General features: G+C 42.3%; 56 protein-coding genes and 2 tRNA genes (2 of these 58 running past the window's edge). 48 read left to right on the plus strand and 10 right to left on the minus strand.

Annotation, left to right across the window (positions count from 1 at the left end; genetic code table 11):
• The 8 genes from recG to W03_RS03425 form a co-directional block, all read left to right on the plus strand.
• Window positions 1–1,170: the 3' portion of an ATP-dependent DNA helicase RecG gene (gene recG, locus W03_RS03390; RefSeq protein WP_244071404.1), read on the plus strand. It extends 873 nt beyond the left edge of the window; the window shows 1,170 of its 2,043 coding nt (coding positions 874–2,043); the start codon falls outside the window, past its left edge; it ends in the stop codon at window positions 1,168–1,170.
• A gap of 342 nt (window positions 1,171–1,512) precedes the next feature.
• Window positions 1,513–2,322 carry a methane monooxygenase/ammonia monooxygenase subunit C gene (locus tag W03_RS03395; RefSeq protein WP_244071008.1) on the plus strand — a complete coding sequence of 270 codons (810 nt, stop codon included), beginning with the start codon at window positions 1,513–1,515 and terminating at the stop codon, window positions 2,320–2,322.
• A gap of 174 nt (window positions 2,323–2,496) precedes the next feature.
• Window positions 2,497–3,321 carry a methane monooxygenase/ammonia monooxygenase subunit A gene (locus tag W03_RS03400; RefSeq protein ID WP_244071010.1) on the plus strand — a complete coding sequence of 275 codons (825 nt, stop codon included), beginning with the start codon at window positions 2,497–2,499 and terminating at the stop codon, window positions 3,319–3,321.
• Window positions 3,321–4,583 (plus strand): methane monooxygenase/ammonia monooxygenase subunit B, encoded by a 1,263-nt coding sequence (locus W03_RS03405; RefSeq protein WP_244071012.1) that lies wholly within the window; start codon window positions 3,321–3,323, stop codon window positions 4,581–4,583. Before W03_RS03400 ends, W03_RS03405 begins: the two co-directional genes overlap by 1 nt.
• A gap of 175 nt (window positions 4,584–4,758) precedes the next feature.
• Complete coding sequence (locus W03_RS03410; RefSeq protein ID WP_244071405.1) at window positions 4,759–5,343, plus strand: hypothetical protein; 585 nt, start codon at window positions 4,759–4,761, stop codon at window positions 5,341–5,343.
• 79 nt (window positions 5,344–5,422) lie between these two features.
• Complete coding sequence (locus tag W03_RS03415) at window positions 5,423–5,998, plus strand: hypothetical protein (RefSeq protein ID WP_244071406.1); 576 nt, start codon at window positions 5,423–5,425, stop codon at window positions 5,996–5,998.
• 198 nt (window positions 5,999–6,196) lie between these two features.
• Window positions 6,197–6,547, plus strand: coding sequence for a copper resistance CopC family protein (locus tag W03_RS03420; RefSeq protein ID WP_244071407.1), 351 nt, complete (start codon window positions 6,197–6,199; stop codon window positions 6,545–6,547).
• A 6-nt stretch (window positions 6,548–6,553) separates the two neighbouring features.
• Window positions 6,554–8,590: a CopD family protein gene (locus tag W03_RS03425; protein ID WP_244071408.1), complete on the plus strand. Its 2,037-nt coding sequence runs from the start codon at window positions 6,554–6,556 to the stop codon at window positions 8,588–8,590.
• A 69-nt stretch (window positions 8,591–8,659) separates the two neighbouring features.
• Here W03_RS03425 and W03_RS03430 read toward each other — a convergent pair whose 3' ends face one another.
• The gene (locus tag W03_RS03430; RefSeq protein ID WP_244071409.1) at window positions 8,660–10,372 is read right to left on the minus strand and encodes an alginate export family protein; all 1,713 of its coding nucleotides are present in this window, start codon (window positions 10,370–10,372) and stop codon (window positions 8,660–8,662) included.
• A 259-nt stretch (window positions 10,373–10,631) separates the two neighbouring features.
• Entirely contained in the window at window positions 10,632–11,492 is an 861-nt protein-coding gene (locus W03_RS03435; RefSeq protein ID WP_244073686.1) for a radical SAM protein, read from the minus strand.
• 43 nt (window positions 11,493–11,535) lie between these two features.
• On the opposite strand from W03_RS03435, the gene queD reads away from it, so the two are divergent.
• Both queD and W03_RS03445 read left to right on the plus strand, forming a co-directional pair.
• Window positions 11,536–11,991, plus strand: a complete 456-nt coding sequence (gene queD / locus W03_RS03440; protein ID WP_244071410.1) for a 6-carboxytetrahydropterin synthase QueD — start codon at window positions 11,536–11,538, stop codon at window positions 11,989–11,991.
• 120 nt (window positions 11,992–12,111) lie between these two features.
• Window positions 12,112–12,696 (plus strand): cytochrome P460 family protein, encoded by a 585-nt coding sequence (locus W03_RS03445; RefSeq protein WP_244071411.1) that lies wholly within the window; start codon window positions 12,112–12,114, stop codon window positions 12,694–12,696.
• Window positions 12,697–12,824: 128 nt separating this feature from the next.
• On the opposite strand, the gene gloB is transcribed toward W03_RS03445, so the two are convergent.
• Entirely contained in the window at window positions 12,825–13,601 is a 777-nt protein-coding gene (gene gloB / locus W03_RS03450) for a hydroxyacylglutathione hydrolase (protein WP_244071412.1), read from the minus strand.
• A gap of 115 nt (window positions 13,602–13,716) precedes the next feature.
• Here gloB and W03_RS03455 point away from each other — a divergent pair, with 115 nt between their 5' ends.
• From W03_RS03455 to W03_RS03565, 23 genes are all read left to right on the plus strand, one after another.
• Window positions 13,717–14,412, plus strand: coding sequence for a class I SAM-dependent methyltransferase (locus W03_RS03455; protein WP_244071414.1), 696 nt, complete (start codon window positions 13,717–13,719; stop codon window positions 14,410–14,412).
• Between the two features lie 43 nt (window positions 14,413–14,455).
• Window positions 14,456–14,929 carry a ribonuclease HI gene (gene rnhA / locus W03_RS03460; protein ID WP_244071416.1) on the plus strand — a complete coding sequence of 158 codons (474 nt, stop codon included), beginning with the start codon at window positions 14,456–14,458 and terminating at the stop codon, window positions 14,927–14,929.
• A 7-nt stretch (window positions 14,930–14,936) separates the two neighbouring features.
• A complete protein-coding gene (gene dnaQ / locus W03_RS03465; protein ID WP_244071417.1) occupies window positions 14,937–15,656 on the plus strand; it encodes a DNA polymerase III subunit epsilon in 720 nt (239 codons plus the stop codon).
• 236 nt (window positions 15,657–15,892) lie between these two features.
• Entirely contained in the window at window positions 15,893–19,264 is a 3,372-nt protein-coding gene (locus W03_RS03470) for a TonB-dependent receptor domain-containing protein (protein WP_244071419.1), read from the plus strand.
• A gap of 99 nt (window positions 19,265–19,363) precedes the next feature.
• Window positions 19,364–19,627: a hypothetical protein gene (locus W03_RS03475; protein ID WP_244071422.1), complete on the plus strand. Its 264-nt coding sequence runs from the start codon at window positions 19,364–19,366 to the stop codon at window positions 19,625–19,627.
• 134 nt (window positions 19,628–19,761) lie between these two features.
• The gene (locus tag W03_RS03480; protein ID WP_244071424.1) at window positions 19,762–21,264 is read left to right on the plus strand and encodes an ABC transporter permease; all 1,503 of its coding nucleotides are present in this window, start codon (window positions 19,762–19,764) and stop codon (window positions 21,262–21,264) included.
• Window positions 21,261–23,297 (plus strand): ABC transporter ATP-binding protein, encoded by a 2,037-nt coding sequence (locus W03_RS03485; protein ID WP_244071426.1) that lies wholly within the window; start codon window positions 21,261–21,263, stop codon window positions 23,295–23,297. Before W03_RS03480 ends, W03_RS03485 begins: the two co-directional genes overlap by 4 nt.
• A 9-nt stretch (window positions 23,298–23,306) precedes the next feature.
• The gene (locus W03_RS03490; RefSeq protein ID WP_244071429.1) at window positions 23,307–24,917 is read left to right on the plus strand and encodes a peptide chain release factor 3; all 1,611 of its coding nucleotides are present in this window, start codon (window positions 23,307–23,309) and stop codon (window positions 24,915–24,917) included.
• Window positions 24,918–24,926: 9 nt separating this feature from the next.
• Window positions 24,927–26,027: a hypothetical protein gene (locus tag W03_RS03495; protein ID WP_244071430.1), complete on the plus strand. Its 1,101-nt coding sequence runs from the start codon at window positions 24,927–24,929 to the stop codon at window positions 26,025–26,027.
• Window positions 26,024–26,896: a YicC/YloC family endoribonuclease gene (locus tag W03_RS03500; RefSeq protein ID WP_244071431.1), complete on the plus strand. Its 873-nt coding sequence runs from the start codon at window positions 26,024–26,026 to the stop codon at window positions 26,894–26,896. The genes W03_RS03495 and W03_RS03500 overlap by 4 nt, the downstream gene beginning before the upstream one ends.
• Window positions 26,897–27,478: 582 nt before the next feature.
• Window positions 27,479–28,210, plus strand: a complete 732-nt coding sequence (gene rpsB / locus W03_RS03505; RefSeq protein ID WP_244071433.1) for a 30S ribosomal protein S2 — start codon at window positions 27,479–27,481, stop codon at window positions 28,208–28,210.
• Between the two features lie 46 nt (window positions 28,211–28,256).
• The gene (tsf, locus tag W03_RS03510; RefSeq protein ID WP_244071435.1) at window positions 28,257–29,144 is read left to right on the plus strand and encodes a translation elongation factor Ts; all 888 of its coding nucleotides are present in this window, start codon (window positions 28,257–28,259) and stop codon (window positions 29,142–29,144) included.
• 29 nt (window positions 29,145–29,173) lie between these two features.
• The gene (gene pyrH, locus W03_RS03515; RefSeq protein WP_244071439.1) at window positions 29,174–29,890 is read left to right on the plus strand and encodes a UMP kinase; all 717 of its coding nucleotides are present in this window, start codon (window positions 29,174–29,176) and stop codon (window positions 29,888–29,890) included.
• Between the two features lie 60 nt (window positions 29,891–29,950).
• Window positions 29,951–30,508, plus strand: a complete 558-nt coding sequence (gene frr / locus W03_RS03520) for a ribosome recycling factor (RefSeq protein ID WP_244071444.1) — start codon at window positions 29,951–29,953, stop codon at window positions 30,506–30,508.
• 1 nt (window position 30,509) lies between these two features.
• Window positions 30,510–31,286, plus strand: coding sequence for an isoprenyl transferase (locus tag W03_RS03525; protein WP_244071446.1), 777 nt, complete (start codon window positions 30,510–30,512; stop codon window positions 31,284–31,286).
• Between the two features lie 13 nt (window positions 31,287–31,299).
• A complete protein-coding gene (locus tag W03_RS03530; RefSeq protein ID WP_244071448.1) occupies window positions 31,300–32,124 on the plus strand; it encodes a phosphatidate cytidylyltransferase in 825 nt (274 codons plus the stop codon).
• On the plus strand, window positions 32,121–33,347 hold the full coding sequence (ispC, locus tag W03_RS03535; RefSeq protein ID WP_244071450.1) for a 1-deoxy-D-xylulose-5-phosphate reductoisomerase: 1,227 nt from the start codon (window positions 32,121–32,123) through the stop codon (window positions 33,345–33,347). The genes W03_RS03530 and ispC overlap by 4 nt, the downstream gene beginning before the upstream one ends.
• Window positions 33,348–33,450: 103 nt before the next feature.
• Window positions 33,451–34,818, plus strand: a complete 1,368-nt coding sequence (rseP, locus tag W03_RS03540) for an RIP metalloprotease RseP (protein WP_244071452.1) — start codon at window positions 33,451–33,453, stop codon at window positions 34,816–34,818.
• Window positions 34,819–34,821: 3 nt separating this feature from the next.
• Entirely contained in the window at window positions 34,822–37,146 is a 2,325-nt protein-coding gene (bamA, locus tag W03_RS03545) for an outer membrane protein assembly factor BamA (protein WP_244071454.1), read from the plus strand.
• Window positions 37,147–37,182: 36 nt separating this feature from the next.
• Window positions 37,183–37,731 (plus strand): OmpH family outer membrane protein, encoded by a 549-nt coding sequence (locus W03_RS03550; protein WP_375792724.1) that lies wholly within the window; start codon window positions 37,183–37,185, stop codon window positions 37,729–37,731.
• A 58-nt stretch (window positions 37,732–37,789) separates the two neighbouring features.
• Entirely contained in the window at window positions 37,790–38,233 is a 444-nt protein-coding gene (gene fabZ / locus W03_RS03555) for a 3-hydroxyacyl-ACP dehydratase FabZ (protein WP_244071458.1), read from the plus strand.
• 72 nt (window positions 38,234–38,305) lie between these two features.
• A complete protein-coding gene (gene rnhB / locus W03_RS03560) occupies window positions 38,306–38,899 on the plus strand; it encodes a ribonuclease HII (protein ID WP_244071460.1) in 594 nt (197 codons plus the stop codon).
• Between the two features lie 15 nt (window positions 38,900–38,914).
• Window positions 38,915–39,409 (plus strand): peptidylprolyl isomerase, encoded by a 495-nt coding sequence (locus tag W03_RS03565; RefSeq protein ID WP_244071462.1) that lies wholly within the window; start codon window positions 38,915–38,917, stop codon window positions 39,407–39,409.
• Window positions 39,410–39,486: 77 nt separating this feature from the next.
• Here W03_RS03565 and folB read toward each other — a convergent pair whose 3' ends face one another.
• Complete coding sequence (gene folB / locus W03_RS03570) at window positions 39,487–39,843, minus strand: dihydroneopterin aldolase (RefSeq protein ID WP_244071465.1); 357 nt, start codon at window positions 39,841–39,843, stop codon at window positions 39,487–39,489.
• Window positions 39,844–39,907: 64 nt separating this feature from the next.
• Here folB and plsY point away from each other — a divergent pair, with 64 nt between their 5' ends.
• The 7 genes from plsY to W03_RS03605 all read left to right on the plus strand — a co-directional run bounded on the left by plsY (window position 39,908) and on the right by W03_RS03605 (window position 46,577).
• Window positions 39,908–40,516, plus strand: coding sequence for a glycerol-3-phosphate 1-O-acyltransferase PlsY (gene plsY / locus W03_RS03575; RefSeq protein ID WP_244071467.1), 609 nt, complete (start codon window positions 39,908–39,910; stop codon window positions 40,514–40,516).
• A gap of 528 nt (window positions 40,517–41,044) precedes the next feature.
• The gene (locus tag W03_RS03580; protein WP_309296080.1) at window positions 41,045–42,247 is read left to right on the plus strand and encodes a hypothetical protein; all 1,203 of its coding nucleotides are present in this window, start codon (window positions 41,045–41,047) and stop codon (window positions 42,245–42,247) included.
• Between the two features lies 1 nt (window position 42,248).
• A complete protein-coding gene (locus W03_RS03585; RefSeq protein ID WP_244071469.1) occupies window positions 42,249–43,223 on the plus strand; it encodes an NAD(P)-dependent oxidoreductase in 975 nt (324 codons plus the stop codon).
• Window positions 43,224–43,244: 21 nt separating this feature from the next.
• On the plus strand, window positions 43,245–43,577 hold the full coding sequence (locus W03_RS03590; protein ID WP_244071471.1) for an SMR family transporter: 333 nt from the start codon (window positions 43,245–43,247) through the stop codon (window positions 43,575–43,577).
• A 76-nt stretch (window positions 43,578–43,653) separates the two neighbouring features.
• A complete protein-coding gene (gene greB / locus W03_RS03595; protein WP_244071474.1) occupies window positions 43,654–44,202 on the plus strand; it encodes a transcription elongation factor GreB in 549 nt (182 codons plus the stop codon).
• 65 nt (window positions 44,203–44,267) lie between these two features.
• Window positions 44,268–44,939, plus strand: a complete 672-nt coding sequence (locus W03_RS03600; RefSeq protein ID WP_244071475.1) for a CAAX prenyl protease-related protein — start codon at window positions 44,268–44,270, stop codon at window positions 44,937–44,939.
• A 342-nt stretch (window positions 44,940–45,281) separates the two neighbouring features.
• Complete coding sequence (locus W03_RS03605) at window positions 45,282–46,577, plus strand: porin (RefSeq protein ID WP_375792725.1); 1,296 nt, start codon at window positions 45,282–45,284, stop codon at window positions 46,575–46,577.
• A gap of 65 nt (window positions 46,578–46,642) precedes the next feature.
• Here the strand turns inward: W03_RS03605 and rluD are convergent, their stop codons facing one another.
• The gene (gene rluD, locus W03_RS03610; RefSeq protein WP_244071479.1) at window positions 46,643–47,647 is read right to left on the minus strand and encodes a 23S rRNA pseudouridine(1911/1915/1917) synthase RluD; all 1,005 of its coding nucleotides are present in this window, start codon (window positions 47,645–47,647) and stop codon (window positions 46,643–46,645) included.
• Between rluD and W03_RS03615 the strand changes: the two genes are divergently transcribed.
• Window positions 47,646–48,458, plus strand: coding sequence for an outer membrane protein assembly factor BamD (locus W03_RS03615; RefSeq protein WP_244071482.1), 813 nt, complete (start codon window positions 47,646–47,648; stop codon window positions 48,456–48,458). The two genes, rluD and W03_RS03615, sit on opposite strands and share 2 nt — an antisense overlap.
• An 18-nt stretch (window positions 48,459–48,476) precedes the next feature.
• Here W03_RS03615 and W03_RS03620 read toward each other — a convergent pair whose 3' ends face one another.
• Together W03_RS03620 and W03_RS03625 are read right to left on the minus strand one after the other, a co-directional pair.
• Window positions 48,477–48,920, minus strand: a complete 444-nt coding sequence (locus W03_RS03620) for a universal stress protein (RefSeq protein WP_244071484.1) — start codon at window positions 48,918–48,920, stop codon at window positions 48,477–48,479.
• 118 nt (window positions 48,921–49,038) lie between these two features.
• On the minus strand, window positions 49,039–49,914 hold the full coding sequence (locus W03_RS03625; protein WP_244071485.1) for an alpha/beta hydrolase: 876 nt from the start codon (window positions 49,912–49,914) through the stop codon (window positions 49,039–49,041).
• A 346-nt stretch (window positions 49,915–50,260) separates the two neighbouring features.
• Between W03_RS03625 and W03_RS03630 the strand changes: the two genes are divergently transcribed.
• The 7 genes from W03_RS03630 to W03_RS03660 all read left to right on the plus strand — a co-directional run bounded on the left by W03_RS03630 (window position 50,261) and on the right by W03_RS03660 (window position 57,037).
• Window positions 50,261–51,913, plus strand: coding sequence for a response regulator (locus tag W03_RS03630; protein ID WP_244071487.1), 1,653 nt, complete (start codon window positions 50,261–50,263; stop codon window positions 51,911–51,913).
• Window positions 51,914–52,045: 132 nt separating this feature from the next.
• The gene (locus W03_RS03635) at window positions 52,046–53,191 is read left to right on the plus strand and encodes a right-handed parallel beta-helix repeat-containing protein (protein ID WP_244071489.1); all 1,146 of its coding nucleotides are present in this window, start codon (window positions 52,046–52,048) and stop codon (window positions 53,189–53,191) included.
• A gap of 505 nt (window positions 53,192–53,696) precedes the next feature.
• Complete coding sequence (locus W03_RS03640) at window positions 53,697–53,993, plus strand: hypothetical protein (RefSeq protein WP_244071491.1); 297 nt, start codon at window positions 53,697–53,699, stop codon at window positions 53,991–53,993.
• Window positions 53,990–55,507 carry a DUF262 domain-containing protein gene (locus tag W03_RS03645; RefSeq protein WP_244071493.1) on the plus strand — a complete coding sequence of 506 codons (1,518 nt, stop codon included), beginning with the start codon at window positions 53,990–53,992 and terminating at the stop codon, window positions 55,505–55,507. Before W03_RS03640 ends, W03_RS03645 begins: the two co-directional genes overlap by 4 nt.
• Window positions 55,508–55,548: 41 nt before the next feature.
• Complete coding sequence (locus W03_RS03650) at window positions 55,549–55,929, plus strand: hypothetical protein (protein WP_244071495.1); 381 nt, start codon at window positions 55,549–55,551, stop codon at window positions 55,927–55,929.
• Between the two features lie 2 nt (window positions 55,930–55,931).
• Window positions 55,932–56,210, plus strand: coding sequence for a hypothetical protein (locus W03_RS03655; protein ID WP_244071497.1), 279 nt, complete (start codon window positions 55,932–55,934; stop codon window positions 56,208–56,210).
• A gap of 101 nt (window positions 56,211–56,311) precedes the next feature.
• Window positions 56,312–57,037 (plus strand): M48 family metallopeptidase, encoded by a 726-nt coding sequence (locus tag W03_RS03660; RefSeq protein WP_244071499.1) that lies wholly within the window; start codon window positions 56,312–56,314, stop codon window positions 57,035–57,037.
• A gap of 19 nt (window positions 57,038–57,056) precedes the next feature.
• Here W03_RS03660 and W03_RS03665 read toward each other — a convergent pair.
• The 3 genes from W03_RS03665 to gltX form a co-directional block, all read right to left on the minus strand.
• Window positions 57,057–57,132, minus strand: a tRNA-Glu gene (locus W03_RS03665).
• A 35-nt stretch (window positions 57,133–57,167) separates the two neighbouring features.
• Window positions 57,168–57,243: transfer RNA gene (locus W03_RS03670), tRNA-Ala, on the minus strand.
• A gap of 53 nt (window positions 57,244–57,296) precedes the next feature.
• On the minus strand, window positions 57,297–57,671 hold the 3' end of the coding sequence (gene gltX, locus W03_RS03675) for a glutamate--tRNA ligase (protein ID WP_244071501.1). Its footprint extends 1,020 nt past the window's final position; 375 of the gene's 1,395 nt are visible here — the last part of the coding sequence; its start codon lies off the right edge, out of view; its stop codon occupies window positions 57,297–57,299.

The following is a 57,671-nucleotide window of genomic DNA, read 5'->3' on the forward strand; positions in this document are numbered from 1 at the left end:
ATTGTCGCAGCAGTAGCGGCATTGCAAGCCATTGAGAGTGATCATCAAGTGGCGATTATGGCGCCAACTGAGATTCTTGCTGAGCAGCATTTTGAAAAATTATCGGCTTGGCTGACTCCACTTGGAGTCGATGTGATTCGGTTATCAGGTAGTCAGAATAAAAAGCAAAAACAGAAAGCTCAAGATGAAATTGCACAAAAAACCGGGTTACTCGTGGTTGGCACGCATACATTATTTCAGGATCGCATAATGTTTTGTCAGCTTGGTTTGGTTATCATCGATGAGCAGCATCGTTTTGGTGTACAACAGCGCTTGGCGCTACAACTTAAAGGTACGCAATCTAATGTAGTGCCTCATCAATTAATGATGACGGCAACTCCCATTCCGCGCACACTTTCAATGAGCTATTATGCGGATCTCGATGTGTCAATCATTGATCAATTGCCACCCGGTCGAGCACCGTTAATTACTAAATTAATTGCAGACAATCGTCGTGACGAGATTATCGAACGGATACAATATGTTTGTCAGCAAGGTAAGCAAGCTTATTGGGTATGCCCTTTGATTGAAGAATCCGAGGCATTGCAACTGCAAACAGCGTTGGAAACATATAACAGCTTAAGTAAACTACTACCTAAGCTGGTAATAGGCTTGGTGCATGGGCGTTTATCATCCCAGGAAAAGAATGAGGTGGTGAATGCTTTTAAGCAAGGCTGCATTCAATTATTGATTGCAACCACAGTGATTGAGGTTGGTATAGATATTCCCAATGCTTCTTTGATGGTGATTGAAAATGCTGAACGTATGGGGTTATCGCAATTACATCAACTGCGCGGTAGAGTGGGGCGTGGATCGGAAACGAGTATTTGCATACTAATGTATCGTCAGCCGCTGTCGGAAATTGCTCGGCAGCGGCTTAAAATTATTTTTGAAACTACAGATGGTTTTGAAATTGCGCGACAAGACTTACATCTTAGAGGACCGGGAGAGTATCTTGGTGCACGCCAAAGCGGAGTGCCAATGTTACGATTTGCTGATCTAGAGCAGGATTACGATCTGTTGATAGCAGCGCAATCGGTGGTTGACGAACTACTAAATCACTACCCTGATCTTGCAGAAAAACATATTGATCGCTGGCTGGGGAATAGAGTGGCGTTTTTACGAGTATAAATGAAATATTTTACATTTAAATTTGAATAAATTTTATTAAAGAGATCAGTCGCTTTGACTTTCTTTTTATCAGTTGTAAATAAAGGGGAATTAGGGGGGGTGGTAATTAAGTTAAGTTTATAGGACATATTTTATGACAAATAGTTCTTGACGAGTTGGGGGTATGTCGACTAGCCTGGAGGGTGTAGCTGGGTTGGGGGGAAATATACTCTGATTTAGTTGCTAAAAATTTAAGTATAAGAGCAGTAGAAGATAGAATAATTCGTGAAGAATTAGGTAGTAAGTAATAAAAAAAGAGAGAGCAGTATATTTAATTAACGAAGAGCGGTAAGGAGGTAGGATATGGCAACGACGTATGGCACGAGTAGTGCGAGTAAGAGTGCTGATTATGACATGTCGCTGTGGTATGACTCAAAGTACTACAAATTAGGCATGCTGACGATGTTATTGGTAGCGATATTTTGGATATGGTATCAAAGGACATTTGCATATTCGCATGGAATGGATTCGATGGAACCTGAGTTTGACAAGGTATGGATGGGTCTGTGGCGAGTACACATGACACTGATGCCGCTGTTTGGGTTAGTGACATGGGGTTGGATTCTGAAGACTCGTGATACGAAAGAGCAATTAGACAATTTGGACACCAAGCTGGAGATCAAACGTTATTTTTACTGGATGATGTGGTTGGGTGTTTATTTGTTTGGTGTTTACTGGGGCGGAAGTTTCTTTACGGAACAAGACGCATCTTGGCACCAAGTGATTATTCGTGACACGAGCTTTACGCCAAGTCACGTAGTGGTATTTTACGGTTCGTTCCCGATGTACATTGTATGTGGTGTAGCGTCATACTTGTATGCGATGACCCGTCTGCCGCTGTATAGCCGTGGCACATCCTTCCCGTTGGTGATGGCAATTGCTGGTCCATTGATGATTCTGCCGAACGTAGGGTTGAACGAATGGGGACATGCATTCTGGTTCATGGAAGAATTGTTTAGCGCGCCATTACACTGGGGCTTTGTGATTCTGGGTTGGGCTGGTTTATTTTCGGGTGGAATTGCAGCACAAATCATTACCCGTTATTCAAACCTGACCGATGTAACCTGGAACAATGCTAGCAGAGAAATTCTGAATAACCGCATCGTTCCTTAAATAAGGAGCACATCGGAGTTTTTCGTTAGGCGACGAAGGGACTTTCGGTGAAGTGGGTACGTTAGTCTCGTAGGCTAGGGGAAATAATCTACGAGGCTAGCGTAAGAAAAGAATAAATAGGCGCGAGGAAATTGGGTCTATGAATTTAAATAAAATGAATATAGGGAGGGTCTAGTGAGTAGAACAGACGAAATTATAGCGGCGGCCAAGATGCCACCGGAAGCGGTAAGGATGTCGAGATACATTGATGCGGTGTATTTTCCGATTCTGTGTATTCTGTTGGTAGGAACATTCCACATGCACTTTATGCTGTTGGCAGGTGACTGGGATTTTTGGCTTGATTGGAAAGATCGTCAATGGTGGCCGGTAGTAACCCCGATTGTGGGCGTTATGTATTGTGCGGCATTGATGTACTATTTGTGGGTAAACTACCGTCTGCCTTTTGGCGCGACACTGTGTATCGTGTGCCTGTTGGTAGGTGAATGGTTAACCCGTTACTGGGGATTTTACTGGTGGTCACACTATCCACTCAACTTTGTACTGCCATCGACCATGATTCCTGGCGCATTGATGTTGGATACGATCATGTTGTTGACAGGTAACTGGTTGATAACCGCGTTATTAGGTGGTGGATTCTGGGGATTGTTTTTCTACCCAGGCAACTGGCCGATATTTGGCCCGACCCACTTACCAGTGGTAGTAGAAGGCGTACTGTTATCAGTTGCTGACTACACGGGTTTCTTGTATGTACGTACTGGTACACCGGAATATGTGCGTTTAATTGAGCAAGGTTCATTGCGTACGTTTGGTGGTCACACGACGGTTATTGCTGCGTTCTTCTCGGCATTCGTATCGATGTTGATGTTCTGCGTATGGTGGTATTTTGGTAAAGTTTACTGCACCGCTTTCTACTATGTTAAAGGTGAAAGAGGACGTATTTCTATGAAGAATGACGTAACTGCTTTTGGTGAAAAAGGCTTTGCACAGGGGATCAAATAATGAATATGAAAAGCATTTTTAAACTAGGCGTGTTAGGTCTTTACGGAGCTGCGATAGGTGCGGCATCATTAGCGCTGACGTTGGGCGCTGATGTAAAAACGGCATCGGCACATGGTGAACGTTCGCAAGAGCCGTTTCTTCGGATGCGTAGTATTCAGTGGTATGACATGAAATGGCAACCGAAAGTCACGAAAGTGAACGACATTGCTACGATGACTGGTAAATTTCACTTGGCAGAAGATTGGCCACGTGCGGTAGGTAAGCCTGGACGTGCGTTTTTTAACGTGGGCAGTCCGAGTCCGGTGTTTGTACGCTTGAGCACCAAGTTAAATGGTCACCCGACCTTCATATCAGGTCCGTTAGAAATTGGACGCGACTATGAATTTGAAGTGAAACTGAAAGCACGGATACCTGGACGCCATCATATGCATGCGATGGTAAACGTGAAAGACGCGGGTCCGATTGCAGGTCCTGCATCTTGGATGAACATTTCAGGTAGCTGGGATGACTTTACCAATCCGATTACCACATTAACGGGTAAAAACATTGATCTGGAAACTTTCAATTTCAGCAATGGTGTATTCTGGCACTTGGTATGGTTGGGTCTTGGCTGCTTCTGGATTGGCTACTTTGTAGCGAAACCGATGTTCTTGCCACGTAGTCGGGTATTGTTGGCGTATGGAGACGAATTGCTGACATCACCGACGGACAGGAAATTTGGTCTTGCGATGGCGATTCTGACCTGTGCGATTGTATGGGGTGGATATCGTTATACAGAAACGGTTCATCCGTACACGGTACCGATTCAAGCGGGTGAATCTAAAGTAGAGCCATTACCGATTGCACCGAATCCGGTAGCGATTAAAGTTACGCATGCGAACTATGACGTACCTGGACGTGCGTTGCGCGTTACGATGGAAATTACCAACAATGGTGACTCACCGGTTAGTATTGGGGAGTTCACTACAGCGGGTGTTCGTTTTGTTAACAAACTGGGTCAAACACATTTAGATCCGGACTATCCGAGAGAATTGGTTGCGACTGGTTTATCGATGGATGATGACAGAGCGATTCAACCTGGTGAAACACGTGAAGTTAAGATGGAAGCCAAAGATGCGTTATGGGAAGTACAACGTTTGATGGCGTTATTGGGTGATCCTGAAAGCCGTTTTGGTGGATTGCTGATGACTTGGGATGACAGTGGTACACGTTATATTAACAGTATTGCGGGAGCCGTTATTCCAGTGTTTACCAAACTATAATCGAAGATAGATTGGTTTAGGTTTAAACACAAAGCGCCGGTACACCGCTGTCGAAAGACAGATAGGGTACCGGCGTTTTTATCGATGTAAGAGAAAAATAGAAGAAAGAAAATATAAACGAAAGTACTAGATGCAAATAAGAAAAATAAAGTACTTAAGCACAGGAGGATCTGTTGTGACTAGGCAGAAAATATGGACAGGGATTTCTGTATTTATTTTTGCCATGGTATTTTATACAAGTACAGTACAAGCACATGGTAAAGTAGCGATAGAAGAAGACAGTTGTATGCGTCGAATTGGCGAGAATATGATTCACTTAAGCACCTATCAACCGCAGATTGATGAAGAAGGACACTACTGCACCGACATACCAAAGATAGGCAACAGCATATTGGTAATAGATTTGGTTGATCCATCGCTACGGGATATGCCGATAGGGATCAAAATAGTCAAAGGCAGCAGCGTTAATGAAGGTGAAACGGTAAAGCATATTCAACCTGCATTATACGAAGATGGCGTCATTAGTACACAAAGCAGTTTCGATCAAGGGAAATATCTGGTGCTAATCACAGCCGAAGGGGTTCCGCCGCTCAATTATGAATACCACTTACGGGTAGAAATGGTCAATTATGCCAATGTATTTAGGGCATCGATTGGACCGATTGTGGCGTTATTGCTTACGACGCTGCTAGGGTATAAACTTTTCAAATCGAAACGGTTTAGAAGCTGGTTGGCCAACCGGGGATCAAAAAAAAATTAGAGAATCATCAGCATTAGGTAAGAGTAAGAGAACTGAGATTAACAAAGCAACTAATACATTAACAACAGGAAGATTAATAATGTCAGGAAGAATCGCAACAATAAAGCAAGCATTATTAGCAGTATTACTTACAGCGGGAATAGCAATGACAGGGCAAGTACAAGCGCATGGTGGCTTGGCACTTGCGGAGGACATGTGTGTTTTGACGGTAGGGCCATACCGGATGCATTTTACTGGATACCAACCACTGTCGCAGGAAGAAGAATTCTGTGAAGACATACCGGAAGTAGGCAAGACCGTAATTGCATTGGATTATATACAAGAAGAATTACGGCCGCTCACTACTGAGGTTCGCATCATACGAGATACTGGATCGGAAGAAAACTTGGATGAGATCACGGTGTTTCATTTGCCACCGAAAGTCTATCCATCTGCATCGATTTCAGTGGATCACACCTTTCCAGAGAAGGGTAAGTTTGTGGGGTTGGTCACTGTAACGGGTGGGGCACAAGACTATATATCACGTTTTCCGTTTTCTGTCGGAGAAGGGCGTCCTACACCGAAGTCAGCCATTATTGCTCCTATTGTGCTAGTTATTGCCGTGGTAGCGTTCTTCTTGATGCGTAAAAAGAAGAATAATTCCGCAGCAGCTTAAAGAGAAATAGCTTCAGTAATAAGTCAGTAAATATCTATTAAAGACAAGCTCAATCTAATATTGAACTTGTCTTTAAATACTTCATCGTATTTTAGAAGTATTCTAGATAATCATTAAACAAAATAAATAGAGGTTATTGTGAAGAATAATAATATTCAATCGAAATCATTTACTATTAGTCAAACAGTCTTTTTATTAATGGCTATATTATTGCTATTGTGGCACTCGAATCCGGTAATGGCGCATGCGGCATTAGTAAAATCTGATCCGCCTCGCCGAGCTACACTTTCAGCTTCACCTAAGCAAATACAATTATGGTTCAATGAAAAAATTGAAGGGGCTTATGCATCAGTTGTGTTACTGGATTCCAACAAAAAAGCTTTGACGGAAAATAATCCCGAGGTTGTCGCTGATGATCCAAAATCACTAGTACTTAGTATTCCGGAAATTGGTACCGGAAAATATACAATACAATATCGTGTGATGTCTGTTGACGGTCATGTGATTGAATCCAGTTTTGATTTTAATGTCAAAAATAAAACTCCGTAAGTAAGTATGGTAGAGATTGTTGCTGCATTTGCGCGTTGGTTACAAATTGCTGCAAATTTCGTACTTCTTGGAAGCTATGTTTTTCTGATTATTGCTGACAGTAGCATAGGAAGAAGTACAATCAGTGAAAGACCATGGATAGAGAAGTTGCAGCGCTTTTTTCCATGGATGGCTGCGTGTGTTTCAGTAGGGTTAGTCATAATAATGGCGTGTACCCTTGTACAAATAACCGGAAACACTGGTAGTTTATGGCAGCTCGATAAATGGTCGTCAATTGTAATTGATACCCATGCAGGTCAAATTTGGATTTTGCGAGTAGCGCTTTCCATTCTGTTGCTAGTTCTAGTTCTTTATTCACATAAAATTTCAAGAAGTATTTGGCGGCATGCTAGTTGCGCAATGGTTGCAGCATTGCCGCTCATTGCCGGTACGTTTGCAAGCCATGTGGCATTGGAAGCACCGACATTTACGACGGTGCTACCTTATGCAATCCATGTTGTATTAGCAGGTGTATGGCTTGGCGCATTGCCTGCTTTCTTGCTGTTAGTATATGAGAAAAAGGAGTTTATATCACTTAAGTTATCAGAAAAATCAGAATTATCTTCGGTTTTGAATAATTTTTCCTCGGTAATTTTTCCGGTGATGCTATTGATTATTCTGACAGGCATCGTGGTAAGCGATCATATTTTTGATGGATATTATGCTGCATTGGTAGCAACGCCTTATGGTTGGTTACTGAGCAGTAAAATTTTGTTGCTAGGTGTAATTCTCTTAATCGCTGAGAGAGTTCGTTCAAAGTGGTTGCCAGCATTAAATCAAAATAATCAAATGTCTGTTAACGTGGCAAGTACAGAAAACCTAAGGAAGTGGGTTGGTATCGAATTTTTGTTGGCATTGATACTTTTATTGTTAGCAACGCTCCTAACGAATTCTGTGCCTGTAAAAAACCTCAATATTGAAGAATGGCCATTACCCTTTCGATTTTCAATTGTGGCAACGTGGAGTCTGCCCAATGTGGAGCTGCAAGCATGGACAGGATTGGTCATCGTGTTTGTTGCTTTTGGATTGTTTTTATGGGGACGACTTCATCAATGGAAAGTAAAGCAATTAACTATTACAGTATTTTTAATTTTGGCGGGCGCGATGCTTGCTTTGCAAGCAATTACAATTCGCGCTTATCCTGAAACATACCGTAAACCGGGGGAGTCATTTAGTGCAGTTTCTATTGCAAATGGCGCCAATCTGTTTTCTGAAAATTGTGTCGAATGTCACGGCGTACAAGGAAAAGGTAATGGAATTAAATCTCGTACACTATCCACTAAGCTACCGGATTTATTGATGGAGCCGCATACTATAGAGCATACACCGGGTGATTTTTATCATTGGATTACTTATGGTATGGAAAATACGGATATGCCAGGGTATGTGGAGAAGTTATCAAACGAAGATCGTTGGGATTTGGTGAATTTCATTCATGCTCTATCGCGGGGATATCAGTCTAGAATTTTGTCACCCACAGTGATTCCAGGCAAAGCATTCATTCAACCCCCCGTATTTTTTTATGGAACACAAGATGGAAATAGCCGAACACTGCAAGATTTTCGCGATGATAAAACGGTGTTACTAGTGATATTTTCATGGCCGCTATCTGAAGCTCGGATGAATCAGCTAAAAACGACCTATAATCAACTGGTGGATCAAAATGTAACTGTTATAGCAGTGCCATCCAATGAACTGAATGACGCTACAAAGGAATTCTTATCGAATGAATTTCCATTTGATATTGTCGTGCAAGGATCATCCGAGATAGTGACTAGCTATGCATTATCACGTCGAACTATTTATTATCCCGATATTATTGGTCGCGGCTCCGATTATGATCATATGGAGTTTCTAATTGATCGTTATGGGTACTTGCGTGCACGCTGGATTCCATCAATAGATGAAAAAGGCTGGAATGATGTTGATTTACTAAATCAACAATTAACTTTGTTGGATCGCGAGGAACTGGAAGTTTCACCAGCAAAAGACTATGTGCAGTAATGCAAGCAAACCCACCCTTAAATAGCGAAGGTATCTCAAAGAGAGATCTACCTTCGCCATAGGTTCCTACTAAAAACGGAAGTTATATTGCACGTACAAAAGGTCAGCGGAAATTCCTGGTGCTTGGTCTTTCAGGAAACCACCACTGAATAATTTGGAATAGCCGAATAATACATCTTGATGACGATCGACGTGTATATTAAAGCGGAAATCAATCTCATCACCAACATGACTCCCGGACTGCCCAGTAACATCTCTAAAAGTTGCAGCTCCTGCGGCATTGTATAAATAATCGCGTTGATTTGCCAAGTAGAATCGATGATATTGCGTGATAAAAGTAATCCAAGGTACTGGGTGCGTAGAAAACTGGACATTAAAATCATGAATGTTTTGGCGGCCAACACGATCAAGATATCCGAGATAGTAATGCCCAAATGGAAATAACTGATTAAAAGTATTACTTCTATCGTCGGTAGGATTACTGTCTCCAGAGGCAAAGTCATAGCGTATCCAGCCTTGTGCATTCATCAACGTCGGTACTCGGTAACCAAGGCCTGTAGCAACTGCGAAAGCGGAAACATCTAGGTGAGAACGCCGACCAAATTGATACATGCCTTCCAATTCATAGAGGAAGTTATCAAAGTTTCCGACTAAACGACCGCCCAATGTATGAACGTGTGAATCTCCTTGTAGAATATTACCTCGTAATACATTAGCAGCAGTAAGATGACGATCATTTTCTAGACTTAAAAAATAGAGATCAAGCGCATGTGTTGGAGCAATTCTATTGGTTCCCCAAAGACCGAAGAAGTTTTGTTTGGTATCCCAATTATCTACTTCGTTTTTTTCAATAATCATAGGCCGAGTCCAAAAAGCATCGACATCCCAACTTGGAGAGCGCCAAAATGCTTTCACGCCTTGAAAGGTTCTACGGGTATTAACCCAATCTAAAGTGGAGATCAAGCGCTGTGAGCCATATAACAATTCTTGTCGACCAACACGGATATACACAGGACCGTCTTTGACATTGGCTAATTTAATGTCCGTAAATACATTCAGCATATCCGTATAGTTTCTATCCGTGATCAAAGGAGGTAAGTTGTAACCAAAATCACGTGCATCTATTAATTCCGCAAACAATCTCACTCTGTCGCGATACCATAAATCTGCATGAAAACGTGTACGTAATAAATGAAAGTCATTATTGATGCCTTCTAAATTCAACCGGCTATCGGTTTCATGCGTATAGCGATACCAAAAGTTACCGCCAAAAGACAACAACCAATCATCAGCGAAATGTATACGTTTTATCGGATCAAAAATATCCTTTTCGGCGCCTGTTTTGTCTAGATAGCGGAAGTCAATTTCATAAGCGGGCGTTGTCAATAGAGCGAATGGCGCATAAGGTGCTACCGGCGGTTTTTCACGTTTGTTTCCGGATACCATATCCCATAGCGAGTAATACCCCGCACCACCTGGGGGAAGAATAAATAATCCCGGTCGTGACATTGTTGTAACTGGAGGCACTTTTGATTTATCAAAGCCATCCGAAGTAATAGCTCTGGGCAATGTTGCTGGTGCTGGTGGAACTGCAGGTGTTGCTGCTGGTGCACTAGCCGGAGGATTGTTTGTCGTGGTTGGGGATTGTGCCTGAACTTGATAAGTCCAGGACATTATCGTGATGCAGGTAACTATAAAGTATTGTTGCCTGTTTTTTAACAAGCGCACTTTTGGTCTGGCATGGGGTTTCGCCGGAGATGGAAAAATTCCCAGTGAATTCATTGTGAAGCTCCTGTTTAGATAATAGACAAGTTTGATATGCAAGGTACGAAAAAATAGCGCGATGGCTTTAATGGCCGCTATTATATGCGATAACAATTGATTTTAAAGCGTATATTAAAAAATCATTCCGTCAATTAAATCAGAGTCTTTCAATTGACTGTAATCTAAATATATTCAATATCAGTAATTTGAGACAAAGATATTGATGAAGATCAATTTATTATTTTGTTGTAAATCAGACACAAAAATAGAAAATTGATTAAGGGGTTATTTTTACGTTAAGGCCGAGTGCTTTAATTTTTCCGGCAAAGTCAATCAACCATGCTTGAGTAACTACAGATAATTGCGAAGCCTCTGATTGTAATGATGGGCGTGCCAAACCATATAATAGTACCCCTTGTAGGGAAATTTCTTCATTGGTGAGTTGTTCGATGAATTTTAAATAGGCATCAATTTCACAATTTGCGGGAGCTTCACCATCAATTTGGAACATACAAGTCTGTAGCCAAGTAGGGCAAATTGACGAAGCGATACGCAAATTCATGCGAATCCTCTTCAAACTGATGTCGCTATTATTGACAAGCTTTCTTGCTTCAGTGGTAGCGCGGTCAAATTTAAACCAAATTTCTCCATTCATTTTTGCCATACGCTTTAATCCAGCTTGCACATGTTTGCGATGGATTAGGCTGCCATTCGTGATCAGCACCAATTTAAGGTTCTTGGGCATAGGAAAATCTTTTAACACTTCTCCGATCAATTCGATGACTTGCTCAAATTCTTTAGCGCTGGTTGGTTCGCCATTTCCAGATAAAGCAATATCACGAATTACTCTGGCTTCTTCTGGTACATTTTTCACCATGAATTCGCCATTAATTAGTTCATTTAGAAAGCAATGTAACTCGTTCCTAAGCTTGCTTAAATCAATATGAGGTGCAGTACCACGCGTCAAATTGGGAACTTGGCAATAAATGCAGCGCCAATTACAAGCATTGTTCGGATTCAAATTAATTCCAATCGATACGCCGCCTGCACGACGTGATATCACCGGGTAAACATAGGTTAGCCCAGCGCTATCCCGACTATGGTCGGCGGTATTCAGTCGTTGAGAAGGGGTTGGCAATGTTACAATTTCACCTTTTATTTGCTTATTTACTAATGTTGTTATGCTGATCACGCGCAAGCTGGAATTTGATGCAGGGCATCGTATTTCCACTCATAATAGTCAGTGCCGACATTTACACGGTCATCGCTATGTGATTGAAATTTCATTGTCAGGTAATATTATCACTGACGAAGGTGCGCCTGAGCAAGGTATGGTGATGGATTTTTCTGAAGTAAAGCGGATAGCTAAGTCGGTACTCATTGATCACTGGGATCATGCATTTTTGGTTTACGAAGAAGATACCATAGTGCTTGAGTTTTTGAAAACCATGCCAGATCACAAAACCGTCGTTTTAAATGCGCAACCTACTGCAGAAAATCTGGCAAAAATTGCATTTGAGGTACTTGATCAAGTCTATCAGGATACTTACGGTAACCATCTTCGTTTGGAGCGGATCCGTTTGTATGAAACACCGAATTGTTGGGCTGAAGTATTGCGTGAAACGATGCGGAATTAGTGGCCGCTATCTAGGTGATTCTCAAGATGAATTCCTTGACGGGGTAAGTTAGCTTGGCTACCATTAAAGTGAAGCAGTGAGGGTTATTGCTTTTTCTTTGATTATTTTAAAGGAAGAATTATGTTCCAGATTAAAAAAATATTATTAGTGAGTATGTTCTTTGCATTGTTATCCATTGCATTGCTTACATCAGTGAAAGCCTCTGGTGATGAAAAAAGCCTCAATTTCGGCCACTTTACTAAAGAAAATGTATTATTAACACCCAAAGACTATCGTGAGTGGATTTTTGTGGGAGCGCCCGTTACTCCAAATGACATGAATGATGGTAAACCTGCATTTCCAGAGTTTCATAATGTTTATATTGATCCAACCAGTTGGGGTCACTGGAAAAAAACGGGCGAATTTCGAGATGGCACTGTCATCGTAAAAGAATTGACTAGCGTAGGAACTAAAGAATCGGCGAGTGGGAATGGCTATTTTCCCGGAGAGTTTAACGGTATCGCCGCAATGGTAAAAGATTCTAAACGTTATCCTGATAAACCTGGTAATTGGGCATTCTTTGGATTCGAATCATATGAAGCCAAACAAGGCGCTATACAAGACGATGATGCTTGTGCCGCCTGCCATAAAAAACATGCCGCGCAAGATATGGTGTTTATTCAACACTACCCAGTTCTTCGTGCTGCAAAGCCTGGTGAAAAATAACGAGTAATGGTTTTTATAATCTATTTATATATAAAATAGATTTCTCTTTTAAGCAATCTGATCTGGGATTAAGCTGACTTAGGTTTGATTTAGAACGGATTGCTTTTTCATTTTTTGCGCTTTATTTTTTAACGGAAGCTATCTTTCCACTGCCGCAAGATAGAAAAAACTTCGCTAGAATTAATTGTTAGTAGCTTCGAGTGATTTTGAGCGCAATTGATGATTGCGGGTTGATCACATCGTAAGAAAGGATTAATCGCTTTTTCAAGTTCAATGGTAGTAGGTAGGGTTGGGCGTTGTTCGCTAACCAATTGGCTACATAACATTTCAAAATTTAATAGCGTCTGGTTTTCAGGGTCTACGCATTTTGCAAAACGAATATTGCTGAGTGTGTATTCGTGCGTACAATAAATCATAGTATTATCAGGTAATTGGGATAATTTCTTGAGTGATGCATACATTTGTTCATGAGTCCCTTCGAATACCCTACCGCATCCGCACGCGAATAGTGTGTCACCACAAAATACACCCTGGAACGGATGGTCGGTATAATAAGCAATATGCTCACGCGTGTGACCGGGAATATTTAGTACTTTTAGTTTGAGGCCGAGGGTTTTGATCAGTATTTCTTCACTTTCAGATACCACATCTGTAACATCTGGAATGCTTTCGGATTGAGGTCCGTAAACAGGAATGTCAAATAGTTTGATCAAGTCGCTAATTCCTCCGGTATGGTCATCATGGTGATGTGTAATGAGGATTGCGACGAGCTTTAGTTTATTGGCTTGTAAATAATGAATAATTGGATCTGATATTCCGGGATCTACAACAATCGCATGAGCATCGTCATGTAGGACCCAGATATAATTGTCCTGAAATGCACGAACTGGATATACATTAATCATACCGTTTGCTTTTTATGGGGTAATTGAATATTTGACGGATATTGAGTGGTTATTAATCTCGTTAATAATGATGTTATTATAAGATATGGTTGGAAATCAGGGCGGGTCGCATAATATGAAGTGGTTCGAGTCACCATTGGGTGCTTATTTACTCGAGCATGAATACCGCTATTTTGATAAAGTCGTTGCCAATATCTTCGGTTATAACGCTATTCAAATAGGCTTGCCGCAATTTTGTTTTTTACGCTTAAACAGAATGCCTTTGCAATTTTCGGTGGGGTTAGAAAAAACTCAACCTGCTTTGATTGCAACCGCCGATTTCTTACCCATTCAAAGTAATTCGATTGATCTGGCTATTATGCCACATACCCTTGAATTTAGTGATAATCCGCATCAAATTCTGCGTGAGGTTTACCGTATTTTGATTCCAGAGGGGCACATTGTCATATCCGGTTTTAATCCGCTGAGCTTATGGGGCATATTTCGCTATTTAAAAGCGAATCGAGCAGAATATCCGTGGAATGGTAATTTTATTGCTTTATTACGCCTCAAGGATTGGTTGAAACTACTCGACTTCGAAACAATGGGTGGGCAATTGTGTTGTTATGCGCCTCCATTTGAGCAGGAAAAATGGCGTCAGCGATTTCGTTTCATGGAAGCAGCGGGTGACCGGTGGTGGCCTATCGGCGGAGGTGTATATTTTCTTCATGCAATTAAGCATATGCACGGAATGCGAGTGATTAAGCCTGGTTGGAAGAAAAATATCGATAGCAAGAAACGTATTGTTTCTGTTACTCAAAAACTCAACTAAAAATTAGATCAATTTATTCTTCGTATCATGAATGGAATGACCTATGGCTAATAGGAACAAAGTGGAGATATTTACTGATGGCGCATGTAAAGGAAATCCCGGAATAGGCGGTTGGGGCGCATTGTTGAAATATGACGGGCACGAAAAAGAGATTTATGGCGGTGAGATACACACTACTAATAATCGTATGGAGTTATTGGCAGCGGTGCGCGCCTTAGAAGCCTTGAAGCGCGCTTGTCAGGTTGATTTACATACGGATTCTCAGTATCTCAAAAAAGGTATCAGTGAATGGATCGGTGATTGGAAATTACGTAATTGGCAAACTTCAGCAAAAAAACCGGTGAAGAATGACGATCTATGGAGGATGCTTGATCACCTAGCACAGCTTCATGAAATCGAGTGGTATTGGGTACGCGGACATGCCGGGCATGAAGATAATGAACGTGCCGATCAGTTAGCAAATTTGGGTGTGGCAATGATTCTGAATCAGAAAAATAGCTCTAACAATAAAGTCTAGGTCACACATGCGACAGATTGTGCTCGATACTGAGACAACAGGCCTGGATCCAAGGCAAGGACATCGCATTGTGGAACTCGCTGCAATTGAGTTGATAAATCGACACTTGACGGGTAACCGGATTCACTATTACTTGAATCCCGAGCGAGATAGCGATGAAGCTGCTTTGCAAATTCATGGATTAACCAGGGAATTTCTTTTGGATAAACCCAAATTTGCTGAAGTTGCGAAGGATTTTTTGAGCTTTATTGATAACGCCGAATTGATTATTCATAACGCTCCTTTTGATGTCGGTTTCTTAAACCATGAGTTAGCGTTGTTGGAAATGTTGCAGCTTGATCAGTACTGTGCCTCAATTATTGATACGTTGAGACTTGCAAAGGAATTTCATCCCGGGAAACGCAATAATTTAGATGCTTTGTGTGAGCGCTATGGCATTGATAACTCTAAACGAACGCTGCATGGTGCATCGTTAGATTCCGAATTGCTAGCTGAAGTTTATTTGGCTATGACGCGAGGACAAGAAAGTTTGCTGATGGATCTGGAGCACAAAGATTCTGCCCAGAATCACGCCGATTTTGCAGAGAAATATCTACTAAAAATTATCAAGGCAACGGAAAGCGAATGCGCTGAACATGCATCGATACTGAAAATGATTGCTTCTCAAAGTGGTAATACATGCATTTGGCAAAAACTCGGAGAAGATGACCAGATTATCAATGAGTAAAGTGTGCGATGTATTTCAACTTAAGTTCCCAAGGATTCGATCATAAGCTCGCAGCAACCCCCTCTCTATAGTTTTCATCAGTAACGTATTTCCTTAGGATGTGATTTTTCTCACAGATCTTTGACATTAGCTAAGCTATGATGAAGATTAATACTATATAAATCAATTTATGATTGTTTGGCTGATATGTTTTTCAATTTCAAGATAATTCTAAAATGCTATCGGATCAAACCGGCATGTGCGTAACAAGTATCATGCTGATAGATGGATTCTTGAGGTTTTATGGGATCCTACGAAAGCTGGCCGATATCGTTTTATACATAAGCGCTTTGATTGTCTGTACGGTTGTATTCATGGGGAAAGCGCATGCATCAAACGTATGTAAAGCGGAGGTGGCTCGAATCGTATCGATTCAAGGCACTATCGAAGTACGTCGCGCACAACAAAGACAGCAAATCTGGCAGAAGGCAAATTTAGATACAGTAGTGTGTATGGGGGACATGATTCGTTCCCGCACACACAGTCGTGCCACATTGCATCTGGCTAATGAAGGCTTTTTAAACTTGAATCAGAAAAGCAGCATGACTTTCTTGCCAGCGAATGAAGAAAAGAAATCTTTTCTGATGCAATTGTTTGAAGGTGTCATTCACATTATTACCCGTACTCCGAAACCCTTCGATGTGACCACGCCATTCGTGAATGCAAGCATACATGGCACAGAGTTTCTTGTCGAAGCGACTGAAGAAAGTGACCGAGTGGTGGTATATGAAGGCACGGTTGCGGTGGCGAATGACTACGGCAGTGTTGTTTTAAATGATCGTGAAGCAGCTACTGCCAGTCAGTATCAAGCGCCACAAAAAATCATCCACATTCATCCTACCGATGCCGTGCAATGGGCGCTTTACTATCCGGCCTTGGCAGCGTATTGGCAACGAGAAGACGCGGATGCGCCCGGAACTGCTGCTTTGGTTCAACAAGCCAGCGATGCATTGATTGTTGGACAGGCTGATGAAGCCAAGTCTATCATTGCACAAGTATTGCGACGAGAACCCAGCAACAGCGATGCGTATGCATTATTGGCTATCATTGCGGTAACGCAAAATGATAAAGAAGCTGCACGTGATTTTGCGAATCAAGCGGTTACTTTCAATCCGCATTCGGCTGTCGCGTATATTGCACTTTCGTATGCCCAACAAGCCCATTTTGAAATTGAAGAAGCATTGACAAGTATTCGTAAAAGCCTCGAGATCGATACACGTAATGCGCTTGCTTGGGCGCGTTTGGCTGAACTGCAAATGTCATCGAACAAATTGGATCAAGCTTTGGTTTCTGCACGGCAAGCGATACAACTCAATCCCAACTTGGCCAAAACACAAGCGGTATTGGGCTTCGCTCATCTAATGCAGTTCGATACACAAACTGCTAAGCATACGTTTAACCAATCGATTGCTTTGGATTCAGCCGATCCCATGCCACGACTTGGGCTGGGACTAGCATTGGTTCGCGAAGGTGAACTCAAAGCGGGTCGTATACAGCTTGAAATTGCTGCCAGCCTCGACCCAGCCAATTCACTGATCCGTAGTTACCTCGGTAAAGCTTACTTCGAAGAAAAACGTTATCCGCTTGCTAGTACGCAATTTGATTTGGCCAAAGAACGCGATCCAAAAGACCCAACGCCTTGGCTGTATGACGGGATTCAGAAGCAAACCCAGAATCGTCCGATCGAAGCGTTACATGACATACAAAAATCGATCGCGTTGAATGATAACCGCGCGGTGTACCGTTCTCAATTGCTACTTGACCGTGATGAAGCTGCACGAGGTTCCAGCCTTGGGCGTATCTTTGATACCTTGGGATTCGAACGTCGCAGTGTGATGCAAACAGCCAAGTCTTTGAGTATTGATCCAGCCAATTATTCCGCGCATCGTTTTCTATCCGATACGTATGCTCACATACCTCGGCATGAGATCGCTCGCGTCAGTGAGTTGCTGCAAGCGCAATTGTTGCAACCGATCAACGTCAACCCGGTACAACCACATCTGGCAGTGGCGGATTTGAATATCATTACCGGCACGACACCCTCAGCGGTGGGGTTTAATGAATTTACGCCATTGATGGAGCGCAATAAACTTCAGGTAGTTGCATCAGGGATCGTAGGTAGCAACAGTACATTGGGTAATGAAGTGGTGGCTACGATGCAGCGCGACAGGGCTTCGGTGAGTTTGGGGCAGTTTCATTACGAAACCAATGGATTTAGAGAAAATAATAATCAAAATCATAATATTTACAACGGATTCTTCCAGTATGCGTTAACGCCCAAACTGAATGTGCAGACGGAGGTGCGGCGACGGGAAACAGAGCACGGTGATATTGTTCTAGATACCATTCCTTTTGACAAAAGCTATAGACGTAATTTATCAGAAGATATGGCAAGGGTAGGTCTCCGCTATAGGTTAAATAGTAATCAAGATTTTTTACTGTCCTCTACTTATATTGATCGATCTGCAAAGGACTTAAGGAATCCGGCAGGAACTGAGTATATATTGGCTAATAAATCGTCTGGTTTTGTAACAGAAGCGCAACATTTATATCGTCATGAACTTCTAAATACAGTTACAGGCGGAGGTATTTATCAGTTCGACTCACATAATATTAATTCATATCTTTCTCCAGAAAGACAAAAAGAACACAGAAACGCAGATCGATATAATCTATATTCATATAGTTATGTCAATTATCTTAGAAATGTCAATTTAACATTAGGATTAAGTTATGATGTTTTTACTAATGTGGTTGGCCCAGATTCTAAAAATACGGACAAGATCAATCCAAAGTTTGGTCTGCAATGGAACATTACCGATAATTTACGGCTACGGTTGGCCTGGTTTGAAGCCAACAAAACCCACTTGGTTGCGCAGCAAACCCTGGAGCCCACGCAAATTGCTGGTTTCAATCAGTTTTTCGATGATCCCAACGGTACGCGGACAAAACGTTCTGGAATTGGAGTCGACTATCATATATTGGAAAATTTGTATGGTGGAATAGAAATATCTCAACGAAAGATAGGAGTTCCTATTCTGGGTGGAAAGCTAGATCCTATAACTAAAGAAAATCAAGAAATTGAAGAGCTCCAAAAGCAAGAGGAAAATCTTTATCGTGCTTATCTTTATTGGTTGCCGCATGATTATTGGTCTGTAAAGAGCGAATTCCAATTTGAAGATTTTTCTCGAAGTAAAAAATCTGTAGGTACTACAGGTCTTTCACATGTTCAAACGTTCAAGATTCCTCTTGAAATTGATTTCTTTCATCCCTCCGGCGTCTTATCTAGGCTTGCTTTTACTATTGTAGACCAGAACCTCAATCGAAGGTTAGCCTCTGGTTTCAATATGCCACCCATATTCAGGCAAAGTAATGATACTTTCTTTTTACTGGACGCCAGTATCGGATATAGGCTTCATAATCGCCGTGGAATTATTAACCTAGAAGCCAGAAATCTACTCGATAGTAAATTTGATTTTAGAAATATAAATTTTTTTCAATCAGAACCTACAAGCTCTCGGTTTATCCCGGATAGAACTTTTTTTTTAAGAGCCACGTTTAATTTTTAGGAAGGGGGTGTAAAAATTATAATGATTAAAATTTATATTGTTTAATTTATTTAGTTTTGGTTTTTGATTTGTTTTTATGTATTAATTAGGGAGATAGCAATGGCATATTATACAAAAATCGATACATCGAAACCGGTGGGAAAGCGTTGTAGTGTTTGGGAGGATGTAAATATTCTTAGAATTGTTGTAGAAGGTTATTTTCCTTATGGATCTGGTCATTATTTTATGGAATATAACCCGAATCACACCGATTATACTCGTCGAGCACTTGTTTATAATGCAGTCCAAAATGGTACCGTTGGACCAGATGGAAGTGCCATATGGGTGAAAGTAGGCGATCCAATAGTTTTTTGTCGCCCTTAATTAGATTTTGTTTCGAACTTGAATATCCTCGTGATAATGTTATGAAGATATCTTAATTTTTAAAGACCTATCATCTATAATTACGATAATGATGCTCCGCACATTCATTTATTGTAATTATTAACTAATCAACCATGCCATTCGACCCTGTGCTGCTCTGGACGGACGCGCTGATCTATCTGTTTGTTTTGATGATCTTGATCGGCATGGGTTATGTGCGTCGTCACCCGCATTTATTGGCTTCCTGGAAGCGTGTCGGGCATAGTGCGAGTGGCATGTCGTCACTCACGATCCTGTCGTTTTTCTTATTGATCGGTTTTCTCGACACGATTCATTTTCGTCCTGCCTTAGAGCCAGCCAATTCGCAACCTGGACCCATTTATAGCGCAGATGTATTGAGTGTGCTGGATGTTCTGGTGACGCCATTGCGCACGCAGGTGGAAAAAACCTATTCCGCTCCTTTGGCAACGCATCTGTATGCCAAAGAGACCCTTGAATTGCCAGATGGCCAGCAGATGCGTACTTTCGCGCGCTTGCAGTATGGAGGTGCGCACTTGCAGGACCCTGAAACCGAATATACTGCGGATGTTTGGGCACGTTCCCTACAGGGCACCGGTTATGGTTTTGCTGTATGGTGCTTGCTATTGATTGCCTTAACTGCGGCATTATCCAAACAGCATGCATGCTCATTCAAACAAAGTTTTGGTTCGATCTGGCAGTACACGTCCGAAATTCCGTGGTATGCGATACTCATCACGCTGCTCGTTTTGTTGTTGCTGGTCGGCTGCGTTTCGGCCTTGATCGGCTACTATCACGTATTGGGAACCGATAAAGTCGGTCAGGATGTCTTGTATCAATCGCTGAAAAGCATCCGTGTCGCCTTGGTCATTGGTACGCTGACGACGCTCATCATGTTGCCGTTTGCTTTATTGCTAGGGATTATGGCGGGATACTTTCGCGGTTGGATCGATGATGTCATTCAATATATTTATACTACGTTGAATTCGATTCCCGGTGTGCTGTTGATTGCGGCTGCGGTGCTGATGATGCAAGTATATATCGAAACGCATCCGGATATTTTTGATACCACGGCGGCACGTGCAGATTTGCGTTTGCTTTTTCTGTGTATCATTTTGGGAATTACCAGTTGGACCGGGTTATGCCGCTTGTTGCGCGGTGAAGCGATGAAATTGCGGGAACTGGAATATATTCAAGCGGCACATGCATTTGGTATTTCACATTGGCGTATTATCACTCGCCATATCTTGCCAAACGTGATGCATCTGGTATTGATTGCAATTGTTATGGATTTCAGCAGCCTGGTTCTGGCGGAGGCTGTATTATCGTATGTCGGTGTGGGCGTTGATCCTTCGATGATCAGTTTCGGTACGATGATCAATGCCGCGCGGCTGGAAATGGCGCGTGAACCGATGGTTTGGTGGGCATTATTGGCAGCATTCATTTTTATGCTGGCGTTAGTGTTAAGTGCCAATTTATTCGCCGACGCGGTGCAGCATGCGCTTGATCCGCGAGCTCGTACGCTGCGGCATGGCGGCAGTTCAAAGTATCGCTTACATCAAGCCGGGAAGAATGTCGTGCCGGTAATCACAGAAACCAAATCAAGCCATCGCACATGAATACGTTGGTCGAGATTAATCAGTTAAAAACCGTATTGCATGCGAGCGATGAGCCGATTCGGGCTGTCGATGGATTATCTTTAAAAATTGCATCCGGTGAAACTTTTGCTTTACTGGGGGAGTCCGGTTGCGGTAAATCAATGACTGCGCTTTCTATCATGCGCTTGCTACCCGATGTTGGTGAAATTATATCCGGGCAGATTCGTATCAAGGACATTGATTTATTACAATTGCCCGAGTTTGCTATGCGTAATATCCGTGGTAAGCGCATCAGTATGATTTTTCAGGAACCGATGCTGAGTTTAAATCCAGTCATGACGATTGCTGAGCAAATTCATGAAGTACTAATGCAACACAACCAGCTCTCGCATTCAGAGGCACAACAACGGATTGTCGAATTACTCGAGCAAGTCGGCATTCCAGATGCAAAGCATCGTATGCACGAGTATCCATTTCAATTTTCTGGTGGCATGAAGCAGCGTGCAATGATTGCCATTGCGTTAGCAGGCGAGCCAGAATTGTTAATCGCGGATGAACCCACCACTGCTTTGGATGTAACAATTCAGGCGCAAGTATTGGATTTATTGCGTCGAATACAGCAACGTAATCATATGGCTATTTTATTGATTACGCATGATCTGGGTGTGGTGGCTGAAATGGCTCAGCAAGTAGGCGTTATGTATGCAGGTGAAATCGTTGAAATGGCTAGTCGCGAAGATTTTTTTAATCACCCTGCGCATCCTTATACCCAGCAATTATTTGCATCCTTACCGGAAAAGCACAAACGTAACCACGCGCTAGCGGTTATTCGAGGCACTGTTCCGTCCTTGGCGCAGGTTTTTGTGGGATGTCGTTTTGCTGATCGTTGCCAGCAGGCGATGGCGATTTGCCATAAAGACATTCCGCAATGGCATTCAATTACAGACGGTCATCTGGTGCGCTGTCATTTATACGACAGCAAGAATCAGCACACTGAGCGTGGCGCCGCTATCAACGATTCCAGTGTTTTGAATATGCCGGATAACAATACCGGTATCGATCTTATTACACCTGTTCCCCCATTGCTTCGGGTGGCGGATCTCAAAGTGTATTTCCCAATTCGAAAGGGCTTGTTTAAACGTATTGTTGGTTACGTGCGCGCGGTCGATGGAGTATCGCTACAAATTTCTGCCGGTAAGACTTTGGCATTGGTTGGGGAGTCTGGCTGCGGTAAAACGACCATTGGTAAAAGCATTTTGCAGTTGATTCAACCTACTGCCGGAAGTATTCAGTTTAAAAATCAGGAATTGATATCGTTGAATCGCAGTCAGTTGCAAAAAATCCGCTCACAATTCCAAATCATTTTTCAAGATCCTTTTTCTTCTCTGAATCCACGTATGCGCATCCGTGAAATCCTTTTGGAAGGTATGGATGCGTTGTGTGTTACGCCGCTATCCGACGGACACAATGAACAGAAAATCGATATGTTATTGCAGCGCGTTGGTTTGTCAATTGAGGTAAAATGGCGATTTCCACACGAATTTTCCGGTGGTCAGCGGCAACGCATTGCGATTGCTCGCGCTTTGGCTGTTAATCCCGAATTGCTCATCTGCGATGAACCAACCAGTGCGTTGGATGTGTCGGTTCAAGCGCAAATACTGAATTTATTGAAATCGTTACAAGATAACTTAGGAATTGCATTTTTGTTTATTACGCATAATATTGCCGTGGTTGAATATTTAGCCGATGAAGTGGCGGTAATGTATCTCGGGCGCGTGGTTGAGCGGGGTCAGGTCGATGAAATCATGGATACACCGAAACACCCCTATACACAGGCTTTATTGTCGTCTGTACCCAAAATCAAACAAGATCGTGTAAGCCCGTTGATTCGTTTGAAAGGTGATTTGCCTTCGCCATCCGCGCCGCCATCCGGCTGTCATTTTCATCCGCGCTGTCCTAAAGTTATGCCAATTTGTCGCGAGACATATCCTGCTACCAGTACCTTTAGTGCTACCCATACTACCCATTGTTTTCTCTATCCACAGGAATCGTAGTCTTAATCCATGAGTATCCACCAGGAAGTTGCGAGACGTCGCACGTTTGCTATTATTTCACATCCAGATGCGGGTAAAACGACACTGACGGAAAAATTACTGATGTACGCAGGCGCGATACATATTGCTGGTAGTGTTAAAGCACGAAAGGCCAGTCGTCACGCCACTTCTGACTGGATGGAGATTGAAAAACAACGGGGTATCTCAGTTGCCAGTTCGGTGATGCAAATGGAGTATCGCGACTGCGTCATTAATTTGCTTGATACACCAGGACATCAGGATTTTTCTGAAGATACTTATCGCGTTCTTACTGCTGTCGATGCTGCTTTAATGGTTATTGATGCTGCCAATGGCGTAGAGGCTCAAACGTTGCGCTTGCTGGAGGTTTGCCGTGCACGTAATACGCCTATTGTAACATTCGTCAATAAAATGGATCGCGAGGTGCGGCAACCGCTAGATTTACTTGATGAAATCGAGCGCACGCTCGGCATGTCAACCATTCCTTTTACATGGCCGGTCGGTATGGGTAAAAGCTTCCGGGGAGTATGCGATCTGAGGAATGACGGTATGCGGGTATTTCAGGCAGGGGCTGACCGTGTTACTAAAGACGAGGAGACCATTGCGCATTTCGATGATCCCAATTTACAGCGGCGTTTTGGCGCAGAACTGCCAATTGCGCTGCAAGAAATTGATTTAATCAAGGGTGCCTCACCAGCTTTCGATCATGGAGATTTTTTGGCTGGTGAGCAAACGCCGGTATTCTTCGGTTCTGCCATCAACAATTTTGGTGTGCGTGAAATTCTCGATGCGTTGGTTGAGCTTGCGCCGCCACCTGAGTCGCGTCGTGCAATTCAACGCGAAGTATTACCGGATGAAAAGAAATTTTCCGGAATGGTATTTAAAATTCAAGCCAATATGAATTTGGCGCATCGTGATCGCATTGCATTTGTGCGCGTATGTTCCGGGCATTTTAAACGTGGTATGAATCTCAGGATAGCACGAAGCGGTAAAGACATCCGTACTAGCACCGTGGTATCTTTTTTGTCGCAACGGCGCGATATTCTCGAAGAAGCGTATCCAGGCGATATTATTGGCATCCCTAATCACGGTACGTTGCAGCTCGGTGATACTTTAACTGAGGGTGAAGTATTGCAATTTACTGGTTTACCATTCTTTGCACCGGAAATCTTTCGGACAGTGGAAATTGCCGATCCACTCCGAAGTAAACAGTTGAAGCTCGGCCTGGCTCAGCTCGGCGAAGAAGGTGCCATACAAGTTTTCCGACCGCATTTGGGTAATATGTTGCTATTAGGAGCGGTTGGGGTATTGCAATTTGAGGTGGTCGCACACCGCTTGCAGCATGAATATCAAGTAGCAGCCCGTATTGCTCCAGCGAAATATCAATTGGCGCGTTGGATCACTGCGGATGATCCCAAAGAATTGCAACGGTTTATCGATGCCAACTCACATCGGATCGCCTATGACGCGGTGGATGCACCGACATTTCTCGCGTCTTTTGGTGCGGAATTAAGCGTTGCACAAGATAATTGGCCTGCGATCCATTTTCACAAACTACGCGAACATGCGGGCTTAATTTTTCAAAACCATACGAATGCATGAGCCGGAACTATGCCTAACAGATCGGTTAAACGAATTGGCTTCTTAGTTTCGCTGGTTTTAAGTTCCTCACTGATATTGGCGGATGATAGTAGTTCTATTTCTTCTGCGGTTACTAAAACTCCTATACATTTTGCGGTGATTAGCGATATTCCTTATAGTGACGCTGAATACGCCGCTTTGGAGCATCCAGACGGGGTTATTGCAAAAGCCATCAAATCGCTCGATCCTCCATTGCTCATACACTTAGGCGATTTTAAATCGGCTAGGGAAGGTTGCACCGACGAACTACTTAAAGACCGCTACCGGCAAATTGCACAGTTGCATCCACACAGAACCGTTTACACGCCAGGGGACAATGACTGGACCGATTGTGATCGGTTGACATTGAATTTTTCAACGCGCTTTGATGAGCTTGAGCGACTTGAGTTTTTGCGTCAAACTTTCTTTAATCAAGACGAATTGCAATTGAGTAAGGATATTGCCGGACTTATCCGACAGCCGAATTTTGTTGAAAATGCGAGATGGAAACTCGGCGATATTTTATTTGCGACATTGCACTTGCCAGGTACGAATAATGGGCGCAATCAAATTGAACGTAGCGATAAAGAAGATGCGTTTCATGCCGCCGATCTTCGCGATCAATATAATGAAGCGTGGCTCGATCAATTGTTTCAAGCAGCACAATCGAATGCATCGATCGAAGCTGTCGTGATAGCATTCCACGCTGACATTTATGAATATGAAAATGACGATAAACCTGCGTGCTCTAAAGCGATACGCACAAGTTGCAATGGCTATCAGAAAATTCGCGAACACATCAAAAACTTAGCAGTGCATTTTAAAAAACCCGTTTTGACGATGCATGGCGATAGCTTGCCATATTGCTTTAATCAACCCTATGAAGATATTCCTAATTTGTGGCGGTTAAATGCAGCGGGAGATAGAGTGTATATGGAGGTCAGTCACGTTGTATTCGATTCTGCCGATAAGGAAAACCCATTCACCGTATCGGGTATACTGGATCGGAAACCGGCGCCTTCGTCATGTGGTTTGGGTTTTTTGCTGCAAGATTTATTTTCTTTGTCTTCTTCAAATCCTGAAAAACCATGAAACCAATTCTTAGTATGACAGGTTATGCCGCGGCTTCTAGAGACACATTCCACGGTTCCCTCAACATAGAAATACGATCGGTTAATAATCGTTTTCTCGATGTGCAATTTCGTTTACCAGATGATTTGCGTAAACAGGAGTCGGCTATGCGGGAGATGGTTACCACACAATTGCGACGGGGTAAGGTTGAATGTCGTGTGAATTTTTTACCTTTAGTTGAAGCGGAACATCAACATCAACTGAATGTACAGAGTCTGCAAAACCTACTGCAACTTAATCAGTTGGTGCTGGAGTTATATCCAACGGCTCAATCTCTATCTGTGGCAGAAATACTCAAATGGCCCGGAATTCTGAGAAATAACGATGTATCTATAGATGATTTGAATCACCTCAGCGTGGAGTTAATGCAAGTTGCCTTGGAAGATCTAAAAATCGCCAGAACGCGCGAAGGTGAGAAGCTTAAAGCAATGTTGCTAGAACGCGTTCAGCAAATTCGTCAACATCTGATTACTGTGCAACCTCGTATTCCGGCATTAATTGCAAATTTCGAAGAAAAGCTACGCACTCGCTTAAAAGAAGCTATTGAAAACCTTGAAGATGAGCGCATTCGCCAGGAAATTGCTGTGTTTGCCGGGAAAATCGATATTGATGAAGAATTATCGCGCTTACAGGCGCATTTGGATGAGGTTGAACATATTTTGGAGCAAGGCGGTTCTGTTGGAAAGCGCTTGGATTTTATGATGCAGGAACTGAATCGTGAGGCTAATACGTTGGGTGCTAAATCGATTGATTTAGAGGTTTCCAAGATTGCAATGGAGTTCAAAGTCATTATCGAACAAATGCGAGAACAGGTGCAAAATATTGAATAGCATTTCTGATTAGATCAGGCCCAATCAACTTTGATCGCTGTCACCAACCTTGAGCTCCACACCTGGTCAGGCCATGCGCAACGCCGTGAATACGGAGCGTCCGACCATTGGGGCGAGTGAAAAAACATACTCATCGACGGAAGTGTAGCACCGCTCAGAGATTCTCTGGAGAGCCTGTAAATAGAGCCTTTTCCGGTCGGATCGGTAACGCTGCCTTCGAACCGGTCGCCATCAAGATTGAAATCAATGTTGGTTGTAAACTTTGGGAATCCCCATAGCTCGACGCTAGCAGCGGTCGTTTAATCTGTTTAAGTATAGGAGCACCGCAGAAAAAGCAATGCAAGCTTTCCAAGTTGCCATGTTATAGGCTTGTTATAACCATAGTTAGCTTGAGTAAGTATCCGAAAATGCTATAATCCGAGAATGATTTGATTTCTGATTGATTAACACGATAGTGTAGTGGTGTTGTTTCTTCAATATCGAGAACATCGGGAAGTTGAATTAAATACACACACTCATTTGCTGATATTTTAGCAATGCTGGATATGCAATGAGTGGAGGCTCAATCCACTAGGAGAATTTATGTCTGTAACTATGCGGCAAATGCTAGAGGCAGGTGTTCACTTTGGACATCAAACACGCTTCTGGAATCCCAAAATGGCCCCTTATATTTTTGGCCATCGTAACAAAATTCACATTATTAATTTAGAAAACACTATGGTGATGTACCAGGAAGCGATGAAATATGTGCGTCAGCTTTCGGTAAATAAAGGCACTATTTTATTTGTAGGTACCAAGAAGCAGGCTCGCGATATTATTCGCGAGGAAGCGCTTCGTTGTGGATCTCCCTATGTAGATCAACGCTGGCTTGGCGGCATGTTGACTAATTTCAAAACCATTAAGCAGTCTGTCAAGCGTCTTCAGGATATGGAAGCGATGTCTCAAGACGGCACCTTTGATAAACTCGTCAAGAAAGAAGCTTTAGATCTTCAAAGGGAACTGGACAAGCTGAATAGCAGTTTGGGTGGTATCAAAGAGATGAAATCTCTACCGGATGCTTTGTTTGTAATTGACGTTGGCTATCAGAAGGGTGCGATTACAGAAGCTAGAAAATTGAATATTCCGGTGATCGGCGTAGTGGATACTAATCATAATCCAGAGGGATTGGAATATATTATTCCTGGTAATGATGATTCGAGCCGTGCAATCCGTTTGTATGCTCGTGGAGTGGCCGACGCCATCTTAGAAGGTCGCAATCAATCCATTCAGGAAATTGTAGAAATGATTTCTGAAGATGCTGCTGGATCGAATTAAGTTATTTATTTTTAAATAATTACATTAATATGTATTTGGAGTGGATATGGTAGAAGTAACCGCAAGCATGGTAAAAGAACTGCGGGAGATGACCGGGCTTGGCATGATGGAATGTAAGAAAGCTTTGACGGAGACCAATGGCGATATCAAGGCCGCCGAAGATTTATTGCGGATAAAAAGCGGTTCTAAGGCAAGTAAAGCTGCCGGGCGTATTGCAGCTGAAGGAGTTATCGGTGCTTATGTCTCGGCAGATGGTAAATGTGGCGCACTGGTTGAGGTGAATTGCGAAACAGATTTTGTTGCTCGGAATGAAGATTTTATTCACTTTGCTAAAAACTTAGCTGAATTAGTAGCCACAAAAAATATTACCGATGTTGCAACATTGACAGAAGCGTTATTGACAGATTCGAATGAGAATGTTGAGGCTGCGCGGAAAGCATTAGTAATGAAACTCGGTGAGAATATCAGCATCCGTCGATTGGCTCGACATGAAACACAGGGGCGTATTGCTTTTTATTTGCATGGAACCAGAATCGGTGTTTTAGTAGACCATACGGGTGGCGATGAAACTTTAGGTAAAGATTTGGCAATGCATATTGCTGCAAGCAAGCCAATATGCGTTTCTAAAGAACAAGTATCCGATGAAATTCTAGCACATGAACGTCAGATATTTACTGCTCAAGCCGCTGAAAGCGGTAAGCCCAGTAATATTATTGAAAAAATGGTCGAAGGGCGAATTACAAAATATCTGGCTGAGATTACTTTGCTGGGACAACCTTTTGTAAAAGATCCAGAACAAACCGTCGAAAAACTACTGGCGAAAAAAGCAGCTAAGGTGAATGGCTTTACTATGTTTGTAGTAGGTGAAGGAATCGAGAAAAAAACCGAAAATTTCGCTGAAGAAGTCAAGGCGCAAATGGGCCAAGTAAAATAATACACTTATTTACATTATTTATATCATTGATGACAGTCGCTATTTATAAACGGGTATTGTTGAAATTGTCTGGCGAAGCCTTAATGGGTGAAGATAAGTATGGTATTAATCAAGCCGTAATGAGGCGGATTGTTTTAGAAATAGAAGAAATCAGTAAATTGGGTGTTGAGGTTGCGGTCGTGGTAGGTGGTGGTAATATATTTCGTGGAATGAAATCAGCAAATGATGCATTGGAACGTGTTACTGCGGATTATATGGGTATGTTAGCTACTGTGATGAATGCTTTAGCGTTACAGGACGCGATGAAAGTGATTGGGTTGATGCCGCGAATACAGTCGGCATTACGTATTGATCAGGTGGTTGAGCCATATGTGCGTGCGCGCGCGATACAGTATTTGATCGATAAGAAGATTGTTATTTTTGCTGCAGGTACAGGTAATCCGTTTTTTACTACTGACACGGCAGCTGCGTTACGTGGTATGGAAATGAATGTGGATATCATGTTAAAGGCAACTAAAGTTGACGGTATCTATACCAGTGATCCAAAAGTGAATCCTGATGCTACTCGGTTCCATAAGCTATCTTTCGATGAAGCTATCGCCAAAAACTTACAAGTAATGGATGCAACTGCGTTGACACTGTGTCGCGATCAAAAAATGCTACTCAATGTGTTCAGTATTTTTAAAGCTGGCGCACTAAAGCGTATCATCGTTGGTGAAGATGAGGGAACAATAGTAACTGTTTGATATATAACTGTATATTTGTTCTTATCTCTTTGATCTCAGTTAGAAAGGGATAGAAATAGTATGATTGGTGATGTTAAGAAGTCTGCGGAACAGAAGATGCAGAAGAGCCTGGAAGCTCTCAAAGTTGATCTGGGAAAAATCAGAAGTGGACGAGCGCATATCGGATTTTTAGATCATGTTACGGTTGATTACTACGGTTCTCCTACACCGATTAATCAAGTAGCTAACATTAATCTTATTGATGCACGCACGATAGGTGTAATGCCTTGGGAGAAAAAAATGGCCAATGCGATTGAAAAAGCAATTCGTGAATCTGATCTTGGACTTAATCCCATGTTAGTTGGAGAAACAATTCGTGTTCCGATGCCGGCATTGACGGAGGAACGTCGCCGTGATCTGATCAAGGTTGTAAAGCACGAAGCGGAAACAGTGCGCGTTGCTGCACGCAATATTCGTCGCGATGCCAATGCTCATCTCAAGGAATTATTAAAAACTAAACAAATCTCGGAAGATGATGAACGTCGCGGGCAAGATGATATTCAAAAATTGACCGATCATTATATCACTGAAATTGACAAGGTATTGCAAGTTAAAGAAGCCGAATTAATGGCTGTTTAATATGCAACAACGCACTAGTTCAACCCGTGAAATTCCTAACACGGATTCGATTCCTCAGCACATCGCAATTATTATGGATGGAAATGGACGGTGGGCGCGCAATCGCTTTATGCCGCGTGTTGCCGGTCATAGACAGGGTGTTGAAACAGTTCGTGGTGTTATTAAGGCTTGTATCGAACGTAATATTTCATATTTAACCGTTTTTGCTTTTAGTAGCGAAAATTGGCGTCGCCCTTCCGATGAAATTTCTCTCCTAATGCAACTTTTCGCAAATGCACTTGAGCAGGAAGTGACAAAGCTTCATGAAAACGGTATCTGTTTTAAAGTAATTGGTGATGTGTCAAAATTTGATTCTGGGATTGTACAAGCGATCCAAAAAGGAGAACAGCTAACGGCAAAAAACACGCGCTTGGTTTTTACCGTTGCGGCCAATTACGGTGGACGTTGGGATATCATGCAAGCTTTCCGAAAAATGATGATTCAATCAAATGAGCTATCGCTTAAGTCGCTAAATTTTGAGGAAGAAAATTTAGCGCAATATCTTGCACTCAGTTATGCACCTGAGCCTGATCTATTTATTCGTACCGGGGGGGAATGCCGCATTAGTAATTTTTTGTTGTGGCAATTGGCGTATACGGAACTGTATTTTACCGATACGCTATGGCCCGATTTTAATGAGCATGAGCTAGATCGAGCCATTCAATCTTACCAAAAACGTGAACGCCGCTTTGGACGTACCAGTGAACAATTGCAAGTGGCAATGCCTTCAGAAGGATAGTCGATAAATCTTCATGTTGAAAGCGCGTATATTGACTGTTATTGTCATATTACCCTTGTTTTTACTGGCAGTTTTTTATTTTCAGGATATTTTTTGGGCTACTTTGATACTGGCATTAACGATTATAGGGGCACGTGAGTGGAGTAATTTAGCGCAATTTTCGGTTAGGAATACTATTGTTTTTATGCTATTAACCGCATTATTGGGTAGTGAGCTACTCATTTATTTGCGTGAATCTTTAAAGGCAGATGCATATTCGTTAGACTTTGCGATTCTATACGGTATTTCAGTCATGTTTTGGGTGCTCGTGGTGCCCTTTTATCTCCGTAAAAGCTTTTCTTTCGAATCCCCTGCTACTTGGATGTTAATCGGTTGGATTGTATTGCTTCCAACTTGCCTTGCATTGTATCAATTACGCATCATAAGTCCGGCGCTTTTGCTGGGAACGATGGGCGTTATATGGGTTTCAGATACCGCAGCTTATTTTACCGGGCGTGCTTTAGGTAAGCACAAACTGGCTCCTGAAATTAGCCCTAATAAAACTTGGGAGGGCGTTGCTGGTGCAATCGCGGCTGTACTATTATATGGTTTGGCATGGGTTATTATGGGAGCAGGAAAAGAAAATCTTGTTTTTATCTTATTGCCATTATTGGTTGTTATGACTGCATTAGGTATTATTGGTGATTTATATGAATCGTTATTGAAACGCCAGGCCGGCGTTAAAGATAGCGGCAATATTTTACCTGGACATGGCGGCATATTGGACCGTATCGATGCATTAACTTCCACACTACCTTTTGCTACTTTGGCAATTCTTTTCTATTTATCTGAATTATGAACACTATGGTTCGCCAAATCACTATTCTAGGTTCTACGGGAAGTATCGGAGAAAGTACGCTGGACGTTATAGCGCGCCATCCTGATCGTTTTCAGGTTATTGCACTAACCGCACATAACAACGTTGAAAAAATGCTGGCGCAATGCCAACGCTTTAAACCGCGTTATGCAGTTATGCTGGATGCTGTAAGCGCGGAGCAACTGGCATTAAAGATAGCAGCATCCGGACTGAGTACGGAAATATTATCCGGCGTGGAATCTTTGGAAAAAGTTGCTGCTCTTCCGGAAGTAGATGCCGTAATGGCTGCCATTGTGGGGGCTGCAGGGATTCGTCCGACCTTTGCGGCAGCACAAGCTGGAAAACTGGTGTTACTTGCTAATAAAGAAACTCTGGTAATGGCAGGGCGTATATTCATGGATCTAGTGAAGCAGCATCATGCAGTGCTATTACCGATTGATAGTGAGCATAATGCGATTTATCAATCATTACCAGTTGATTTTAATGGTGATTTTCAGAGATCAGGCATCAGTAAAATATTGTTAACCGCTTCAGGCGGGCCTTTCCGCCGCACACCGCTATCAGCTTTGGAGAATGTTACTCCGGAACAAGCGTGTGCTCATCCTAATTGGGATATGGGAAAGAAAATTTCCGTTGATTCAGCGACTATGATGAATAAAGGATTGGAGGTTATTGAGGCGCACTGGTTATTTAATGCGCCCGCGGAAAAAATCCAAGTGGTGATTCACCCTCAAAGCGTCATTCACTCGATGGTTGCTTATATTGATGGTTCGATTATTGCGCAACTAGGTAATCCTGATATGCGTACACCTATAGCGCATGCAATGGGTTATCCAGAGAGAATCGGTAGTGGTGTGGCTGATTTAGATATCTTTAAGGTGGCGCATCTTGACTTTGAGGAACCTAATTTCGATCGATTTGTATGCTTGAGACTTGCTTATGATGCACTCAAAGCAGGCAAAAATATGCCTACGATATTGAATGCAGCAAATGAAGTAGCGGTTGAGTCATTTCTGAATAGACAAATGAAGTTTACCGATATTCCCGCGATGATCGAGTATGCGTTGCAAAACACATCCCACAAATCCATCATAACACTTGATGATGTGTTAGAAACCGATCGTGAGACACGCGAAGTGGCAAAGGAATGGCTACAAAAAAGCCACAGCCAACCTCAAAGAAGGCTAAACTATTCTTCGCTTTGATTTATTTACACCATTTAGTGATAGTATCTCGAATCCATTTGTTTTTGAGGTCAAAATGATAGGTTCTTCTTTTTCAATCTACCGGATAGTTATCTAATCTAATATGTCGATAGGTTACACGATTCTTTCTTTTGTCGTGGCGCTAGGGTTGCTGATTACTTTTCATGAGTTCGGTCATTATCTGATTGCGCGCTTGAATGGCGTTAAAGTACTAAGGTTTAGCATCGGTTTTGGTCAACCGCTTTTCCGTAAACGATTAGGAAAAGATCAAACAGAATGGGTTGTCGCAGCTATTCCACTGGGTGGCTATGTCAAGATGCTAGATGAAAACGAAGGGAGCGTGGCACCTCATGAGCTATCGCGATCATTTAATCGCCAGCCAGTTGCACGCCGGTTTGCTATTGTTGCTGCGGGTCCAATTGCTAATTTTTTGTTGGCAATTATTCTCTATTGGTTGTTGTTTGTATTAGGCGTTAGCGATATGAAACCCATCTTGGGGCCAGTTGAACCTAATACGCCTGCCGCGCACGCACAGTTTAAAGCGGGTGAAACAATCGTGCGTATCAATAATGAACCGATTGAAAGTTGGCAAGATGCCCGCTGGGTCTTATTGCGTTATGCAATTGACCAATCCGACAAAGTTAATGTTGAAACGATTAATAAAAATGGTGAAATCAATTCTCGCCAAATGGATTTTAGTAAGGTTGATCCTGATAAGTTGAGTGAAAATTTCTCAGGTGTTATTGGTTTTACTAGCTTCCAACCAATTGTGGCGCCGATTATTGATCAGGTGGTGCCTGATAGTGTTGGGTATTACGCAGGCTTGTCTGTTGGGGATGAAATTTTGGCCATTAACGATGTTGAGATTTTTAGCTGGTCCGAATTGGTGCAGCAAATTCGCAATAATCCGGGGCAGTTACTCGAACTCGATATTTTACGTGGCGAGCAAATTATTACACTTTCAATTACACCAGAGGCCGCTCAAGAAAAAGGAAGGCAGATTGGCAAAATTGGAATTGCACCACGTATTGATCGAGCTGAGTTTGATAAAATTCTAGTAAAGGTAAGCTATCCACCTATTCAAGCATTGCTTAAAGCATTCGAAAAAACTTGGGAAACTACGCAGCTCACTTTTCGCATGCTGGGAAAAATGGTAACAGGCGATGTGTCTTGGAAAAATATTAGTGGTCCAATATCGATAGCCGATTACGCGGGTCAGTCGGCGCAAATGGGGCTTGCCTCGTATTTGGCATTTTTAGCATTAATCAGCATCAGTATTGCCGTACTTAATCTACTGCCTATTCCTGTTTTGGATGGTGGGCATTTGATGTACTATCTCATCGAAATAATTAGAGGCAAGCCCTTGTCAGACAAGATGATGTTATTAGGTCAGAAAATAGGCCTAGCTTTACTGCTGACCCTGATGGTTTTTGCTATATATAATGATATTAATCGGCTTATCACTGGTTAGATAATGAAATTCCGGGTCTTCCTCGCATTCATAGCCTCTTTCTATGTTATTTCGAGTTGGGCTAGCGATGATTATTCCTTTATTGTGAGAGATATTCGTGTTGATGGTTTGCAGCGCACTGAAGCGGGTACGGTATTCAGTTATCTACCTATCAAGGTTGGCGATGTCTTAACTGAAGAGAAAACCAATGAGGCAATTAAATCTCTCTATGGCACTGGTTTTTTCACAGATGTGCGTTTGAAAGCCGAAAATGGGATTTTGGTGGTTGAAGTCAATGAGCGGCCTGCAATTGCAGAAATTGCCATTAACGGTGCTAAGGAATTTGAAAAAGATAAATTGCTTGAAGGTCTAAAACAGGCAGGTATTTCAGAGTCTCGAATCTTTAGTCGCTCATTGCTGGAAAGAGCTGAGCAAGAATTGAAGCGTCAGTATATTAGCCGTGGTAAATATGCGGTTAAGATTACCACGACAACCACACCCTTGGAGCGTAATCGTGTAGGCATTAATTTCGATATCAAAGAAGGGCGTACGGCACGCATCAAAAAAATCAGTTTCGTCGGTAATGAAAAATTCACCGATAAAGAACTGCGTGGCATATTGGTATTGCGTAAGCCTGATTTGTTAAGCTGGTTTAACAAGAACGATCAATATTCCAAACAAAAATTAGCAGCGGATTTGGAAACACTGCGCTCTCATTACTTGGATCGCGGTTATTTGGAGTTCAATGTTGAATCCACGCAAGTATCGATCACACCAGATATGCGTGACATCTATATTACCATCAATGTAACTGAAGGAGCGCAATACAAAGTTTCCGATATTAAGGTGGCTGGTGAATTACTGATTCCAGAAGCAGAGATCCGTGAGCTGATTCAGATTAAGACTGGCGATGTGTTTGCGCGCAAAAAATTGACGGATTCAATCAAATCTTTGACCGATCGTTATGGCGATGACGGCTACGCCTTCGCTAATATCAATGCCAATCCGGAATTGGATTATGAAAAGCGTGAAGCGGCTTTTACTTTTTTTATCGACCCAGGTAAGCGTGTATACGTTCGTCGCATCAATATCACGGGCAATGATCGTACGCGTGACGAGGTTATCCGCCGTGAATTCCGCCAAATGGAAGGTGCGTGGCATTCGACGCAAAACATTAATTTGTCGAAACAACGTGTCGATCGCTTGTTTTTCTTTAATAGCGTTAATGTAGAAACACCTGCTGTTGCCAATAAGACAGATCAAGTAGATATCAATATGAAAGTGGAAGAGCGACCGACAGGTTCGATCATGTTCGGTGCGGGTTATTCCGATCGTCAAGGCATACTTTTGAATGCCAGTGTTTCGCAGAACAACATTTTTGGTACCGGTAATTTCTTTAATTTGGAGGTACAAAGGGCCGCGATTAACCAAACCTATTCGGCCTCGTTTACCAATCCTTATTTCACAATCAACGGCGTGAGCTTGGGTTTCGATGTTTACAAGCGTGATATCGATACCCGGCCGCTGAAGTCGTTTGCGGAATTTAAGACCGAAACAACCGGTGCCGGTATTCGTTTAGGGGTACCGATCGCGGAAAACGATATTGTATCGTTTGGCTTGGCGGCGGAAAATACGCATATTACTACTACGAATAAAAGTCCAAAACGTTATACAGACTTTACTCACGAGTTTGGCAATTCCACTAATAATTTCCCGTTTACTGTAAGCTGGGCGCGTGATCGCCGCGACAGTGCGATTTGGACGACTTCCGGAACGACTCATCGCTTATTTGCTGAGGTTAGTGTACCTGGTGGAGACTTGAATTATTATAAAGTCAGTTATCATCAAAAGTGGTTTTATCCTATTAATGATTTCTTTACTCTGATGTTGAATGGTGAAGCGGGTTATGGGGATGGTTATACTGGAAAACCTATGCCTTTCTTCAAGAATTTTTTCGCAGGTGGAAATACTTCTGTGCGAGGTTACGATTTGAATACGCTGGGGCCTCGTGACGATGTTAGTAACTTAAGTGCGGGAGGAGGCGTTACCACTAATTCTCGTTTTTTTGCGATTGGTGCAAGCAGACGGGTGGTGGGTAATGTGGAACTCATGTTTCCAGTACCTTTTATGAAAGATGACCGGTCATTGCGTTTAGGTTTATTTTTAGATGGTGGAACGGTATTCAATCACTTTAGTGAATTGAATAATCTCATGCGTTATTCGGCTGGTATCGCAGTGACTTGGGTTTCTCCGATGGGACCGCTGAAAGTCAGCCTTGCGCAACCTTTAAATGATAAACCAGAAGATAATATACAACGATTCCAGTTTATGTTTGGCCAGCAATTTTAGGGCGATCAGGCTATTGATTTCAATAAAACAAAGATGGTGAGGCGATTGAATTATTTGCAACAGAATCGGTTTTTTCTTTTTTTCACTGTATTCGGTTTTTTGTCAATGATGGTTGCAGGGTTTGCCATTTTTGCCAACAATATTAAAATTGGCGTCGTCAATACTGAAAAAATCCTCCGGGAATCGTCATTTGCGTTGCAAGCCCAAAAAAGAATAGAACAAGAATTTATTCCGCGCGATGACGAAATTAAAAAAATGATGGCGGAGGCAAGGATATTACAAGACAAATTAGAAAAAAACGGCGCTGTGATTGCGCATAATGAGCGCCAAAATATGGAAAGAGACTTAGCCAATCTGAGTCGAAAATATCAACGTGCACAAAAACAATTACGAGAAGATTTCAGTGCACGCCAAAACGAGGAATACAGTATTATTTTAGATCGTATCAACAATGTGATTAGTAAGATCGCGGAAGCGGAAAAATTTGATTTGATATTACAACTCCAAGATTCAGTTTATAGAAGCCAACGTATTGATATAACAGATAAGATTATTAAATTCCTTGATGATGAGACGATGCAGTGATAGTGTGTTTTATTATAGATAGAGCCTTGATAGCGATTATGGGATTATAGAAAACCAAATGGACAGCATGGATATTCATGAAATTTTAAGGTACTTGCCGCACCGTTATCCAATTTTACTCATTGATCGGGTACTATCTTATGAAGTTGGAAAAGATATTGTGGCGTTAAAAAATGTTTCGATTAACGAACCGTTTTTTTCAGGGCATTTTCCGCACTATCCGGTTATGCCAGGTGTTTTGATTGTTGAAGCACTGGCGCAAGCTGCGGCTGTGCTAACCTTGAAAACTGAGAATACAGTCAATAGGGACGACACTGTTTATTATTTTGTCGGTATTGACGGTGTGCGTTTTAAAAAACCGGTAACCGCTGGTGATCAATTAATCTTGAAAGTTGTAATAGAGCGACAAATCAAAGGATTGTGGAAATATTCTGCACGTGCTGAAGTGGATGGGCAATTAGTTACCGAAGCAACGCTGATGTGTACCGCTAAGAATGTGTGATATTCATTGAATATCGATTGCTATCTTTGGTAATCTATCGATAACATTCTTATTGAAATAGTTAATTTGAAAATGCAACATGCTGACCCCTGCAAAATAATTTGTGGTGTCGATGAAGCTGGAAGGGGACCGTTAGCCGGTCCGGTATATGCAGCCTGTGTAATTTTAGACAAAAATTATCACATTGCTGGATTGAATGATTCAAAAAAACTTAGTGCACTGAAGCGATCAATGCTTGCGACGACAATTAAGCAATATGCGAAAGCATGGGCAGTCGCGTCAGCTTCAGTTGATGAAATCGATCGAATGAATATTTTACAAGCCAGTTTATTAGCCATGAAACGTGCTGTGGAAGGTTTATCTTGCGTTCCAGATCAAGTATTGGTGTTGGTCGACGGAAAGCAATGCCCTGATGTGCCTTATCCAGTACAAGCTATTGTTCGAGGAGATTCCTTGATACCTGAAATTTCTGCTGCTTCTATTTTGGCCAAAACGGAGCGTGATATTGAAATGCTACGATTGCATAGTGATTATCCACACTATGGTTTTGATCGGCATAAAGGCTATCCAACTTCGAAACATTTGGCTGCGTTGCAGCAATACGGCCCAAGCGAGATACATCGTAAAAGCTTTGCGCCAGTAAGTTCATTAATATTTAATCATTAAAAAGGGATTTTCAGTATGCGTATTGAAAGAAATACAATTGTTTCTTTGAGTTATGAGTTGTCGGATGCTGATGGGAATGTTCTGGAAAAAACAGAAGCACCAATCAGTTATTTGCATGGTGGTTATGGCGGTATTTTTCCCTTAGTTGAGGAAGCTTTGCATGGGAAGGAAATAGGCTATCATTGTTCCATTGCAATGGAACCTGATGATACTTTTGGTGAATACGATAGCGAGCTTATTCGGGTCGAGCCGCGTAGCGCTTTTCCTGAGAATGTTTCCGTGGGAATGCATTTTGAAGGGGGGGCAGAGAATTCAGAGGATATGCTCGTCTACAAGGTGACGGATGTAACTGACGATACCGTTATCGTCGATGCTAACCATCCTTTTGCTGGCATGTCACTGAATTTTTCATGCACTATCACGGATGTCCGTTCTGCCACCGCAGAAGAGATTTCCCATCAGCATGCACATGGTGATGATCACCATCACGATCATGGCCATACACATTAAACCTTTGAAAAGCCTCTGTATTACTGCAGACATTATCTTTGTTAAATCTGGAATCACTTGAATGAGGTGTTCTGTGATCATGCTGGTAATTTACGTTCGATGCTAATACCTAATTCTTGTACACCTGGAATGATACTCAGTTTTGCAACGCTGACTTTAACCCAAGGTGAATGAAAGTCTTGCAAAATAGTAAGAGCGATATTTTCTGCAAGTGCTTCCAGTAAAGAAAAGTGCTTTTCTTTGATAAGAACGTTGATTCTTTCAACAACACAAGCATAATCCAGCGCATCTTCAATATGATCGGATTGACAAGCGAGACTGCTGGGTAGTGCGATTTCCAAGTCCAATCGAATGGTTTGCTGTACTTTGCGCTCCCATGGGTAAATTCCAATAAGAGCTTTAACCTTAAAATCGCGTAAAAAAATAATATCCATTATGAGTAAAGGCTTGTATGAGTGATCCGATTTTATTCTATTTTTCTCAAAGACTGCTAATGACATGCTGGTGATATTTGGTTTGCTTGCTTATCTAATGGGATCCGTTTCCTTTGCAGTAATATCCAGTTGGTTGTTTAAGTTGCCGGATCCCCGCACGTACGGTTCTAAAAATCCTGGTGCGACTAATGTTCTGCGTAGCGGAAAAAAATCTGCTGCAATCGTGACCCTGCTGGGGGATGCGGGGAAGGGCTGGTTAGCGGTTGCCTTAGCGGAGCATTATGCACCTATGTGGGGAGGGGGGCAGGAAGTTATTGCCGTAGTCGCGGTTATGGTTTTTTTAGGTCACATTTTTCCAGTATTTTTGCGTTTCCGGGGCGGTAAAGGAGTGGCGACAGCGGTCGGTGTGCTGTTAGGTTTGAATGTATGGGTTGGCTTGATGGCAATTGTTACTTGGTTACTAACAGCTGCAATTTGGCGCATTTCTTCCTTATCTGCATTGGTGGCTGCTATGCTCGCACCTATTTATATTTTTAGTCTTTCAGAATCCCGAGAGTATTGTATTGCGGTTTTAGTAATGTCGCTGATACTGATATGGAGGCATCAATCCAACATTATGAATCTACTCGAAGGTAAAGAGCAGCGCATCGGTGAGCGGAAATTACCCGAGTGATAAATTAACCAGAAGGTTTTGTATAAGATCTTTGGTAAATTTCCAACTTACTATTTCTAGATAGCCTATGTTAGAGTGGAAATTTACTATCAGTATAATTCGTTAAAACGGGGTTTATTTAATGGTTTTTTCATTAGATATCATTATTTATTTACTTGTATTTGTGGTCGGGTTTATTCTTGCGCAGAAATTTAAGAAATAGGGATAAACAAACGCAAGCGAAGGAAAATGAGGTGACGTAGCTTTTGGTATCAGTAAAGACTGTTTGTTCATACTAGGCTCTCAAAATACCTTTGATTGTGCATTGATTTCTTCATTTTGTTTCTTCCTGGCTTACTTCCTCCCTCAATTACTTTGTAAGCCATAGGATTGGGTGCTCGAGATTGCTATATAAGTGAACAAAGCTCGGTCTTAACGATTAGCAGTATCAGATCGTACTCTTTTGTGTATGTTCAGTTAATATATATTCGCAGAATGATGTAATAACGCTAATAAAAATCACGTACGAATTAATAAGGAATTCCTAGCTTGATAGACCATTTAAAATTTTTTTACTTGTCTGTATGGATTCTGATTATTACGATGTTATCTGGTTGTATGTCTCCGATCGCGCTGAATCGCGCTGTATTAGCGTATGACGACGCGGTAACTGATACGATCTCGCAGCAGTTGTTGATCAATATTGTTCGAGCGTATCATAGCCAACCCATTCACTTTACCGGTGTATCCAATATTGCTGCGACGTTTACTTTTAATGCCGCTGCTGGGGCTACTCCCGCTTTAGGGGGGCTGGCAGGTACTACACTGATGCCGGTTTTTGGTGGTAGCTTATCTGAGAGCCCAACCATTAGTATTGTTCCCATTGAAGGAGAAGATTTCACCAAGCGATTGTTAACACCATTTGCACAAAACAAACTGACTTTATTGTTGCGGCAGCGCTATGATGTTGATTTGTTGTTGCGTATGATGGCGCAAGAAGTGCGACTACTGCAACAGCATTCACAGTACGCTATTTATCGTAATACACCTTCAGATACCGATAATTTTAAGATATTTCGTCGCATAGTGTTGCATCTTTCTGCCATTCAAGATGCTAATGCATTGCATGTCGAGCCTTTGCCAATGATACATAACTGGATTATTCCAGCGAATGCAGTGACGGCAGAGGGATTTCATTCTTTACAAAAAGAGTATGACGTACAATATGACGCCGAAAAAAAGACCTACACTTTGAGTAAGCATACCCCGGGTCCTATTTTGATTACGAACTACGATCCCAGCACATTATCCAAACAAGAGCGGAAGGAATTACCTCAAATTGTTGAAGATTGGGATGTCAACGATATTGCCTTTGACATTCGTGCCGGATACTATGGTGGAGATTGGCCTATGAGAGGAATTTTCAGACTTAGAAGCTTTCATTCGATTTTGGGGTTTCTCGGTAAAGCATTAGGTCAGGCGCCTGGTTACTATGTTGACAAAGATCCTAGAACGCCACCAATACTGAACAACGAGAATCCTGATTTAACGATGGCATTGAGGGCTTCCAATACTTTGCCGGTCGATGCAGATATTTCCGTTCGCTGGAATAATCGTTACTACATGGTGGATACACAAAGCCGATATGCTCGATGGAACCGTGAAGCTTTTCAACTATTGTTTTTGTTGTTTCAAATGACGGTAACGGATATTCCGCGAGTAGGCGTTCCCTCCATTACTATCGCAAAATAATATGCGTGCGGTCTTTCTTGATTTTGGTTCAGTAAGTCGTGAAGATTTGGATTGTGCAGCTCTCAATCAAGTTATTTCACCGTGGCAATATTATTACGACTCTTCCGATCAAGAAATTGTACAAAGAATTTGCGATGCAGAGATTGTCGTCAGTAATAAAGCTTCTCTCGCGCGACCAGCAATTGAAGCAGCGGTACGCTTGAAATTAATTTGTGTGGCGGCGACTGGTTATAATAATGTGGATTTGGTAGCTGCAGCCGAGCATGGAATAGCGGTTTGCAATGTACGTGACTATGCCACGCCTTCTGTAGTACAACACGTTTTTCTATTGATGTTGAGCTTGGTTCGTCGTTTTATTGATTACCATGAATTGGTAAGCCGCGGTGGTTGGCAATCAAGTCAATTTTTTTGTCCTATGGATTTTCCTATTCAAGAGCTATCTGGAAAAACACTTGGAATTGTCGGCTATGGTGTCTTGGGTAAAGCGGTAGCGCAAGTGGCGCAAGCATTTGGCATGAATGTATTAATTGCGGAACACAAAGATAAAACACCACGTCTCGGCAGAGTTGCATTTGATGAGGTGATTGGTCGATCGGATTTTATTACATTGCATTGTCCGTTGTCACCGGATACGCAATATCTGATTGGTCAGCGTGAATTTGCACTGATGAAAGCTTCTGCATACTTGATTAATACAGCGCGAGGTGAATTGATTAATGAAATTGATTTATTGCAGTGTTTATCTTCCAAGCGTATTGCGGGTGCGGCTATTGATGTCATACAAGGAGAGCCGCCGAATCAGGATAGCTTGATTTTGCGACATCAACCCAATAATTTAATTATCACACCACATATCGCTTGGGCTAGTCAGGAATCCAGGCAACGATTGATCAATCAATTGGCGGATAATATTCGGAATTTCTTTCAACACAAGCCTTTCAGTCAAATTACCGATGCTCTTGGTAAGTCACATTAGAACCATTACAGGAATCAAACGATGCAACAGTGGATTTTTTTGTCAATTGCGATTATCAGTGAAGTAATTGCCACCTCGTGCTTGAAAGCTTCAGAAGGCTTCACGCGCTTCTGGCCTTCGGTTGTTGTCGTGATCGGTTATTTATTGGCTTTTTATTTGTTGTCGTTAACGCTTAAAACTATTCCGGTTGGCATTGCTTACGCGATTTGGTCGGGTGTTGGTATAGTGTTGATTGCAATAGTAGGTTGGTTGTTTCTTGGGCAGAAATTGGATGTGCCTGCCATCATAGGTTTAGCGTTTATTATAACTGGTGTTATGGTTATTAATATTTTTTCTCAGACAACTGCGCATTGATAAGGAGTTTCGAGAAATTCGCGATGAATTTAAATAAATGCTGTTTCGCTAGATATATGTTTGGGTATTACCTGCCATGAGTAAAGCTTTTACCAAAGAAAATGATGACGATGAAGAGATCGATAACGCGCCGAAGTTACCGCAAGGTGTAAAGAACTATATTACCCCATCGGGTCATCAGCAGTTGCTAGATGAATTTAATCAATTGTGGAAGCTAGAGCGGCCTGAATTGGTTAAAACGATTGCTTGGGCGGCTTCGAATGGTGATCGCTCTGAAAATGGTGACTACATTTATGGTAAAAAGCGTTTGCGTGAGATTGATCGTCGCCTGCGGTTTTTATCCAAGCGGTTGGATAATGCAGAAGTCGTAGATCCTGCAAAGCGCGGTAATTGTGACCAAGTATTTTTTGGCGCCACGGTGACTGTTAGTAATGCGGTTGGTGATGAACACACGTATAGTATTGTTGGTTTGGATGAGGCTGATCCTGGGAGTGGTCGCATCAGTTGGATTTCCCCCTTGGCTAAAGCGCTGCTGAAAGCACGGGAAGGCGACGTAGTGAAGCTACATACTCCAGTGGGTATTGAAGAATTGGAAGTGATAGAAATTTGTTATAAAGAGCTATAACGGATGAACTCTTACGCGATACCCGATAGGATTTCATTATTTTCTTACTATCATTGAAGATAGTCATGATGTTCGAGCAGCATAGTTGGCATCGGATCGCACCATTTGGCGCTTATGTGCTTTTTATGTTATTGGAAGATGCATTGCTAGTCCTCTTGGACTGGGATGCCAATGAAGTACGTTTATTATATGCTGTAAAAATAACCGTTGTTGCGTCGTTGCTGTGGTGGTTTCGAAGTACTTATCGTGAGCTGCAATGGCCTGCCGGAAGCACGATGCGTACATGGATCGTTGCTATTGCTGCGGGTATCACGGTGTTTATCGTTTGGATAAATCTTACTGCGGATTGGATGATGATGGGAGGGTCAGTCGGATTCGACCCACGTGAAAATGGTGAAATCGACTGGTCATTTGTTGCGATCCGATTAATAGGCGCAGTATTGGTGGTACCTGTGATGGAAGAATTGTTCTGGCGGTCTTTTTTAATGCGCTGGTTACATCGCCCGAATTTTCTTGCGGTGAATCCAAGCCAAGTAGGTATCAAAGCTTTCTTGATAACCGCTTCGCTTTTTGCGGTTGCGCACAACCTTTGGTTTGCCGGATTATTGGCCGGTGTTGTTTATAATCTGTTGTATATGCGCAGTGGCATCTTGTGGTCGCCCATCTTAGCGCATGCAATCACTAACGCTATTTTGGGTATTTGGATTATTGCAACAAATAATTGGGATTTCTGGTGATGAAGCTGAAGAATATATTTCATTAATTTATCAATATAATTAGTCCCTCCTGAGTAACTTCGATTTTCAAAAATAATTTAATAGTTTTCCTTATTGTGTTTTTGTACGTTTTCGGCTAGTGATTTACATTGACCCAAAAAGATATTCGATGTTAGAGTTCAGTCGATATGTCGATAGATATTGCGCAACAAGAGCAATCAGTCGAAAGCGTCTACTATGATAATAAGGGGAGAGATAATGAAGTATAAATCGATGTATAGGCGCTGGAGTGCGCTTGTGCAGGCTATTATGATTGGAGGGTTGTTGCTTGTTGGTATGACGGCTATACAAGCCAGTACAACCATGAGTACTCGGAGCAGCCAGCCTACGAGCGCTAGTAGCAATTTTATGAAGTTTTTGAGGGATAGTGGTATTAGTATTGGCGGATGGGTGAATGGTGGCGCTACTTTTAATCCCAGTCAAACCGATGGCTTTATGGGCCCAGTAACCTTTGCGGATCAAGCAAATAGAGTTCAGTTGAATCAATTCAATATTTTTATTGAGCGCGCGGTGAAAACTGAAGGAAAAGGTTGGGATTTTGGTTTCCGTACGGGCTTTATGTTTGGTACCGACGCCATTTTTACGCAAGCATACGGTAACCCTGCATTTGATGTCAATAATGGCAGACCATTGGGTGATCGTGGTCATTGGGATCTGGATATTTGTTGTAAGTCACTTCGTACCTATGGCATTGCTATTCCGCAAGCGTATGCAGAAATTTACGCACCAGTAGGAAATGGTATAAATGTTAAGGTCGGTCATTTCTTTACACCGATTGGTTATGAATCAGTTCCGGCACCGAATAATTTCTTCTACACCCATGCCTATACGATGCAATATGGCGAACCTTTCACGCATATGGGGGTATTAGCCAATTACACAGTTAACGCTAATTTTACGACTTTCGCGGGTGCAATAGGAGGTAGTGGAACGGGTGGATGGGACGGTAATTTTGATCGTGAATTGGGAAATTGGGGAGGAATTGGTGGCGTCACTTGGTTTAGTAATGATGCGAAAACTTCGCTCAATATCAGTGGTACCGGTAGCACCACATCGACACGCAACAGCAGCTTTTGGGGTATGTATAGTATAGTTTTTAGGCACATGATTACTGATAAAACGCATTTAATTGTGCAACATGATCATGGTTTTGCGGATAATGTGTTGCTAGCTAACTTGTATGAATCGGGCGTAAATAAGGATGCTGCTTGGTATGGTGTAAACACTCATTTGTATTATGACTTGTCAAGAGATCTTGCTATCGGTACTCGTTTTGAGTGGTTTAGAGATCGTGATGGCTTTCGTGTGTTTTCACCTGGGCGTGTAGCGGCAGCCACCAATCATTTGGGTCAAAGCTATGCATTAGGTGGATCTACTCAATTGGCTGCAAGCACCCCTGCTGATTATTATGCAGTGACCATTGGCGCGAACTGGAAGGCAGCTAAAACTTTAAATATGAATTGGAAAGGGTTGAGACAGCTAAATATTCGTCCGAACATTCGTTGGGATAGAGCGGATGGATTGCATGCGGCATATCGGCCTTTTGGTGGAAATAAAGATCAAATTATATTTTCTTTGGATGCGATGATTCCATTCTGATATAACGAATACGATCGCTATTACTGTTGAAATAATGAGAAGTGCATTTACAAGTGCATTTCTCATTATTTCTCCTGGAAATGTTCTTGAAATGCTTGCAATAGCGCATTCAAATCGTCGGGTAGAGGTGCCTCCCAGCATAGGGTTTCTCCATTTTCTGGATGAGAGAGTGTTATTTTTCGTGCGTGCAGTGCTTGTCTGGGAAAGTTAGTATTTAATCGTTGTAGAATGGAATCTTTCTTGATCAATTTTCTGCCATACACAGAATCACCAATGAGAGGATGCCCAATCGATTGCATATGAACACGAATTTGGTGTGTTCGACCGGTATCGAGACTGCATTCCAATACTGTGCAATCATCATACTTTTTGTGAATGCGATAAAAAGTTCGTGCAGGTTTGCCTTTTGAAGTTATCGCCATTTTAGTGCGTTGCGTAGGGTGTCGCCCAATTGGGGCGTCTACGATACCGTTTTGCGATACATTTCCAAGAACAATTGCCAGATAATCACGCTTTATCGTGCGCAGTTGTAATTGTCGCACCAAATGAATTTGTGCCTCAATAGTTTTTGCGACAACCAAGAGCCCGCTGGTATCTTTATCCAAACGGTGAACAATGCCTGCTCGGGGTACTTGCGATAATGGCGGTGCATGGTGTAACAAAGCATTTAGCAGTGTTCCTTGCCAATTACCGTTACCGGGGTGGCAGACAAGACCGGCAGGTTTGTTGACGATAATGAGCGCGTTATCTTCGTAAACGATGTTCAACCGAATATTTTCTGCCATATGGCTGGATTGCGTGTCCGGCTCGTCTTTGGGGAAAATTTGAATCGACTCACCCCCCCATACTTTTTGCTTTGCATTTACCGTTTGTTCGTTCAGAATAACGCGGTTCTCGGAGATCCAGCTTTGTAATCGACTACGGGAGTAGTCTGGCAGTAATTTCGCAAGCGCTTGATCTAGTCGCAATCCAATGAAGCTGGTTGGTATGATAAGCTGAATTACCGGTTGGCTTGGTTGCTTTACGTTATAATCAGCAGATGAGTTTTTGTTTTTTATGGAATTTGTCATGTTACGTAGTGTAGCGCTAATTTTGATGTTATGGTGGTTGTCCGCCTGTAACTTATTAACAGGTCGAGAAGTAGCTGAAAGCCAGGAAGATTGGTCGGCCAATAAATTCTATAGTGAAGCAAATCAAAAGCTCACAGAAGGAAATTTTTCCGGTGCAGTCAAGTTATATGAGACCTTGGAATCGCGCTATCCTTATGGACGTATTGCCCAACAAGCGCAGCTGGAAACCGCTTACGCACACTATAAAAATGATGAGCCGGCTTCGGCAATCGCGGCAGCAGATCGCTTTATTAAACTTCACCCTCACCACGCTAACGTTGACTATGCCTATTATATTAAAGGGCTAGCGAGTTTTAACGATAATTGGGGATTAATGGGTTTTTTGATGAAGGGTCCTTTCCAACAGGATATGAGTGAGCGTGACTCAAAAATGTCGAAAGAGTCATTTGAAAACTTCAAAGAATTGATTACCCGTTTTCCTGACAGTAAGTATGCAGCAGATTCTCGACTGCGTATGGCTTACCTGATCAATTCGATTGCCATGAATGACATTCATGCTGCGCGCTATTATATGAAACGAAAAGCCTATATTGCTGCAGCGAACCGGGCGCAAGATGTGGTTAAGGAATATCCCCCGACCCCAGCCACCGAAGAAGCGTTGTATATTATGATTAAAGCTTATGAAGTATTGGAAATGCAAGATTTACGCGATGACGCAGAGCGTGTGATGCGTATAAACTTTCCAGAAAGTCACTTTCTGAGAGAGCTACCGGAAGTTGGTGCATTGCCTTGGTGGGTGTTCTGGAGGTAACTAGGCCTCAAAGATTCGCTAAGTGCTTTTTAAATGTATCGCCAGCACATCGCATTGTGCATGATACAGAATATCTTTGGCAGTAGAGCCCATTAATACCGCTAATCCATGTCGGCTATGCGATCCAACGACGATTAAATCGATCTGTAATTTTACTGCCAGTTGTATGATTTCTTCTTGAGGGTTTCCCCAAACCATCCAACACTGGGATGGTGCAATACCTAGATGATTACCGATATGGCGTAGTTTGCTTTTTTCAGCTTCCAGCAATGCATCGTGGGTACTTTCATCCAATGAAATAACCGTTCCGTAGGGCGTATCCGGCATCGGAATGTTGTCCAATACGTGAATAATATGCAATTGTGCTTTTAATTGCTCAGCTAAATCTTTGGCTTTTTTGGTTATAGCTTCATCGTGTTCGGAAAATTCAATAGCTAGTAATATGTTTTTATAGTTATTCATAGATGTCAAATCATTTTAGATAAAGCATTAATGCACAATAAATACCACAGTATACTTTATCAATCAGAAATTTTTGCCAGAAATAGCCTAAAAAGTAATATGTCTCGTACGGATGCGTTTAGTGGTTCTGTAAATAAAATTCAAAAAATTCTGTAATGCGTTCTTCATACATTTTCCCTGCATAAGTATGCATGTTGAAATGCTTTGCCCCGGGAACAATCCATAATTCTTTTGGTTCTATCGCTGTTGTGTACATGCGTTCGACTTCAGATGGAGTTGTATGTGCATCGTCCGTGCCTGAAATAAAAAATACCGGGGCATTTAAATGAGTTATCTGCGAAATAGGGTCCAGTTCAGTAATTGGTACGTCGAGAAAAAAGGAAAACTGGAAAAGCACGATAGGTGATAGCAAGCTTCCATATTCTCCAAGATGTAGCTTTAAACGATTATTGATAGCTTCTTCGAGAGTGGCATGCACTGATTCGAGAATGACCGCATCAAATAACAGATGAGGCTTAGCAAGAATAATTGCTGCGCCACCTAAAGAAGCGCCGAGGGCGCCAATTCGTTCCTGTGGAAATTTTTTGCGCAAATATTTTGCCGCCGCTAATACATTTTCAGATTCTCGTGAACCAAAGGTGATTTTTTCTCCTGGTGTTTCGCCATGCGCATGCAGATCAATCATGAGAGTAGTATAGCCACGATCTCGCAAGAATCTGGCTCGACTCAGCATTTCAACACGATTGCTGCGCATGGAATGAGCGAGCAATATGACGCCTTTGCCAGGTTCTCCATAGCTAAGCCAACCCCGTACAAGAGAGTTTTCTTCCATCGGAACTTGGACTGATTCCACTGGTAGATCGATAGATAAAGCGCTGACCGAAGTAGGTACGGGATTAGTCAACAATGCGATCAGTAGAAACAGTAATATCGCAATAATAACAATGAGTGCTAGAATTCCGAGCAAAAGTTTGTGCAAGATGACTTTGTTCATTTAGTTTCCATAAAAATATTTAGGAATTGTACGGATGGGGTAATAATCATTTCACTGAAAAGTTTCTTTAAAAGCACAGGTTTTCTTATTCTTGCATAGAGTTGAACTTATGAAATTTTGTATTCATACTATTCAGGTTTATCGTTAATGTTTTTAAATTAAGAGATAATGTGTTCATAAGGAATTCTATGGTTTTATCAAGCATGGAATGAATTCATTGCATCCTTCGTCATTCGATCAGTTTTGGTTGAGGGACAACTTGCAAAAATACTTTAGCGTTTTCAACTGCATGTGGCTTATATAAAAAGATAAAAAGATCTTATATTTCAACAATTGGATAGTTATTATGAATATTATCAATACCACAGAATTTCAGGAAAAAATACATACTTTGGCAACATCATTTGCTCAACAGTTACCCGAAAAAGTAAGTGAGATCGAAGTGCTGTGGAATACGTTGGAAAAAGACTGGAATTTAGAGAATGTACAGAATCTACATCGATTACTGCATAATTTAGTCAGTGAAAGTAAAGTATTTGGCCATTCTGAAATCAGTGCTCATAGTAGCGCAGTTGAGCAGCTTATCAAGAATACGCTACAAAACGAGTTTCGCCCAGATTCGCCTCACTCGGCAGTAATTCAGCGTCAGCTTGCCGAATTAAAGCGACTCATGCATCAATCAACAAAAACTATAGATATCGGAGAATGGAGTAACCAAACGGTCACGGTGAATTCTCAAGATTCCTGTGTGATTTTTGTTGTCGAGGATGATGTGGAGGCGTCCCAAGAGCTGGCACTACAATTACGTTATTATGGTTATGAAGTAGAAGTGTTCAATCACTTGGATAAGTTTCGTTCCGCAATTCAGGATTGTGCCGGAGCGATTGTTCTGATGGATGTCGAGTTTCCAGAAGATGAAATAGGCGGTATCCATTTTATGAAACAAATCCAGCGGGAATTGAAACAACTGGTCAAAGTGATATTTATTTCTGTGCACGATACTTTGCAGTATCGGTTGGAAGCTGTAAGAGCTGGGGGTATAGCCTATTTCACTAAGCCGATTAATTCAACTGAATTGATCGATCAATTGGATTTGATAACGGCCTCGCAGGTTCAAGAGCCCTTTAGGATCATGATCGTGGAAGATAGTTCTATTTCGTTGACTTATTATTCAGTGGTACTGGAACAGGCTGAAATGCATATCAAAGCGTTGTTGGATCCGATGAAACTACTGGAATCTCTAAGTAATTTCAACCCGGATCTCATTTTGATGGATTTGTATTTGCCGGGTTGCAATGGTATCGAACTAGCTAAAGTTGTGCGACAAATGGATGGTTTTCAGAATATTCCGATTGTGCATCTTGTGAACGAAAATGACCTTAACACGCAATCTGATGTCATTAATTTCCGTGGCGGCGATTTCTTAATCAAACCTATTAGCCCAATGCAATTGGTCGCAGCTATTACATCGCGTGTTTCCAGGATGCGATCGTTACATGCATTAATGATTCTCGATGGACCGACGGGTTTATTAAACCATACGGCTATTAAAGAAGAATTGGCACGTGAAGTAACACGATCTAACCGATTAAAAACCCCCTTGTCACTTGCAATGATTGATGTCGACTCTTTTAAGAAAATTAATGATGCTTATGGTCATGCTGCTGGAGATCGTGTGGTTAAAAGTTTGGCGAGGCTACTGAAGCAGCGTTTACGTGAAACTGATATCGTCGGACGATATGGCGGTGATGAGTTTTATGTCATTTTAAATGACACCGATGCAGTGTCGGCAGCAAAAGTAATTGATGAGATCCGTTGTGTATTCAATCGTTCGATGCATTTAAGTCAAGACAGTGAATTTTTTGTCAGTTTTAGTTGTGGTATTTCTGACCTAACACACTTTTCTGATGTTGCTGGTTTATGTGAGGCTGCTGAAAAAGCAATGTTCCAAGCGAAACAAAGAGGGCGAAATAAGGTGATTGTTAATACAGGAGACTGATCGCGGATTAATATTTACAGACATCAGTGTTAATGAGTCGGCAGTTGATTGCTCAGACCTAACGAATTTCAGTGTAAATAATTGGTGTATTTTGGGAAGTGTTGTGATGCTTTGGATCGCTGAATTTCATCAATGAGAAAGTATAGTTTATGTTTATGGCTGTTAGCGGGATTGGTAAGTGGGTTGATTATCCATGCAGCGGCTGTAGCGGAAACCAAATCAATTGGGCCTAAGCCCATTATCAGTACGGACATCACAAAAGGTACGCTATTTGTGAAGCCGAACGGAACAGGTACATTCTGTATACTAGTCCAGCCTTGTGATATTTGGATTGCTGCGCTGAAAGCAAAGGCTGGAGATGTAATATTTTTGCGGGGCGGTACTTATAATCTCTACAAAAACCTAAGAATTATGAATACTGGAACAGCTACGGCGCCTGTTGTATATGAAAGTTATCCGGGAGAGCTAGCGGTATTTGATGGAAGCCAACATGCAAAAGGTACAAACATCTACATTGGCGTTAATGGTAACTTTATACATGTGCGTGGGATTGAGATCAAGAATATGCCTGTTCAAGGAATTTGGGTTGGTGGATCGGACAATTTAATAGATGGTGTGTATGCGCACCATAATGGACTATCTGGCATTCAGGTTTCGACTCATGGGGATGGTACCGGAGGTTCTAGAAATATTATTCGTAATTCCACTTCATCATACAATTCTGGAGTTGGCGTTTATGATTCCACGTATGACAACGGGGGAAACTCTGACGGTATTGCGATCTCCACCGGATTAGACAACCGTATTGAGAATTGCTTGGTGCATCACAATTCTGATGATGGCATCGACACTTGGCGGTCTGTCAATACTTATGTTGGATATAGCATCGCACATTCAAACGGTGCGGGTGACGGGGATGGCAATGGCATTAAGGCTGGCGGTACTTATCCAAGTGCGAATACGGTTGTTGACCATAATATTGCTTATTCCAATAGAACTAGGGGCTTTACGAGCAACGCCGGTGTCAACGTTAAGTTTACCCATAACACTTCATGGAATAATGGCTTGTATGCTTTTGCGTTAGATTCTCATACCAAAGCATTTGATAACATTGGCGTGGGGACAGCTTATAAATCTTCAGCAGCTATCAATATCGTTGAAGAGAATAATTCATGGCAGCGTTCTGGAAACGTTGCTTTTATCAGTACAGATAGTAATTCGGTCGATTTTCTAAAACCTGCCGGTAGTGGAGGTTTTGAGGACATCGGGGCGATGTAATCAATGCACGCTTTCAAAGAAACATACGCTTAATTGCTCGCTGGTAATGATTGGGCAAAGTAGATAATTTTTCTACAAAGACTGTAAAATCATTGTGATTAAATTGGAACCTGGCTTCATCAATGATTGCTGTAAAACCCTTTTCACAATTCATTTCAAAAATTTCCCGAAACGCGGTATCCACGGCATTACGCTGACTACCTAGCAATAACAACTATGCCTCAAACGGTGGTGCTGGATTATCTTCCTTCATGGCGGTGAAATCCAAATCTTGAAACAAATTTCTCTCATGAAAGTATCGGGCGAGTAAAGCATTGAGGACCTACCGGAAGAAAGAATAGTGCCGCGACATGTATTCATTTCCTTGGTAGATGGTAGAATCGTTTAGATGATTCAATGCTACATTACTGTAATTATCGCATTTCAAATACTAAGAATGTATGGCCATCAAAAAATCCGAAAGCTACTCTTTCCTTTGGTCAAGTTGTGATAAATTCGTGGCGGAATGGATACCAACCAGTACAAGGATTATGTACTGGTGATGTTGTTCGTCAAATATGTCAGCGATAAATATGCCGATCAGCCATTTGCCTCGATCAATACTCCGCCAGGCGCGAGTTTCAGGGATATGGTGACGCTAAAAGGTAAGCCAACTATCGGCTATGACATCAACAAGAAAATCATCGCGCTGCTAGTCGATGCCAAACTCGCCAAATACTGGAACACCAAGCAATGCATGGTGCAAAATCTGCTGGCATCGACTGTTCTGTTGAAAATTCTTTCGGAAAAGGAGCCGATATGAAAATTTCGACCATACTTGATCACATCGATAACGGTCACATGGCATTGCCAGAGTTTCAGCGCGGCTATGTATGGAACAAGGAACAGGTGCGTGGTTTATTTGACTCGCTTTATCGCAGGCACCCGGTCGGCGGCTTGTTGGTTTGGGCAGCTGACTCATCTGGTGCAGCTTATCGGGGTGATGGAGAACTTGCGCGAGGTATCGTCAAGCTCTTGCTGGATGGGCAGCAGCGTGTTACTTCTCTATACGGCGTGATACGCGGAAAAGCACCAAAGTTTTTCGATGGAAATCCGGCAGCCTTTACTGGATTGCAGTTTAATCTCGAAAACGAAATTTTCGCTTTTTACCAACCCATTAAAATGCAAGGCAACCCTTTATGGATCGATGTCACAGCGATTATGCAAGAGGGAAATGGTGGAATGGGTGAATTTATCACCAAAATTGTCAGCTCGCCAGAACTGGCAGCGTATATTGGTGATTACACTTCACGTATGAGCCGATTATTGGCCATACTGGATATCGAACTGCATATCGATGAAGTGACGGGATCAGATAAAACATTGGATGTCGTAGTCGACATTTTTAACCGGGTAAATAGCGGCGGCACAAAGTTATCCAAAGGTGATCTGGCTTTGGCTAAGATCTGCGCAGATTGGCCTGAAGCGCGAGATAGCATGAAACAAAAAATCAAGGAATGGCATCAGGCTGGGTATGACTTTAACCTGGATTGGTTGTTGCGTTCAGTTAACACGGTGCTGACGGGTGAAGCCAAGTTTCAGTACTTGCATGATAAAGATGTAGAACAAATTCAAGCTGGTTTGAAGCGTGCGTCAAAATATATTGATACCAGTTTGAACCTGATTGCCGGACGACTGGGGCTGGATCATGATCAAGTGTTATTCGGTCGTTTTGCAATCCCTGTCATGGTGCGTTACCTTGATCTGCATGGCGGCTCATTGAATGAAATCGACCGGGATAAACTATTGTTCTGGTTTGCAGAGGGAGGCATGTGGGGGCGTTTTTCGGGATCGACAGAGTCCTTTATCGATAAGGACCTGGAAGTGTTATCCAATGAAAATAATAGCCTTGACGCCCTGCTGGAACAGTTACGGCTTTGGCATGGAGGATTGCGCATAGAATCGGGGCATTTCACAGGATGGAGCCTGGGTGCACGTTTCTATCCGGTTTTATATATGCTGACTCGCATGGGTGAAGCGTGTGACTGGGGTACAGGATTGCCGTTAAGGGCCAATTTGCTGGGTAGGATGAGTCGGTTGGAAGTACATCATATTTTCCCTAAAGCGCAATTGTATAAACGCAACTACCGAAAAAATGAAGTCAATGCCCTTGCCAATTTCTGTTTCTTAACCAAGGATACTAACCTGAATATCAGTGATCATTTGCCTCAGATTTACTTTTCTGAAGTAGAAGAAAAACATCCTGGTGCGCCTACTCAATGGATACCAATGGATACCAATGGATACAGCGCTATGGCGAATCGAGAACTATCGTGATTTTCTCGAACAGCGGAAGATACTGTTGGCCGAATAAACGTATGGCATCGCTACTGCATAACGATTACCAATGGTTGGAAGGTGAAGTCAAGAGTTATTCGGAAAGCATTGTGCTGGGCGGTATAACCAGTGCAGCAGAAGAATCTGCGTTGGAAGAGCTGAACAACTGGGTTCTAGCTCAGGGATTGCCTCTTGGTATCATTTCTTACGATTACACAGACAAAGAAACGGGTCAACAAAAAGCCGTCTTTGATTTGGCATGGCCAGATGGCATCCAGGAAGGATTGAGCGATCCCATCGCTGTGATGTTGGATGAAGAAAAAGAAGCGATTGCGCTGGCCAGTCAAGCTGGTTTCCGGTGTTTTACCAGCACCGCAGAGTGTAAGCGTTACATCGAGACCGAGATTCTTGCTGCTGAGTAGTCATGTCAATTATTAATAAATCAGAACGCGCGAAACAAAGCCGTATCGTGAACCTGTTCTGCGAGCAGTTTGGTTATACCTGTCTCGGTAGAGGAATCGATGGCGAATTCTTCTTTTGCCGATATGCCGATCCTGGGAGTCATTGTGAAAAGCAGCATCGCCGAGGCATCGGTACTATGTCAAGCGGCATCAAAGCGAATCAAGAAGCGGTGTCGGAAACCATCGAAAACAACGTACGCAGCCATATCATCAAAAACCACCTGCTCTTCGGTGTGCTTTGAACAAATGTTGACGATTCTGGATGAAATCATCAAGCAGGGTGCTCTTAATTATCAGGAATATCTGCAAAAGATCGCCGATCTGGTCAACAAGGAGCAAAAAAGTGTCTACTGACATTGCAACCATGAGACTGAGTGATCTTGATGTGGAAGTTATCCATAAAAACATCAAGAATGTTCATTTAAGCGTCCATCCACCGGATGGCAGAGTCAAAGTGTCGGCACCGGTCAGCATGGCACCGGATACCGTCCGGGTATTTGTGATATCCAAGCTGGGATGGATCAAGAAACAGCAAACAAAGTTACGGTTACAGGAGCGCGAAGCGCCTCGGGAGTATATCGACCGTGAAATCCATTATGTCTGGGGAAAGCGCTATCTGCTTAAGCTTGATGAAGAAGACGTGCCACCATCCGTTGAATTGAAACACGGCAAAATGATTCTGTCGGTACGTCCTGGAACGAACCGAGAAAGAAGGCAGGGTATTCTTGAAGCCTGGTATCGCAATAATCTGAAACAATCGATTCCGATGTTGATCGAAAAGTGGCAGCCGCGTATGAGTGTATCTGTGCAAAGGTTTTACGTGCAAAGAATGAAAACCAAGTGGGGTAGTTGCAACTTTCATTCCGGCAGTATCCGGATCAATACGGAATTGGCGATGAAACCGCTGGTTTGCTTAGAGTACGTCGTAGTGCACGAAATGACTCATCTGTTGGAACCAACGCATAACAGCCGTTTTATTGCTTTGATGGACCAATTCATGCCGAAATGGAGATCTTATCGGGAAGAATTGAATCGTTTACCAGCCAGGTATGAAGATTGGGATAACTGATCTTATTTCAAGTTCTTATTGGCGTCCCCAAGGGGATTCGAACCCCTGTTACCGCCGTGAAAGGGCGATGTCCTAGGCCTCTAGACGATGGGGACTTTCAATATCTTGATTTATTGATGTCCGTAACAACTGGTGGAGATAAGCGGGATCGAACCGCTGACCTCTTGCATGCCATGCAAGCGCTCTCCCAGCTGAGCTATACCCCCTTAATCGAAGGAACAGGGATTATACTGACGCACTGAAGGCTTGTAAAGGAACTTCATTTTGAAGCCTTGTCCAAACAAGCCGCTATGCGAGCAAGTGTTTCGTCGCGACCTAATAGTTCAAGAACAGCATCAATCGATGGGGTATGTACTTCGCCGGTTGTCATGATCCTTAGCGGCATAGCGATTTTAGGAAGTTTCACATCATGTGTTTTTGCCGTATTTTTGATAGCTTGATGAATCGATTCTCGCGTCCATTCAAGTTGTTTGAATGTATTTCTTAATTCAGTCAGTAATGATAAAGCTTCTGCATTCAAGTATTGCGCTTTTAATTCATCAGATGGCTCTAAGTGTCGGTAGAAATAAATCGCTGCGTCGGCCAATTCTTCGAGCGTATTGACTCTTTCCTTGAGTAATTCAATGATTGAGTT

The sequence above is a fragment of the Nitrosomonas sp. PY1 genome (assembly GCF_022836435.1).
In the GTDB taxonomy this organism is placed as follows: domain Bacteria; phylum Pseudomonadota; class Gammaproteobacteria; order Burkholderiales; family Nitrosomonadaceae; genus Nitrosomonas.

Excerpts from the sequence above, each read along its gene's own strand:
- W03_RS03395 (WP_244071008.1), top strand. The coding sequence starts at position 1,513 with ATGGCAACGACGTATGGCACGAGTAGTGCGAGTAAGAGTGCTGATTAT.
- W03_RS03405 (WP_244071012.1), top strand. The coding sequence starts at position 3,321 with ATGAATATGAAAAGCATTTTTAAACTAGGCGTGTTAGGTCTTTACGGA.
- W03_RS03415 (WP_244071406.1), top strand. The coding sequence starts at position 5,423 with ATGTCAGGAAGAATCGCAACAATAAAGCAAGCATTATTAGCAGTATTA.
- W03_RS03420 (WP_244071407.1), top strand. The coding sequence starts at position 6,197 with ATGGCTATATTATTGCTATTGTGGCACTCGAATCCGGTAATGGCGCAT.
- W03_RS03425 (WP_244071408.1), top strand. The coding sequence starts at position 6,554 with ATGGTAGAGATTGTTGCTGCATTTGCGCGTTGGTTACAAATTGCTGCA.
- W03_RS03430 (WP_244071409.1), bottom strand. The coding sequence starts at position 10,372 with ATGAATTCACTGGGAATTTTTCCATCTCCGGCGAAACCCCATGCCAGA.
- queD (WP_244071410.1), top strand. The coding sequence starts at position 11,536 with ATGCTGATCACGCGCAAGCTGGAATTTGATGCAGGGCATCGTATTTCC.
- W03_RS03445 (WP_244071411.1), top strand. The coding sequence starts at position 12,112 with ATGTTCCAGATTAAAAAAATATTATTAGTGAGTATGTTCTTTGCATTG.
- gloB (WP_244071412.1), bottom strand. The coding sequence starts at position 13,601 with ATGATTAATGTATATCCAGTTCGTGCATTTCAGGACAATTATATCTGG.
- W03_RS03455 (WP_244071414.1), top strand. The coding sequence starts at position 13,717 with ATGAAGTGGTTCGAGTCACCATTGGGTGCTTATTTACTCGAGCATGAA.
- rnhA (WP_244071416.1), top strand. The coding sequence starts at position 14,456 with ATGGCTAATAGGAACAAAGTGGAGATATTTACTGATGGCGCATGTAAA.
- dnaQ (WP_244071417.1), top strand. The coding sequence starts at position 14,937 with ATGCGACAGATTGTGCTCGATACTGAGACAACAGGCCTGGATCCAAGG.
- W03_RS03470 (WP_244071419.1), top strand. The coding sequence starts at position 15,893 with ATGTGCGTAACAAGTATCATGCTGATAGATGGATTCTTGAGGTTTTAT.
- W03_RS03475 (WP_244071422.1), top strand. The coding sequence starts at position 19,364 with ATGGCATATTATACAAAAATCGATACATCGAAACCGGTGGGAAAGCGT.
- W03_RS03480 (WP_244071424.1), top strand. The coding sequence starts at position 19,762 with ATGCCATTCGACCCTGTGCTGCTCTGGACGGACGCGCTGATCTATCTG.
- W03_RS03485 (WP_244071426.1), top strand. The coding sequence starts at position 21,261 with ATGAATACGTTGGTCGAGATTAATCAGTTAAAAACCGTATTGCATGCG.
- W03_RS03490 (WP_244071429.1), top strand. The coding sequence starts at position 23,307 with ATGAGTATCCACCAGGAAGTTGCGAGACGTCGCACGTTTGCTATTATT.
- W03_RS03495 (WP_244071430.1), top strand. The coding sequence starts at position 24,927 with ATGCCTAACAGATCGGTTAAACGAATTGGCTTCTTAGTTTCGCTGGTT.
- W03_RS03500 (WP_244071431.1), top strand. The coding sequence starts at position 26,024 with ATGAAACCAATTCTTAGTATGACAGGTTATGCCGCGGCTTCTAGAGAC.
- rpsB (WP_244071433.1), top strand. The coding sequence starts at position 27,479 with ATGTCTGTAACTATGCGGCAAATGCTAGAGGCAGGTGTTCACTTTGGA.
- tsf (WP_244071435.1), top strand. The coding sequence starts at position 28,257 with ATGGTAGAAGTAACCGCAAGCATGGTAAAAGAACTGCGGGAGATGACC.
- pyrH (WP_244071439.1), top strand. The coding sequence starts at position 29,174 with ATGACAGTCGCTATTTATAAACGGGTATTGTTGAAATTGTCTGGCGAA.
- frr (WP_244071444.1), top strand. The coding sequence starts at position 29,951 with ATGATTGGTGATGTTAAGAAGTCTGCGGAACAGAAGATGCAGAAGAGC.
- W03_RS03525 (WP_244071446.1), top strand. The coding sequence starts at position 30,510 with ATGCAACAACGCACTAGTTCAACCCGTGAAATTCCTAACACGGATTCG.
- W03_RS03530 (WP_244071448.1), top strand. The coding sequence starts at position 31,300 with ATGTTGAAAGCGCGTATATTGACTGTTATTGTCATATTACCCTTGTTT.
- ispC (WP_244071450.1), top strand. The coding sequence starts at position 32,121 with ATGAACACTATGGTTCGCCAAATCACTATTCTAGGTTCTACGGGAAGT.
- rseP (WP_244071452.1), top strand. The coding sequence starts at position 33,451 with ATGTCGATAGGTTACACGATTCTTTCTTTTGTCGTGGCGCTAGGGTTG.
- bamA (WP_244071454.1), top strand. The coding sequence starts at position 34,822 with ATGAAATTCCGGGTCTTCCTCGCATTCATAGCCTCTTTCTATGTTATT.
- fabZ (WP_244071458.1), top strand. The coding sequence starts at position 37,790 with ATGGACAGCATGGATATTCATGAAATTTTAAGGTACTTGCCGCACCGT.
- rnhB (WP_244071460.1), top strand. The coding sequence starts at position 38,306 with ATGCAACATGCTGACCCCTGCAAAATAATTTGTGGTGTCGATGAAGCT.
- W03_RS03565 (WP_244071462.1), top strand. The coding sequence starts at position 38,915 with ATGCGTATTGAAAGAAATACAATTGTTTCTTTGAGTTATGAGTTGTCG.
- folB (WP_244071465.1), bottom strand. The coding sequence starts at position 39,843 with ATGGATATTATTTTTTTACGCGATTTTAAGGTTAAAGCTCTTATTGGA.
- plsY (WP_244071467.1), top strand. The coding sequence starts at position 39,908 with ATGCTGGTGATATTTGGTTTGCTTGCTTATCTAATGGGATCCGTTTCC.
- W03_RS03585 (WP_244071469.1), top strand. The coding sequence starts at position 42,249 with ATGCGTGCGGTCTTTCTTGATTTTGGTTCAGTAAGTCGTGAAGATTTG.
- W03_RS03590 (WP_244071471.1), top strand. The coding sequence starts at position 43,245 with ATGCAACAGTGGATTTTTTTGTCAATTGCGATTATCAGTGAAGTAATT.
- greB (WP_244071474.1), top strand. The coding sequence starts at position 43,654 with ATGAGTAAAGCTTTTACCAAAGAAAATGATGACGATGAAGAGATCGAT.
- W03_RS03600 (WP_244071475.1), top strand. The coding sequence starts at position 44,268 with ATGATGTTCGAGCAGCATAGTTGGCATCGGATCGCACCATTTGGCGCT.
- W03_RS03605 (WP_375792725.1), top strand. The coding sequence starts at position 45,282 with ATGAGTACTCGGAGCAGCCAGCCTACGAGCGCTAGTAGCAATTTTATG.
- W03_RS03615 (WP_244071482.1), top strand. The coding sequence starts at position 47,646 with ATGTTACGTAGTGTAGCGCTAATTTTGATGTTATGGTGGTTGTCCGCC.
- rluD (WP_244071479.1), bottom strand. The coding sequence starts at position 47,647 with ATGACAAATTCCATAAAAAACAAAAACTCATCTGCTGATTATAACGTA.
- W03_RS03620 (WP_244071484.1), bottom strand. The coding sequence starts at position 48,920 with ATGAATAACTATAAAAACATATTACTAGCTATTGAATTTTCCGAACAC.
- W03_RS03625 (WP_244071485.1), bottom strand. The coding sequence starts at position 49,914 with ATGAACAAAGTCATCTTGCACAAACTTTTGCTCGGAATTCTAGCACTC.
- W03_RS03630 (WP_244071487.1), top strand. The coding sequence starts at position 50,261 with ATGAATATTATCAATACCACAGAATTTCAGGAAAAAATACATACTTTG.
- W03_RS03635 (WP_244071489.1), top strand. The coding sequence starts at position 52,046 with ATGAGAAAGTATAGTTTATGTTTATGGCTGTTAGCGGGATTGGTAAGT.
- W03_RS03640 (WP_244071491.1), top strand. The coding sequence starts at position 53,697 with ATGGATACCAACCAGTACAAGGATTATGTACTGGTGATGTTGTTCGTC.
- W03_RS03645 (WP_244071493.1), top strand. The coding sequence starts at position 53,990 with ATGAAAATTTCGACCATACTTGATCACATCGATAACGGTCACATGGCA.
- W03_RS03650 (WP_244071495.1), top strand. The coding sequence starts at position 55,549 with ATGGCATCGCTACTGCATAACGATTACCAATGGTTGGAAGGTGAAGTC.
- W03_RS03655 (WP_244071497.1), top strand. The coding sequence starts at position 55,932 with ATGTCAATTATTAATAAATCAGAACGCGCGAAACAAAGCCGTATCGTG.